The organism is Streptomyces sp. NPDC085866, assembly GCF_044541035.1.
In the GTDB taxonomy this organism is placed as follows: domain Bacteria; phylum Actinomycetota; class Actinomycetes; order Streptomycetales; family Streptomycetaceae; genus Streptomyces.
Genome location: NZ_JBITSQ010000015.1, coordinates 1 through 57,307 on the forward strand (window position 1 = coordinate 1; position 57,307 = coordinate 57,307).

A 57,307-nucleotide genomic window follows, 5' to 3' on the forward strand; every position below is an offset into this window, starting at 1 on the left:
CCTCCGTGCGGTGAAGATTCGACACCTCCACCACACACGGGGGCCTTCGCCACGATCAAGACCGGCCAGCGTTAACAACGCTCGTGATCAATACAGCTAGGGCGTGATCCGCCCGGGCACCCCCTGGGCCTCGGCGGCCGTGTCCCCGTGCCAGGTTCGCCACAGGGCCGCGTACGCCCCGTTCGCGGCCACCAGTTCATCGTGGGTGCCCAGTTCGGTGAGGCGGCCGTCCTCCATCACCGCCACTCGGTCCGCGTCGTGGGCCGTGTGGAGGCGGTGGGCGATGGCGATGACCGTGCGGGACTCCAGGACCGCGGCCAGGGCGCGTTCGGTGTGCCGGGCCGTGGTGGGGTCGAGGAGGGCGGTGGCCTCGTCGAGGATGAGGGTGTGGGGGTCGGCCAGCACGACCCGGGCCAGGGCGAGCTGTTGGGCCTGGGAGCCGTCGGTGGGGTGGCCGTTCGGACCGAGGGGGGTGTCCAGGGAGGAAGGGAGGGCGCGGACCCAGTCGTCCGCGTCCACTGCCGTCAGGGCCGCCCACAAGTCGGCGTCCGTGGCGGTGGGTTCCGCGATCAGGAGGTTGTCGCGGACCGTGCCGAGGAAGACGTGGTGCTCCTGGGTGACCAGTACGACCTGGCGTCGCAGGCGTTCCGGTTCCAGGGACGCGATCGGGACGCCGCCCACCGTCACCGTGCCCGCCCCGGGCGTGTCGATGCCCGCGAGGAGCCTGCTGAGCGTGGTCTTGCCGGCGCCCGACGGGCCCACCACGGCGAGGCGTTCACCGGGACGTACCGTCAGATCCACCCCGCGCAGCACCTCACCGCCCCGCTCGTACGCGTACCGCACCCCGCGCACGTCAATCCGGTCGTCCGCAGGCTCCGGACAGCCGCCCTCCGCCTCCGCCCGGGGCGCCTGCGCCAGCCCCTCCACCCGCGCGAACGAGGCACCGCTGCTCTGCAGTTGCTCCACCCGCATCAGGATCTGGTCCAGCGGCTCCGTGAACTGCCGCAGGTACAGCGCCGCGGCCACCACCGCACCGACGCCCACCGCACCCCGCTCGTGCAGCCACCCGCCGAGCAGCAGCACACCCACCACCGGGACGCTGTACGTCACCTCGACCGCGGGGAAGAACACCGACCGCAGACGGAGGGTGTAGAAGCGGGTCCGGCGGGACTTCTCCAGCGCGTCCCGGTTCGCCGTGATCCGCCGCCTCCGGAGCCGGAACGCCTCGACCGTACGTGCCCCGGCCGCGGTCGCCGCCACGATCTCGGCGACCTCCGAGGTGGCCGCGCCCTCGGCGAGGTAACCGTCCCGCGCCCGGCGCAGGTACCAGCGCAGCGCCAGCCAGATCGGGGTCAGGCCCAGCACACCGAACAGCCCCAGCACCGGGTCGAGCGCGAACACCGCACCGAGCACGAACAGTGCCTGGACGGTGCACACCAGCAGCTCCGGTCCGACGTCCCGCAGCGTGGTGCCGACGGTCGCCACGTCGGCCGTACCGCGCGCGGTCAGATCGCCGGTGCCGGCCCGCTCCACCGCCGAGGCGGGCAGTGCCAGCACCCGGTCGACGTACTCCTCGCGCACCCGGGCCAGCGTCCGCTCCCCGAACCGGTGCCCGACGTACCGCGCCCAGCGCGCCAGCAGCAGCTGGGCCACCGAGCAGAGCAGGATCCACAGCGCCAGCCGGTCCACCGCCCCGACCCCGTGTCCCGCCCGCACCTCGTCGACGATCCGCCCGACCAGCCACGGCCCGGCGAGCCCCGCCCCGGCCGACAGCGCGTTGAGCGCCACCGCGGCGGTGAACGCCCGCCGGTCCGCCCGCAGCAGTCGCCCGGTGGCCCGCCGCACCCCGGCCCGGTCCGCGACCGGAAGCAGTCCCGTGTCCGTCGTCGTCACCGTACGGCCTCCTCGGCAGCGTCAGCAGCGTCATCGGCGTCTCGCGCCACCAGCGCCCGATACCCGGGCTCCGCCACGAGCAGCCGCTGATGCGGGCCGCTCGCCGTCACCTTGCCGTCGACCAGGAACAGCACCGTGTCCACACGGTCCAGCACCAGCGGCGACGTGCTCACCACCACCGTCGTCCGGCCCTCCCGCGCCGCCCGCAGCCGCTCGGCGACCGTGGCCTCCGTGTGCGCGTCCAGCGCCGAGGTCGGCTCGACGGCCAGCAGCACCTCGGGGTCCGCGAGCAGTGCCCGCACCAGCCGGATCCGCTGCCGCTGTCCACCGGAGAGGCTGCGCCCCTGCCCGGACACGGCCGAGTCCAGCCCGTCCGGCAGCCCTCGTACGACATCCTCGGCGGCGGCCGCGTACACCGCCCGGCGCAGCGCGGCCTCCTCGGCCGGGTGCTCGGCGGCCACGACCTCCCTCAGCGGTCCGGCGAACAGGTCAGCCTCGTTGTCCGCGACCAGGATCCGGTCCCGTACGTCGGCCAGCGGTACCGCGTCGAGCCGTACCCCGCACCAGGTGGCCTCGGTGGGCCCGTACCGGCCCAGGCGGTCGACCACGGCGGCGGCCTCCGCGGGCCGGACGGCGGCCAGCGCGACCAGCCGGCCCGGCGCCACCCGCACCCCGGAGGCCGGATCGCACAGCTCGGCAGGCCCGTCCGGTGCGGCCAGCGTGCCCGTGTCCGGCTCGGGTTCCAGCCGCAGCAGCCGTACGACCCGGCGGGCGGCCACCACGCCCCGGTTCAGCTCGTAGGCCATCTGCACGAAGAACGCCACCGGCCCGATCAGCACCGCCACATAGCCGTACACCGCCACCAACTCGCCCACGCTGATGGACTTCTCGGCCGCCAGTCGGGCCGCGAGCCAGGTCACCACGGCCAGGAACAACGTCGGCAGCCCGACGCCGAGCGCCTGCACCCAACTGGCCGCCGCACCCACCCGATAGCCCTGCGCGCGCAACCGCTGCGAGTCCTTCCGGAAGGCGTCCGAGAACAGCCCCTTGCCGCCCAGCCCGTTGAGGACACGCAGCCCGCCCGCGAGGTCGCCGATGCGCGCCGTCAGCACGCCCTGCCGCTCCCGGTACTCGCTCTCCGCGCCCTGCAGCCGCAGTGTCAGCGGCCCGGTGAGCAGCGCGATCACCGGCACCCCGAGCAGCACCACGGCGGCCAGCGGCGCCGAGATGGCCAGCAGCAGCCCCGCAACGACGATGTACACCACGATCGAGCCCACCCCGGGCCCGACCACCGTCAGCGCCTGTGCGAGGGTCGCCACGTCACCGACCCCGATGGTGACGACCTCCCCGGCCCCGGCCCGGCGTGACAGCACCGCCCCCAGCCGGGCCGCGTGCTCGACGACCAGCTTGACCGTACGGAAGTTGGCGTCCATCCGCACCCGGGTCATCGTGCGGTGCCGCATGATGCTCAGCCAGGCGTTCAGCGCCCCGAGCCCGAACATCGCGGCGGTCCACCAGGCGAGCACCCCCAACCGCCCCGGCACCAGCCCGTCGTCCACGGCCCGCGCCATCATGTACGGCTGCGCCGCCATCAGCACCATCCACGCACTGCCCAGCAACGCTCCGAGCAACGACCGCACCGGCTGACGCAACACCAGCCAGCCCAGGTAGTGCCACCCGCCCCGCGTGTCGGGCGTGCCCGGGTCCGCGTACGCGTCGATCATCCATCCCCCGTTCCGCTCGACACTCACCGGAACAGCGGTCCTGACCGGAGACGTCGAACGTACTCAGCGTAAGGATGGTTGCTCCATCGAATAAACCGCGCGCGCAGGCCTCAGCCCAGGATCCCCCGGTCGTAAGCCACCGCCACCGCCGCCGCCCGGTCCTTGACGCCCAACTTGGTGTACAGGTGGGTGAGGTGGGTCTTCACCGTCGCCTCGCTGATGAACAGTTCGCGGGCTATCTCACGGTTGGACGTGCCCTTGGCGACCAGGGTCAGGACCTCGCGTTCGCGGGTGGAGAGGGGCTCGTTGCGGGGGGTGCGGACGGCGTGGACCAGACGGGAGGCGACGGCGGGGGAGAGGACCGTGCGGCCTTCCGCGGCGGCTCGGACCGCGGTGAACAACTCGTCGCGCGGGGCGTCCTTGAGGAGGTAGCCGGTGGCGCCCGCCTCGATCGCGGGGAGGGTGTCGGAGTCCGAGTCGTACGTCGTCAGTACCAGGACCTTGGCGCGGGCGCCGCGGCGGGTCAGTTCGGCGATCGCGTGGACTCCGCCGCCGCCGGGCATCCGCAGGTCCATGAGGATGACGTCCGGGTCGAGCGCGGCGGCCCGTTCGAGGGCCTCGACGCCGCCTGCCGCCTCGCCGAGCACGGTGAAGCCGGGTGCGGACTCGAACATGCCGCGCAGACCGTCCCGTACGACGGGATGGTCGTCGACGATCAGCAGAGAGATGTCCGTGTCACCGGTCATGGCGGACCAACGGTACGCGAGCCGACAGCGCCGTGCCGTGACCGGGTTCGGACTCCACCGTGAGGGAACCCGCGATGCGTTCGGCGCGGGCGCGCATGCCGTCGAGGCCGAAGCCGCCGGAACGGGTGCGTGCGGGGACGTCGAGCGGGTCGAAACCGCGGCCGTCGTCGCGGATGTCCAGGATGACCTCGTCGCCCAGGAAGGACAGGGTGACGCCGACGCGGGTGGCGTGCGCGTGGCGTGAGGTGTTGGACAGCGCCTCCTGGGCGATGCGGAGCAGCGTGGCCGCGACCTCCTCGTGCAGTTGCTCCGTGGTGCCCGTCACCGTGAACTCGGCGCGTATGCCCACGCGTTCGCCCCATTCGCCGACCGTCTTCTGCAGAGCCTCCGGCAGGCCGTCGCGCTCCAGCGCCACGGGGGCGAGGTTGTGCACCGAGCGGCGGGCCTCGCCGAGGCTGTGCCGGGCGAGTGCGGAGGCGCGTTCGATGTGGGTGCGGGCGATGTCCAGGTCGGGTGCGTTCGCGACGACCTGGAGCTGGGCGATGATGCCGGTCAGCCCCTGGGCGAGGGTGTCGTGGATCTCGGCGGCGAGCCGACGGCGTTCGTCGGCGACCCCGGCCTCCCGTGCCTGGACCAGGAGTTGGGCGTGCAGGGCGGCGTTCTCGTCGAGCGCCTGCTGCAACGCCGTGTTGGTGCGCTCCAGTTCGGCGATGGTGTCGGTCTGGACGACGGATCGGGCCTGCTCCTGCACGGCGTACCGGGTGAACACACTGACCATGCCGACGTTGACGCCCAGGACCAGGAAGAAACCGAGCCACAGGACCAGCCCGTGCGGCGGCATACCGCCGATCTCGCTGCCGGACATGGTGACGGCGGTCAGGAAGAGACCGGGCAGCACCAGGCGGCGGGGCAGCTCGCGGACGGCGGTGTAGTAGCCGGTCACGGCGTAGAAGGCGAAGAACGGGTTGATCCAGGTCAGCACGAAGCCGATGGTCCAGCGCAGCAGGTAGAGGGCGGCACCGGTGCGGCTCGGACCCGGCCGCCTCCGTTTCACCGTCCCCCAGACCGCCTGCAGCACGACGCTCGCGGCCACGAGCACTCCCGTGACGACCAACTCGGAGCGGTCCACGCCGACCATGCGGGCCGAGATCGTCCCCGCGACGACACCGGCGGCCAGCAGCGCCCAGGGCCCCCACGTGTCGAAGGAGGCCCGGGGCTGCTGTTGGGCGGCGGTCGTCACGGCACCAGTGTCCGGCACGGCTCGCTCACTCCCAGCGGAACCAACGTGCGGCTCCCGCCGTCAGCAGCACCGTCCAGGCCGCGAGCACGCCCAGGTGCCCCCACCCGGGCCAGTGCCCGGCCGCCGCCTCGCCCAGGGCACGGGCCGCCGCGCCGAACGGGGTCAGCTGCACCACGCGCGCCAGCGCGTGCGGCATCTGCTGCACCGGCAGCCACACACCCGCGCAGAACATCATCGGGAAGAACACCGCCGAGCCGATCGCGCTCGCGATCTTCGTGGTGCGGGACAGCGCCGAGACGACGGAGCCGAGGGCGAGGGCAGCTCCGGCGGCGAGCAGCAGGGCCAGCAGATATCCGGCCGGCTGCTCGGGCAGCCGTACGCCGAAGGCGAGCCGGCCGACGACGAGCGCGAGCAGCGCCGAGGCCAGCGCCACCGTGCCCTGCACGACCATCTGCGCGGACAGCAGGGCGGAGGGCCGTACGGGGGTGAGCCGCATCCGGCGCAGGATGCCGCGCTCCCGGTGGCCGGTCAGGGCCTGGGGCAGCGCCTGCACCCGGACATGATCAGGGCGACCAGGACGACGACGGGGACGTAGGCGTCCACCGGCCGCAGCCCGCCCAGGGACTTGTCGGCCTCCCGGAAGGACGGGATCGAGCCGAGGATGACCAGGAGCAGCGTCGGGAACAGGAAGATCCAGAAGACGGCTCCGGGTTCCCGGCGGAACAGGAGGAACTCGGTGCGCAGGACGGCGGTGTTCATGCCGTGGCCTCCTTCGTCAGGTCCAGGAACGCGTCGTCGAGGGTGGCGTCGAGGACGCGCAGCTGATGGGCGGTGACGCGGTGGCGGGCGAGCAGGGTGATGACGGCGTTGACGGTCTCGTCGGTGCCGGAGAGGGTGATCCGGCCGTCCCGGTGCTCGAACGAGGCGAGCGCCGGCAGGTCGGCCAGCTCACGCTCGTCCAGCGGGGCGGACGGGGTGAAGCTGATGACGGTCGCGCCCGCCGAGCGGCGGATCAACCCGGCCGGTGTGTCCAGCGCCGCGATGCGGCCCTTGTCGATCACCGCGATCCGGTCGCACAGCCGCTGCGCCTCCTCCATGAAGTGGGTGACGAGCAGCACGGTGACCCCGCTCGCGCGGACGTCCTCGATGAGCTGCCAGGTGTCGCGGCGGGCCCGCGGGTCGAGGCCGGTGGTCAGCTCGTCCAGTACGACGATCCGGGGGTTGCCGATCAGGGCCAGTGCGATGAACAGGCGCTGCTGCTGTCCTCCGGAAAGCCTGGCGAAGCGAGTGTCCAACTTCTGGGCCAGCCCCAGCCGTTCGGCCAGCGTCCGCCAGTCGGCGGGGTGCGGGTAGAAGGCCGCGTACAGCTCCAGCGCCTCCCGCACGGTGAGCTTGGGCTGGAGTTCGCTCTGCTGGAGCTGGGCGCCGAGGACCTTCGCGACCTGCTCGTGGTCGGCGACGGGGTCCAGGCCGGTGACCCGGACCCGCCCGGCGTCCGGGACACGCAGCCCCTCGACGCACTCGACGGTGGTGGTCTTGCCGGCGCCGTTGGGGCCGAGGACGCCGAAGATCTCGCCCTCCTCGACGGCGAAGGAGATGCCGTCCACGACGGCGCGGCCGCCGTAGGACTTGCGCAGATCGGTGACTTCGATGACGGATGCCATGCGTCGAGAATCCCGTGCGGGCGGGGCCCGGCACATCGGCCGTCGCGCTCGAAGCGGCATCGTCCGATCGGTTGATGGCGGGCTACGACCCCCTGCGCGTGGCTCCTCGGCTTCCTTGTACGACCCCTCGAACATGCAGGTCGTAGGACCAGCGACGGACCGGGGTCCGGCCAAAACTCGGTGGGCGATGTCAGTGCGCATCCGTAGGCTCGCGATGATGCCCACGACACGTGCAACCACCGAGGACCGCTCCGCCGTACGCACCCTTCTGCGACTGTGGCCGTATGTCCGCCCCGTGCGGGCCCGGCTGTTCACGGCCGCGGCCGTCGCGATCGTCGCCTCCTGTACCGGACTGGTGATCCCGCTCGTCCTGAAGTGGCTGGTCGACGGACCGGTCGCCGACCGGGATCCGGCCGGGGTGTGGCTCGGCGCGCTGTACCTGCTGCTGCTCGGCCTCGCCGAGGCCGTCCTGTTCGGCATACGACGCTGGCTGGTGGCCCGGCCGCTGTCGCACGTCGAGGCGGAGATGCGCGCGGGCCTGTACGGCCGTCTGCAGCGGCTGCCCGTGTCCTTCCACGACCGCTGGGCGTCCGGCCAGTTGCTCTCCCGGGGCACCACCGACCTGATGCTGCTGCGTATGTTCCTCGCCTTCCCGCTGACCTTCCTGCTGGTCAACGGGGTGACGATCCTGGTCGGCGTGGTGATCATGCTGATGCAGGACTGGAGGCTCGGGCTGGTCATCCTCGGGCCGGCCGTCCCGGTCATGTGGACCTGCGTGGTCTTCGAGCGGCGCTACGCCGAGGTGGCGCGGCGCGCCCAGGACCAGGTCGGGGACCTGACGACGGTGGTCGAGGAGAGCGTGCTCGGCATCCGCATCATCAAGGGCTTCGGCCGGCACCGCAGCCAGGCGCGGGCGTTCCGGGAGCTGTCGGGCGCGCTGCGCGGCACGGAGCTGCGCAAGGCGCGGCTGCTGGCGACCATCTGGGGCGTCATCGTGACGCTTCCCGAGGTGGCGATCGGGGCGGCGCTGGTGCTCGGCGCGGTGCGGGTGGCCGACGGGGACCTGTCCGCGGGCACGCTGGTCGCCTTTCTGAGCACGGCACTTGCGCTGCGGTGGCCGGTGGACTCGATCGGCTTCCTGCTGGCGATGAGCCAGGAGGCGGCGACGGCGACCGAGCGGTACTTCGAGGTGATGGACGAGGCGCTGGAAGACGGGTCGGCCGGGGGCGGCTCGCGCGCCTCGGCGCCGCGAGGTGCCGCTGCGCGGGGACTGCGTTTCGAGGACGTCCGGTTCCGTTACCCCGATGCTCCGCCCGACTCCCCACCCCTCCTCGACCACATCGACCTCCACATCCGCCCCGGCGAGTCCATGGCCCTGGTCGGAGCCACCGGCAGCGGAAAGACGACGCTCACCGCCCTCATCCCCCGCCTGCACGAGCTGACCTCCGGCCACATCACCCTGGACGGAGTCGACATCACCGTGATGTCCCGCGAGGAGTTGCGCGCCAAGGTCGCCGTAGCCTTCGAGGAACCCACCCTGTTCTCGGCCAGTGTCGGCGAGAACGTGCTCATGGGGGCCGGGGACGACGCCGGAGAGGCGGACCTCGACCGCGCCCTCGCCGTGGCGCAGGCCGAGTTCGCGCACGCGCTCCCGCAGGGCACCAGCACCCAGGTCGGCGAACAGGGCCTGAGCCTGTCCGGCGGTCAGCGCCAGCGCCTCGCGCTGGCCCGCGCGGTCGTCGGCCGACCGGAGTTCCTCGTGCTGGACGACCCGCTGTCCGCCCTGGACGTGCACACGGAGGCCGCCGTGGAGGCCGCGCTGCGACGCGTCCTCGCGGACACCACAGCGCTGATCGTGGCCCACCGCCCGTCGACGGTGCTGCTCGCCGACCGGGTCGCCCTGCTGTCGGGCGGCCGGATCACCGCCGTCGGCACGCACCAGGAACTGCTGCGCACCAACGCCGAGTACGCACACCTGATGTCCGGCGAAGAAGGCGAACAAGGCGAACAGGGCGAACAAGGCCAAGAAGGGGAACGAGGGGACCTCCGATGACCACCACCACGACCGCCGCCCCCGCCACGGACAACGACGACGAACTCCCCCGCCCCAAGGACACCGGCGGTGCGGGCGATCCCTTCGACCAGGACGTCCTGCCCACTCCACCCGGGGCAACGGCCTCCCTCCTGCGCTCGCTGCTCGCCCCCATGAGGGCCCGGGTCACCCTCACCACCGTCCTCCTGCTGCTGCAGCAGGCGGCGGTGCAGGCGGGCCCGCTGCTGGTGGCGTACGCCCTCGACACCGCCGTACCGGCGTTCCGGGACCACGACCACGGTCCGCTGATCGCGGTCGCCGTCGGCTATCTGCTGTGCGCGCTGCTCTCCGGCGGGCTCCAGTTCGCGTTCATCGAGGTCTCCACCCGGGTGAGCCAGGACGTGCTGCTGGACCTGCGCGGCCGGATCTTCCGGCACGCGCAGGCGCTGAGCGTCGACTTCCACGAGCGGTACACCTCGGGACGGCTGATCTCCCGCTCCACGACGGACGTCGAGTCGCTGCGCGAACTCCTCAACGAGGGGCTCCAGGAGCTGGTGACCGTCGTGCTGTCGTTCGTCTACATCTCGGCGATGCTGCTGTGGCTGGATCTCGGCCTCGGCGCGGTCGCGGTGGCCTCCTTCGTGCCGCTGTACCTGCTCGTACGGGTCTACCAGCGACGCGCGGGGCGGGTGTACCGCGCGCGCTCCACGGCGATCGCGGCGGTGATCGTCAAGTTCGTGGAGACGATGAACGGCATCCGCCCGGTGCGCGCCTTCCGCCGGGAGGCCGCGAACGACGCCGAGTTCGCCGTCCTCAACAGGCGGCACGAGCGGACGAACGGGGACGCGCTCCTGGAGATGGCCCGGTACGTGGTCGGCTCCCGCCTGGTGGCCAACACGGCGGTCGCCGCGATCGTCCTGTGGGGTGCCTACCGGGTGGCGTCCGGCTCGCTGGCGCTGGGTGTGCTGGCGGCGGCGGTGTTGTATCTGCGGCGGCTGTACGACCCGATCGACCGGCTCGGCATGTTCCTGAACTCCTACCAGTCGGCGGCCGCCTCCCTGGAGAAGATCGCCGGGCTGCTGGCGCAGACGCCGTCCGTGCCGGAGCCGTCGGAGCCCCGGGAACTCCCGTCGCCCAAGAGCGAGTTCCCGGGCCGCGAGGTCGTCTTCGACGGGGTCCGCTTCGCCTACCGCACCGGCGGCGAGGTGCTGCCCCGCTTCGACCTGACCCTCCCGGCCGGGCAGACCGTCGCCGTCGTCGGCTCCACCGGCGCGGGCAAGTCGACCCTGGCCAAGCTGCTCGCCCGCTTCTACGACGCCTCCGACGGCCGGGTGCTGCTGGACGGTGTCGACCTGCGCGAGCTGGCCGTGCCCGAACTGCGGCGCGGGGTGGTCATGGTGACCCAGGAGGCCTTCCTGTTCTCCGGCACGGTCGCGGACAACATCGCGATCGGCCGGCCCGACGCCACCCGCGAGGAGATCGAGCGGGCCGCCAAGGCGATCGGCGCGCACGAGTTCATCAGCGCACTGCCCGACGGGTACGACACCGACGTACGCAAGCGCGGCGGGCGCATCTCGGCCGGACAGCGCCAACTGGTCTCCTTCGCCCGCGCGTTGCTCGCCGACCCGGCGGTCCTGATCCTGGACGAGGCCACCAGCTCCCTGGACATCCCGGGCGAACGGGCCGTCCAGCGTGCGATGTCGACGGTCCTGCGGGGCCGTACCGCGGTGGTGATCGCCCACCGCCTCTCCACCGTGGAGATCGCCGACCGCGTCCTGGTCATGGAGCACGGCCGCATCGTCGAGGACGGCCACCCCGACGAACTCATCGCGGGCACGGGCCGCTTCGCGGACCTGCACCGGGCGTGGCGGGACAGCCTGGCCTAGCCACCGATCGGTCGAACTGCGTTGTCGGAGCTCCCCGTCAGGCTGCGGGCGCACCGCGCCCGCAGCGCAACCAGGTCCACGTCGATGTCCCGGTGCCGTACGACCAGGCCGAGGCGCGGACAGCCGTGGCGCTCGCAGCCGGCGGAACCGGGCCCTACGGCACCCCGAGTTCGAACAGCGCGTACCCCGCGTACGAGCCGGAGGCCAGGGCGGCGATGCCGAACAGGGTGCACTGCACGCGCAGGCTGAGGCGGCGCATGGCGACGGCCAGGGGGATGAACAGGGGGAAGCAGGGGAGCAGGTAGCGCGAGACGTTGGCGAAGATCTGCTGGCTGCCGAGGACCAGGGCGAGGGTGAGGACGGTGTGGACGACCAGCACCGCCGGCGGGCGCAGCCGCAGGAGGAGGGGGAGGAGGGCGAACGCCAGCAGGACGACCCCGACACCGATCACGTCGGCGAAGGGCCAGGCGGACAGGTAGGTGAAGTGGCCCACGGGGACCGACGTCAGGACGTCGAAGGTCTGCTCGCCGTAGTCGAAGCTGTGCGCCCACGCGCCCGACTGGAGCTTGAAGTAGCCGCCGTAGTCGCCCATCCGGTGCCCCACCCAGCCGAGGTAGCCGAGCAGGCCCAGCGGGGCCAGGGCCATGGCGAGCAGCGGGCGCAGGACGCCGTCGCGGCGGTCGCGCAGCGCGCACAGCGCGGCGACGGCGAGCGCGGCGATCAGCGCGGCGGCCGTGGGGCGGTTGAGGCCGGCCGTGAAGGTGAGGACCCCGGCGGTGAGCCAGCGACGGGTCATGACCGCGTAGCAGGCCCAGGCGGCCAGGGCGACGTAGAGGGAGTCGGAGTAGACCGCCCACTCCACGCCGGAGCCGGGCCAGACCGCCCACAGCCCGGCCGCCGCGAGACCGGCCCGCCGGCCGCCGAACCGGTCGGCGACCGCGTAGATCCCGAGGGCGGCGACGAACGAGGCGAGGATCGAGACCAGGAGGCCGGAGCCGAACGGACCCAGGCCGGTGACCGTCGAGGTCAGCCGCATCAGCGCCGGGTACAGCGGGAAGAACGCCGCCGAGTTGCCCTCCAGGGTGATCAGGCCGGTGGCGCCGGGGATGTGGACGAGCTTCGGGTCGTAGCCGTGCAGCGCGATCTGCTGGTACCACCAGCCGTCCCACGTGGCCAGGACGTCCCAGGTGTGCGCTCCGCCGCCGAAGCGCGGGTGCTTGGTGCGGAAGTCACCGGCCGAGTCCAGCAGGTACATGAAGGAGCAGAAGCCGGCCAGCTTCAGGGCGCCGTAGAACCCGAGGACCGGGCCGTGGTGGCGGGCGGCGGCGCGCAGGCGCTCGCGGGGGCCGGGCGCGCGGGCCGGGGCCGGGGCCGGTACGTGGTCCAGAGCCATGGTCATGCGGCGCTCGATCCCGTACGGCGGCGGGCCGGTGCGCGGCGCATCCGGGCGATCCCGCGCAGGTCGGCCAGTGCGGTGGCGAGGATGTCGACCCGGCTGTCGGGGTCGTCCACCCAGTCCACCGGCACCTCGTGGATCCTGAGTCCCGCCCGCTCGGCGAGCACCAGCAGTTCGGTGTCGAAGAACCACTCCCCGTCCCGCACCAGCGGCAGCAGCCGCTCGGCGACATCGCGCCGCACCGCCTTGAACCCGCACTGCGCGTCGGAGAAGCCGACGGAGAGCGTGCAGCGCAGCAGGATGTTGTAGCAGCGGGAGATGACCTCCCGTTTGGGCCCGCGCACCACCCGGGCGCCGGGTGCGAGGCGGGTGCCGATGGCCAGGTCGGAGTGGCCCGAGATGAGCGGTGCGACCAGCGGCAGCAGCGCCGCGAGGCCGGTGGACAGATCCACGTCGGTGTACGCCAGCACGGGCGCCCGCGAGCCCGACCAGGCCGCGCGCAGCGCCCGCCCGCGCCCCTTCTCGGGCAGCCGTATGCACCCCACCTCGGCCAGCTCCTCCGCGAGCCCGGCCGCGATGCTCGGCGTGCGGTCGGTGCTGGCGTTGTCGGCGACGGTGATCCGGAACGGGTAGGGGAACGTGTCCCGCAGGTGCGCGTGCAGCCGTCGGACGTTCGGCTCCAGGTCCTTCTCCTCGTTGAACACCGGCACGGCCAGGTCCAGGACGGGCTCCCCGTGATCGGTCGGCAGCGGGGCGAGCCGGGGCAGCGGAGTCCTCGACGGTGTGGCCCGACGCGGGCGGAGATTTATCACGTAGGTCCCTTGTGTTCCTGAGTGCGGGGCGCGCTGAGGGAGCGCGCGGCGGCGAAGTGACGGAGGAGGGCCGCGGGTTATCCGGTCGGGCTTGCCACCTGGGAAGGTGCGTCCGACGAGTCGTCCGGGCTCGCGGTGTCCGTGGGCGGAGGTGCGGTGTTGGAGTGCGGGTCCGTGGGGGTCGCCGTGGCCGTGCCGGTGGGCGGGCCGGAGGCCGGCTCGGTGGTCGTCGACGTCGCGGGCGGTACGGAGGTCTCCATGGTTCCGCCGGGGTTCGGTGCCCCGGTGGTCGCCGTCGAACTGGGCGGTGGGCTCGGCGAGTCGTCCGGCGAGGGTGACGTGCTCGGGGTGGGCGACGGGCTGACGGCGGGCCGCGGGTGGGGAGCGCTGGGCCGGTCCGTGGTCGGTGCGTGCGGCCACAGGAACAGGCCGAGGCCGAGCCCCGCGACCGCCAGTACGGACCCGGCGGCCCGGCGCGCCGCCCGCACCCGGCGCCGGGTGCGCACGCCGGCGTACAGCCGGTCCTGATGCCTGGCCTCGAAGGGACTGTGTTCCTGGGTGCTGTGCATCAGCTGCGTCAGCTGCCGTTCGAAGTGATCCATGGCTTCTTTCCTCACCCCACCGGCTCGATGACGTCGGCCAGGAGCCGGCGCAGCCGGGCCACTCCGCGTGCGGCGTGGGACCGGGCCGTGCCCACCGGGCAGCCCAGGGTCTCCGCGACCTGCCGGTCGGGCAGGTCCTGGTAGTAGCGCAGGACGACGGCGGCCCGCTGCTGCGGCGTCAGCTGGGCGAGCGCCGCCTCCAGCCGGGAGCGCTCGGCGACGGTCGCGGACATGTCGCCGGCCGCCGCGACCTCGGGCAGCTCCTCGACGGGCCGCTCGCCCCACCAGCGCCGGCGGGCGGAGCGGGCCGCGGCCCGGGCCAGCACCTTGCGCAGGTAGGCCTCCGGCGCCTCGTCGGCGACCTTCGGCCAGACGAACCACAGCTTGACCAAGGACTCCTGCAACAGGTCCTCGGCGCGATGCCGGTCCCCTCCGGTGAGCAGACGTGCGAGATGGAACAACACCGACCAGCGGGCCGTCACGAATGCGTCGTACTCACCTGCCCGAGCCTGCTCCATTCCCGCGGTCCCCGTTCTCGCCGACTGTCTCCACAGGGGGTAAGGCCCTGGCCCCCCTCCCGCGCTGCACTCGGCCGGCGTGATCCGCGTCACGCACAGAACTCACACAGCGTCAGTCGACGCGCAGCAGCAGCACCGCCCGCGCCGGCACCGTGATCTGTGTACCGGCCGGGTGGATTGTGCCCGGCGCCTCGGCCTGCTCCTCGCGCGAGGTGTCCACGACGACCTCGTACCGCTCCGCCCACGGCGGCCCCGGCAGCACGAAGCCCGTCGGCCGGTCGCCCGCGTGCAGCACCGCGAGGAAGCTGTCGTCCAGGACCGGCGCGCCCCGTTCGTCCCGGCCCGGGATGTCCCGTCCGGACAGATACATGCCAAGCGTGGCGGCGGGTGCGTACCAGTCGCCCTCGGTCATCTCCTCGCCCCGGGAGGTGAACCAGGCCAGGTCGCGCAGGCCGTCCGCCGAGTGGGCGCGGCCGGAGAAGAAGGCGCGGCGGCGCAGCACCGGGTGCCGGTGGCGCAGGGCGATCAGCCGGGAGGTCAGGTCGAACAGCGGGCGCCAGGCCGGGTCGTCCAGCAGGGACCAGTCCAGCCAGCTGATCTCGTTGTCCTGGCAGTAGGCGTTGTTGTTGCCGCGCTGGGTGCGGCCGAGTTCGTCGCCGGCTACCAGCATGGGCACGCCGGTGGACAGCAGCAGGGTCGTCAGGAGGTTCCTGAGCTGCCTGCGCCGCAGGGCCCGTACCCGCTCGTCGTCCGTCTCCCCCTCCGCTCCGCCGTTCCAGGACCGGTTGTCGTGGGTGCCGTCCCGGTTGTTCTCGCCGTTCGCCTCGTTGTGCTTGGTCTCGTACGACACCAGGTCGCGCAGGGTGAAACCGTCGTGCGCGGTGACGAAGTTGACCGAGGCGTAGGGGCGGCGGCCGCCCCAGGCGTACAGGTCGCTGGAGCCGGACAGGCGGTAGCCCATCTCCCGCACGTCGGGCAGGGCGTGACGCCAGAAGTCCCGTACGGCGTTGCGGTAGCGGTCGTTCCACTCCGTCCACAGCGGCGGGAACGCGCCGACCTGGTAGCCGCCCGAGCCGATGTCCCACGGCTCGGCGATGAGCTTCACCCGGCGCAGCACGGGGTCCTGGGCGATGACCGCCAGAAAGGGCGACAGCATGTCGACGTCGTGCATCGAGCGGGCCAGGGCCGCCGCCAGGTCGAAGCGGAAGCCGTCCACGCCCATCTCCGTCACCCAGTAGCGCAGCGAGTCCGTGATCAGCCGCAGGACCTGGGGCTGGACCACGTGCAGTGTGTTGCCGCAGCCGGTGTAGTCCGCGAACCGGCGGGCGTCGTCCTGGAGGCGGTAGTAGCCGCGGTTGTCGATGCCCTTCAGGGAGAGCGTGGGGCCCAGCTCGCCCGCTTCGGCGGTGTGGTTGTAGACCACGTCGAGGACGACCTCGATGCCGGCCGCGTGCAGCGCGCGGACCATCCGCTTGAACTCGCCGACCTGCTGGCCCGTCGTGCCGGAGGCCGCGTAGGCCGCGTGCGGGGCGAAGTAGCCGATGGAGTTGTAGCCCCAGTAGTTCTTCAGGCCGCGGCGCAGCAGGTGGTCCTCGTGGGCGAACTGGTGCACGGGGAGCAGCTCCACGGCCGTGACACCCAGCTTCACCAGGTGCTCGATCGCGGCCGGGTGCGCCAGACCCGCGTACGTGCCGCGCAGTTCCTCGGGAATGCCCGGGTGCAGTTTGGTGAAGCCGCGCACGTGCAGCTCGTAGATCACCGAGTCCGCCCAGGGCGTCTTGGGGCGGCGGTCGTCGGACCAGTCGTCGTCATCGTGGACCACGACACCCTTGGGGACGTACGGCGCCGAGTCCCGGCCGTCGCGCACGGTGTCGGCGACATGCTGCTCCGGCCAGTCCCGGACATGCCCGTACACCTCGGGCGGCAGCCCGAACTCGCCGTCCACCGCCCGCGCGTACGGGTCCAGCAGCAGCTTGGCCGGGTTCCAGCGGGCGCCGGTCCACGGGTCCCAGCGGCCGTCGACGCGATAGCCGTAGCGCTGTCCCGGCATCACGCCCGGGACGAAGCCGTGCCAGATCTCGTGCGTCAGTTCGGTCAGCGGGATCTGCGTCTCCCGGCCCCGCTCGTCGAACAGACACAGCCGGACCGCCTCCGCCCCGCCTGCCCACAGCGCGAAGTTGGTGCCCGCGACCCCGTCCGGGCCGACCCGGAACCGGGCCCCGAGCGGAGTCGGCGCACCCGGCCACGCGGGCGGGGCGGCCGGCAGGGCGCGACGGGCGCCGTCCACCACGGCCGCCGGGTGCCCGCTCTCGGCGGCCCGCCCCTCGGCCAGTGCCCGCTGCTCGGCTGCGCTCGTCACCAGTCGGCCCCTCTTTCAGTGGCTCGCCCCCGGGGCGCAGTCGGCCGTGCCGAAGGGCCGGGCGTGCCCGGACCCTTCCGGTCCCGGGCACGCCCGGCCGCCCGGTACGGCTGCGCCCCGACGGCTCCGACGTGGCGCGGCGGCTCCCCTTCGCGTCGTCCTCCCCACTGTTCTGCCCAGCCCTGGCGTCGCACTCACGTTTCCCCGGAGCGTGCCCGGTCGTTGAGTCCCACGTGAGGCACGTACAAGGGCGCGCACGGCGCGCAGGGGCAGTGTTGGCCGCCGTACTGACATGGGCAGGTCTGCTGGCCGGCTGCTCCTCGGGCAGCCCCGGCGGACTGGACTTCGACCGGGTCCTCGGCAAACACCCGGCCGCCGAGGACGTCATCCGGGTCACCCCCGACGACGGCGGAACGGCCGTCAGACCCGGGGAGCGGCTGCGGGTGCGGGTACCCGACGGGCGCCTGGAGAAGGTGAAGGTCGTCAAGTCCCAGGACGCGCAGGACTCCCCGGTCCCCGGGCACATCAGCGCCGACGGGCTCAGCTGGGAACCGGACGACAGACAGCTGGCGCTCGCCGCCAAGTACACCGTGGACGCGGTCGCGCTGGACGCCCAGGGCCGTCGCTCGGCCCGGCACACCACGTTCACCACCCTCGTCCCCGCTGAGCGGTTCATCGGCTACGTCACCCCCGAGAACCGATCCACCGTCGGCACCGGAATGATCGTCTCCCTCTCCTTCAGCCGGGAGATCACCCACCGTGCCGCCGTCGAACGGGCCGTACGGGTCACCGCGAAGCCACCCGTGGAGATCCGCCCGCACTGGTTCGGGAACAACCGCCTGGACTTCCGCCCCGAGCGCTACTGGAAGCCCGGCACCGTGGTCACCGTCGACCTCGGCCTCAGGGACGTCGAAGGGGCGCCCGGCGCCTTCGGCCTGCAGGACAAGACGTTCACCTTCACCGTCGGCCGCAGCCAGGTCTCCCTGGTGGACGCGGCCGAGCACATGATGGAGGTCCGGCGCGACGGGCAGCTGCTGGCCAACGTGCCGATCACCGCGGGCGCGCCCAAGACCACCACCTACAACGGGAAGATGGTGGTGATGGAGATGCTCGAGGTCACCCGCATGAACAGCCGGACGGTCGGCTTCGGCGGCGAGTACGACATCCCCGACGTCCCGCACGCCATGAAGCTCACCGACTCCGGCACTTTCCTGCACGGCAACTACTGGTCCCCGGACGCCCCGGGCCGGGTCAACGTCAGCCATGGCTGCGTCGGCTTGCGGGACGTCAAGGGCGGCAGTTCGGACACTCCGGCGGGCTGGTTCTTCGACCGCAGCCTGGTCGGAGACGTCATCGAGGTCGTCAACAGCAAGGACAAAACGGTCTCTCCCGACAACGGCCTCGGAGGGTGGAACATGACCTGGAAGGAGTGGAAAGCGGGCAGCGCGGTCAAGTAACCAGATGAGGGACGGGATTGCGGGCGAGGGCGGCCGGTTGAAATCGCGACGGAACAGTGACATTCACCTGACACCTCGCTCAAAACCCTGCGGTTAACATGCGCACACCAAGTGTGGTGGGGAGCGGGCCTGACCTGGCCCGGCGAGGGGAGAACAAGTGAACGTGCGGCCTGTTTCGGGGGCGTCGGTGGGGAGCCGGGGGAGAGGCCGTAAGGGGCTGGCGCTCATAGCCGGCGCTCTGCTCGTGACCCTCACCGCGTGCGGCGGCGGTGACTCGGGGTCCGGGGCCGGTTCCGGTTCCGGCGACGGGAAGGGCAAGGACTCCGGCACGCAGCAGAGCAAGCAGTCGACGGCCGCCGTCAGCATCTCCCCCAAGTCCGGTGCCACGGGCGTCGACACCAGCGGCGCGCTGAAGGTGAACGTGACCAAGGGCAAGCTGACCGAGGTCACGGTCAAGGACGTCAAGGGCGCGAAGGTCGACGGCACCATAACCGGCGGCGGCGCCTCGTGGACGCCGTCGACCCATCTGGCGGGCGGCACCAAGTACACGGTGCACGCGGTGGCCAAGGACTCCGAGGGCCGCGAGGCCGCCGAGGACTCCAGCTTCACCACGCTCACCCCGCAGAACACCTTCGTCGGCAACTTCACCCCCGAGGACGGCTCCACGGTCGGTGTGGGCATGCCGTTCTCGGTCCGCTTCACCCGCGGCATCACCAACCCCGACGACGTCGAGAAGGCCATCAAGATCAAGACGGAGCCGGCCGTCGACGTCGAGGGCCACTGGTTCGGCAACGACCGCCTGGACTTCCGCCCCGAGAAGTACTGGAAGTCCGGCACGAAGGTCACCGTCGACTTCAACCTCGACGGCGTCGAGGGCCGCGACGGCGTCTACGGCAAGCAGCACAAGACGGTGAAGTTCACCATCGGCCGCAACCAGGTCTCCATCGTGGACGCCAAGAAGCACACGATGAAGGTCACCCAGGACGGCAAGGTCATCAAGACCATCCCGGTCACCACGGGCAAGCCCGGCTACGACACCTGGAACGGCCAGATGGTCATGCGCGAGAAGCTCGTCGTGACCCGGATGAACGGCGAGACCGTCGGCTACGGCGGCGAGTACGACATCAAGGACGTCCCGCACGCCATCCGCCTCACCGACTCCGGCACCTTCATCCACGGCAACTACTGGGGCGGCGACGCCTTCGGCAACTACAACGCCAGCCACGGCTGCGTGGGCCTGCGCGACGTGCGCGGCGGCTACGACAAGAACGTGCCGGCGGCCTGGTTCTTCAACCACTCGATGAGCGGCGACGTGGTGATCGTCAAGAACTCCCACGACCGCACGGTGGACCCGGCCAACGGCCTCAACGGCTGGAACATGTCCTGGGCCGACTGGAAGAAGTGAGCCCTGTCTGAGCTACGGGCCCGGCGCTGTCACCCACGGCACCGGGCCCGCACTCGTTGGTCCCCGTGCTGTGCCTGCCTGGGGGGGCAACCCCCAGACCCCCGGCCGGGTGTGATCGACCGCACCGGCCCAGTTGCCGTTAGTCCCCGTGCTGTGCCTGCCTGGGGGGCAACCCCCAGACCCCCGGCCGGGTGTGATGGACCGCACCGGCCCAGTTGCCGTTAGTCCCCGTTAACCTGCTGCGCATGACCGTGAATCTCGAAGTCGCCGAAGGTGTCGGAACGCTGCGGCTGGACCGGCCGCCGATGAATGCGCTGGATGTCGCCACGCAGGACCGGCTGAAGGAACTCGCCGAGGAGGCCACGCGCCGCGAGGACGTGCGCGCCGTGGTCATCTACGGCGGCGAGCGGGTGTTCGCGGCGGGCGCGGACATCAAGGAGATGCAGGCGATGGACCACACCGCGATGGTCCTGCGCTCCCGCGCCCTGCAGGACTCCTTCACCGCCGTGGCCCGCATCCCCAAGCCCGTCGTCGCGGCGGTCACCGGGTACGCGCTCGGCGGTGGCTGCGAGCTGGCCCTGTGCGCGGACTACCGCATCGCCGCCGACAACGCCAAGCTCGGCCAGCCGGAGATCCTGCTCGGTCTCATCCCGGGTGCGGGCGGTACCCAGCGGCTGCCCCGCCTCGTCGGCCCCTCCAAGGCCAAGGACCTGATCTTCACGGGCCGGATGGTGAAGGCCGACGAGGCCCTCGCGATCGGTCTGGTGGACCGGGTCGTCCCGGCCGCCGAGGTCTACGAGCAGGCGCACGCCTGGGCCGCCAAGCTGGCCCAGGGGCCGGCCATCGCGCTGCGTGCGGCGAAGGAGTCGATCGACACCGGCCTGGAGACCGACATCGACACCGGACTCGCCGTCGAGCGGAACTGGTTCGCGGGTCTGTTCGCCACCGAGGACCGCGAGCGGGGCATGCGCAGCTTCGTCGAGGAGGGGCCGGGCAAGGCGAAGTTTCTGTGAAGTTCACCGATGAACTTCCCCGGTGAGGCTTGCAATTGACGCCTTGTCTGATCCGGGTCCCTCGATGGGGCGGTTTATGGGAGCCTTAAGACAACCTTAAACCTGCCTCGTCGAGGGAGTCCGTCGATTGCCGGGAAGTGAGCCGTCGCCGCAGGTCAGACAGGCTGTTCCAAGATCGGACATGTCATCGGCATATGCCGCCAGGCCGGAGCGCGGCAGGGGTGCAGGGGGGGTGTATTCCTCCGGAACGGCCCCGGAGACGGCTCCGGACGGCCATCATGGGGGCATGGCGGGGCTGGAGGGCATCGAACAGCCGCGGGGACACAGCCGTGCGGCCGCGGCGCGGTGGTCGCCCGCGGTGGAGGACGAACAGGCGCTCAAGGCGCTCGAACTGTTCGGAAACCCGACGGAGGCGGAGGTGCCGCTGCCGTCCCGCCCGGAGTCCGCGGCCACCGCGCGCCGGCTCGCCCAGGTCGTCGTACTGCGGCAGTGGGGGCTGACCCCCAAGATGACCGAGGACGCGGTCTTACTCGTCTCCGAACTCGTCGGCAACGCCGTACGGCACACCGGGGCCCGGGTCTTCGGCCTCCGGATGCGCCGCCGCCGCGGCTGGATCCGCGTCGAGGTCCGCGATCCCTCGCGCGGGCTGCCTTGTCTGATGCCGGTTCAGGAAATGGACGTCAGCGGTCGCGGCCTGTTCCTGGTGGACAAGCTGTCCGACCGCTGGGGCGTCGACCTCCTGCCGCGCGGCAAGACCACCTGGTTCGAGATGCGGGTCGCCGACCGTTAGAGCCGGGTCGAGGAGACCCGGCGGCTTGCTCCCTGTGAATGAATCCTCCGCCACGCGCCCTTGGCGTGCCGATGATGTGACTGTCAGTCACCAGAATGGCCCTCGACCGGATGCCGGCGTCCACGCAACCCGGAGACAAGGGCGGATCACATGGCGCTACTCACTTCACCGACGCACCGACGAGGAAGAGGACGACGAGGGCTGCTGAGGCCCAGGGTCATGGCGGCGACGACGGCGGGTCTCCTGCTGCTCGGGATCGCCGCTCCGTCACAGGCCGTCGAATCCACCATCTCGGTGAACAACCTGCGCACCGGGTGGGACTCGCACGAGCCGAAGCTCTCGCCGTCCGTGGTGTCGTCGTCCGCCTTCGGACAGCGCTGGTCCACCTCGGTCAACGGAGTGGTGGCAGCCCAACCGCTGGTCACCGGCACCAACGTGGTCGTCGCCACACAGAACAACTACGTCTACGGGATCGACGCCGCGACCGGGAAGAAGAGCTGGACCCGCCAGCTCGGTCCGGCCTGGCCCACCTCGGCCGTCAACTGCGACAGCGGTCTGACCGGGATCACCGCCACTCCGGTGTACGACGCGTCGTCCAACACGGTCTACCTCACCAGCAAGGTCAACGACGGCCCGGACACCTTGCACCCGCACTGGTACATCCACGCGTTGAGCGCCTCCACCGGCGCCGAGCGCCCGGGCTGGCCGCTGACCGTCAAGGGCACGCCGACCAACAGCCCCGGCCACCCGTTCAACCCGCTCACGGCAGCACAGCGCCCCGGCCTGCTGCTGATGAACGGGTCGGTGTACGCCGGGTTCGCCTCGTACTGCGACCACGGTCCGTACGTCGGCCAGGTCGTCGGTGTGAACGTCACCAGCCGCAAGCTCACCCTGTGGTCCGCCGAGGCCGGTTCCGACGGCAAGGAGGCCGGCATCTGGCACAGCGGCGGCGGGCTGGTCTCGGACGGCAACGGGCGCATCTTCCTCGCCACCGGCAACGGCGCCGGAACGGGCGCCTCGCCGAGCGCCGGACCCGGCTACCTGCCCCCGGCCGGCCTCGGGGAGTCGGTGGTGCGGCTCGGCGTGAACAGTGACGGCAGCCTCTCGGCCAGGAACTTCTTCAGCCCGACCAACAACAAGACCATGGACGCGCACGACACCGACCTCGGCTCGGGCGGTCCGGTCGCCCTGCCGAACAGCTTCGGCACCACCGCGCACCCGCGCCTGCTGGTCCAGGTCGGAAAGGACGGCCGGATCTTCCTGCTGGACCGGGACCATCTGGGCGGCATGGGCCAGGGGCCGAACGGCACGGACAACCCGGTGAGCGCGGCCGGACCGTTCGAGGGAATCTGGGGCCACCCCGGCGTCTGGGGCGGCGACGGCGGCTACGTGTACACGGTGGCCACCGACACCGGGAGCGGCCGCTCGCCGCTTCGCGCGCTGAAGTACTCGGTGAACAGCGCCGGCACTCCGGTCCTGACCAGCGCCGGTACCAGCGTCGAGAACTTCGGGTACGGCTCGTCCTCGCCGGTGATCACCTCCAACGGAACGACGCCCGGTTCCGCTCTCGTCTGGACCGTCCACAAATCCGATTCCGCCAGCGCGCTGCGGGTCTACGACCCGGTGCCCGTCAACGGCACCCTGCACCTGCGCCGCTCCTTCCCGATCGCAACGGCGTCCAAGTGGTCACTGCCCGCCACCGACGGCGGCCGGGTCTACGTAGGGACCAGGGACGGGCACCTGGTGGCCTTCGGCACCGCGTAGGACCGCTCCACGGCACGGGCGTGCCCGACCCCCTACGGAGGATCGGGCACGTCCGTGTGCGCGGATTCCGGTGGCCCCTGCGACCCGAAATCGCCCCTCGATCGGCGCAATCGGCCGTTTTCTTACCCAACGCCCCTTAAATGGTGCGGGTGACCACGACCAACCGACGCGGGGTGCTGCGCGCGGGTGCCGGGCTCGTCACCGGGGGCGCGTTCGCCGCCGGTTGCGGCGCAGGCCAGGACGCCCGGCCCGGCGCAACGACCGCCGCGCATCCCGGGTCAGCCCCACCCGCCGACGCGTCCGGCCGTCCCGCGGCCACCTCCCACGCCGCCCCCGCCCCCCGTGCCTACGCCGGCCTGCCCGCCCAGATCACCCACGGCCCGGGCACCCGCCCCCAGGTCGCCCTCACCTTCCACGGGCAGGGCGACCCCGACATCGCCGAGTCCCTGCTCAGTACGGCCGAACAGCACGGCGCCCGGCTGACCGTGCTCGCCGTCGGCACCTGGCTGGACCAGCACCCGGGCCTGGCCCGCCGCATCCTCGACGGCGGCCACGACCTCGGCAACCACACCCAGCGGCACATCTCCATCAACGCCATGGCCGAGGCCGAGGCCCGCAAGGAGATCACCGACTGCGCAGACCGGCTGAAGCGACTCACCGGTTCGATCGGCACCTGGTTCCGGCCCTCCCGCTCCCCGACGGCCTCCCCGCTGGTCACCCGGCTCGCCCGCGCCGCGGGCTACCCGCACGTCCTGTCGTACGACGTCGACTCGCTCGACTACACCCGCCCCGGCGCCGCCGCCGTCACCCGCAAGGTTCTCGCCGAAGTGAGCAACGGATCGGTGGTCAGCCTGCACTTCGGGTATCCGGACACGGTCGCCGCCCTCCCCGCCGTACTCCACGAACTCGACCGCCGCCACCTGCGCGCGGTCACCACCACGGAGCTGCTGAGCTGATGCGAACCACGAAAGCCGCCCGCCTCCTGGCCGCCGGAGCCGCCCTCACCGCCCTGGCACTGCTGTCCGCGTGCAGCGGTGGCGCCCAGGACAAGGAGAACGAGGCCCTCGGCAGCAAGGCGCCTGCCCAGCCGCAGCTGAAGAAGCAGCAGGTGGACGGGTTGCCCGGGATGCCCCCGGTGCTGGACCCGACCGACGTCTACGCGGCCGACCGGCCGAACCGACTCTCCCCGGTCGTCAAGGACTTCCCGTCCCGGGTGTACGTCCCCAACACCAACTCCGACACCGTCACGGTCATCGACCCGGAGACCTACCGGATCCTCAAGACCATCCCGGTCGGCCGGCAGCCCCAGCACGTGGTGCCGTCCTGGGACCTGAAGACCCTCTGGGTCAACAACGACCTCGGCAACAGCCTCACCCCCATCGACCCGAGGACCGGGAAGGCCGGCCGGCCGGTCGCCGTGCACGACCCGTACAACCTGTACTTCACGCCCGACGGCAAGTACGCGGTCGTCATGGCCTCCATGGACCGTCAGCTCGTCTTCCGCGACGCGCACACCATGAAGGTCGTGAAGGCCGTCCCGGTCAGCTGCTACGGCGTCAACCACGCCGACTTCTCCCTGGACGGCCGCTACTTCATCGTCTCCTGCGAGTTCAACGGCGAACTGCTCAAGGTCGACACCGCGCGGATGAAGGTCGTCGCCCAGCAGAAGCTGCCGTTGCACGGCGCGATGCCGCAGGACGTCAAGGTCTCCCCGGACGGCAAGCTGTTCTACATCGCCGACATGGTGGCCAACGGAATGTGGATCGTGAACGGGGGCGCCTTCGACAAACCGGAGTTCCTCGCCACCGGCAAGGGCGCCCACGGCCTGTACATCAGCCGGGACTCCCGGGAGATGTACATCTCCAACCGCGGCGAGGGCACCATCTCGGTCTTCGACTTCGCCGAGAACCGGCTCACCAAGAAGTGGCACCTGCCCGGCGGCGGCAGCCCCGACATGGGCGGGGTCTCCTCCGACGGCAAGGTGCTGTGGCTCTCCGGCCGGTACAACTCCGAGGTGTACGCCATCGACACCCGTACCGGCACCGAACTGGCCCGCATCGGGGTCGGCAGCGGCCCGCACGGCCTCGCCGTCTACCCGCAGCCGGGCCGCTACTCACTGGGGCACACCGGCATCTTCCGCTGAAGCAGCACTTCCGAGCCCACCGGACGGTACCCGGCCGCCTGGAACGCCCGCATACTGCGGGCGTTCCCCGCCGACACCTGGGCCCACACCGGCTCGTCGGCCAGCTGCCGTGCCGCCGTCACGAGCGCCCGGCCCAGTCCCCGGTGCCGTACCGCGTCGTCCACCTCGACCGCCACCTCCAGCCGGCCCGCCACCCCGCGCCCCAGCACCAGCACCCCGCCGTCCGCGGCCCACACCCGGACGTCGTCGCGCCGCCGGCGCGAGCTGACCACCCGCGGGTGGGACGGGTCGGCGATCTCCCGCAGTGCGAGCGCCGCACGCCCCTGCAGCGGGGACCCGACGACCATCACGTCGACCGTGTCCGTACGGAGCCCCGTGCGGTCCATCAGGGCGGTCAGGAAGCGCGCGTTCATCGTGGCGGCCAGCGCGTCGCACTCCTCGGTGACCGCACGCAGCGTCTCGTGCACCCAGTCCGGATCCTCGTCGGTGAACACGACCGAGTGGGCGGTGAACGCCAGGACGCCGGCGTCCCGGGGCGAGGGCTGGGGAACGACCGTCGTGCCGCCGTCCGCCGGCGGGAAGACGCCCTGCGCCGCCGCGTCGAGAATGTCCCGCAAGGTCTCCAAAACCGTGCTCCTTGAGTCTCCACCGACTGGAAGGCCCAGACTCGCAGACGTGATCGACGACGGCACCGGACTTTTCACCATCGGCGAGCTGGCCCGGGCCACCGGCCTGACCGTGCGCACCATCCGCTACTGGTCCGACGAGGGCGTGCTGCCCCCGGTGGGCCGGTCCGCGGGCGGCTACCGGCTCTACGACACCGCTTCCGTGGCCCGCCTGGAGCTGATCCGCACCCTGCGCGAGCTGGGGCTCGGCCTCGAGGACGTGCACCGGGTACTGGCCGGCGAGCGCACCGTGGCCGAGGTCGCGGCCACCCACGTGGCGGCCCTCGACGCCCAGATCCGGGCGCTGAAGGTGACGCGGGCGGTGCTGTCGAGCGTGGCCCGACGGGGTTCGAGCGCGGAGGAGATGACCCTGATGAACAGACTGGCACGACTGTCGGCCGCCGAGCGGCAGCGGATCATGGCGGAGTTCGTGGCCGAGACGCTGCATGGCCTCGACACGGTCGACCCGGACATCCAGGAGCGGATGCGGCGCACCGCCGTGGACCTTGCGGAGAATCCGACACCGGAGCAGGTCGACGCCTGGGTGGAGCTGGCCGAGATGCTCCAGGACCCTGAGTTCCGGGCGCAGATGCGCCGGGCAGTCGAGTTCAACGCGGCCGACCGGGCGCCCGGGGCGCCGCCCGGGAGGTCGATGTGGTTCGCCAGGCGCCTCGTGGAGCTGGTGGCACCGGCGCGGGAGCGCGGCACGGACCCGGCGGCGCCCGAGGCCGAGGACGTGCTGCGGGAGCTGTTCGGCGACGCGGACCGGACCGCGGTGCTGGAACGCATGACGGCCGGCTTCAACGAGCGGGTCGCCCGCTACCGCGAACTGCTCGCCATCGTGAACCGGCAGCCCGCGCCCCCGCACGCCGAGGACTTCGCCTGGGTGGTCGCCGCGCTCCGCGCTCGCGCGGGCCGTTAATCTGACCAGCGACAGTACGCCGACACGGCATGAGAATCACGAACAAAAGGGGCGGACCGGTGGCCGACATCGAGGAAGCACGCAAGCAGTTCCAGCGGATCGACGCGGACGGTGACGGTGTCATCACCGCTGCCGAGTTCAAGCACGCCCTGGCGCAGGAGGGCGACTGGAACGTCACCGAGACGGTCGCCGAGGCCATCATCAAGACCCGCGACCTGAACGGCGACAAGGTCCTGTCGTTCGACGAGTTCTGGGCCTACCTGAACAAGTGACCCACCCGAAGGGGGTGCCCGTCCCGTGGGGAGGGCACCCCCTTCGTCGTGCGGTGCGCCGTCGGCGGATCCGGCCCCCGTGCGTCCCGACAGCCCGCTTACGCCGCCCCCCGTCGGTACTGCCCCGGCGCCACCCCGTACTCCCGCTTGAACGCCTTGGCGAAGGCGAACTCCGAGGTGTAGCCGGTGCGGGCGGCCACCTGGCGCAGGGACAGGTCGTCGTGGCGCAGCAGCCGTCCGGCGACCGTCATACGCCACCAGGTCAGATACGCCAGAGGCGGCTCGCCCACCAGCGCGGTGAAGCGACGGGCGAAGGCCGCGCGGGACAGGCCGCCGGTCGCGGCGAGCTGTGCCACCGTCCAGGCCTGCGCCGGGTCACCGTGGAGCGCGCGCAGTGCCGCCGCGACCGCCGGGTCGGCCAGCGCGGCCGACCAGCCCCGTGCCCGCCCGGCCGCACGCTCGCTCTCCCACCAGGCCCGCAGGATGTACAGCAGCAGGGTGTCCAGCAGTGAGGTGACGATCGCGTCCGTCCCCGGGCGCAGTTCCTCCAGTTCCATCCCGAGCAGCTCCACCGCCGCCCGCAGTGAACGGTGGCTGCCGACATGGGCGGGAAGGTGCACGACCTGAGGCAGTTCGGCCAGCAGCCGGTGGGCGCGGTCGCGGTCGAGCCGGTAGGTGCCGCACAGCGTGACCGTGTCCGGACAGCCCTCCCGCGGCTCGCCCGGTGCCGGACCGCTCCAGGTGCCGTCCGGCAGCAGCCGTACCTCCTGCAGGGGTACGTCCAACCCGCTGGCCAGCGCGTGCCCCTGGCCGTGCGCGAGGAAGACGACGTCCCCGGGCGCCAGTGCCACCGGCTCGCCGCCGTCCGGGATCAGCCAGGCCGAGCCGCGCAGCACCACATGGAAGCCGGCCTCGTCGGCGGCGCCGAAGTGCAGGCCCCAGGGTGCGTACTTGTACCGGCGCGCGGAGTGCGGGCGGCCGGTGCGCATGGCGGCGACGACGTCGCTGAGCACGTCCATGGGGCCACCGTAGCCCGGAAGTTGGGCCGGGAAGACGCACGGACATGAAACCGAGACCGGAGGACATGGAGCGTCTCCCGTACCGGACTTAGCGTCGACGGCATGACAACTTCCGCACGCACAGTGCTCTTTCACGAACTCGGCGGCCCCGACGTGCTCACGGTCGAGGAGGTCGAGCTGCCGGACCCCGGCCCGGGCGAGGTGCTGGTGAAGGTCGAGGCGCTGGGCCTCAACCGGGCCGAAGCCCTCTTCCGCGCGGGCACCTACTACTACCGGCCGACCCTGCCCGCCTCCCGCAACGGCTACGAGGCGGCGGGCGAGGTCGAGGCGGTCGGCGCGGGAGTCACCGCCTTCGCGCCGGGCGACCCGGTCCTCTCGGCCGCCAACTTCGAGCTCAGCGCCCACGGCGTCTACGGCGACCGGGTGCTCCTTCCGGAGAGCGCGCTGGTCCCGCGCCCCGCCGGGGTCGACGCCGTGACGGGCGCGGCTGCCTGGATGACGTACACCACGGCGTACGGCGCGCTGGTGGAGCGGGCCGGCCTGGTCCCGGGGCACCGGGTGCTGATCACAGGCGCGTCCAGCGGGGTCGGCTCCGCGGCGATCCAGGTCGTCCGCCGGGCGGGAGCCGTCCCGATCGTCACCACCCGCACCGAGGCCAAGCGGCAGCGGCTGCTCGACCTCGGCGCGGAGCACGTGATCGTCAGCGCCGACGAGGACGTGGTCAAGGAGGCCAGGCGGCTGACCGGCGGGCGGGGTGTGGACATCGTCCTCGACGCGATCGGCGGCGCCGGCTTCGCGGAGCTGGGCGGGGCGGTCGTCCAGGACGGGACCCTGGTCTCCTACGGCTGGCTGGACGAGCGGCCCATCCTGCTGCCCCGGCAGTGGCCGCTCACCGTCCACGGCTACGCCAACATCGCCCTCACCGGCACCGCCGAAGGCCGCCACCGCGCCGCGCACCATCTCGCCTCCGGCCTCGCCGACGGCACCCTCCGCCCGGTTCTCGGCGAGGTCTTCGACGGCCTCGACCGGATCCGGGACGCCCACCGCCTGATGGAGTCCAACCGGCACACGGGCAAGATCGTCGTACGGGTCTGAGGGCGTTCGGCGAGCGGTCGCCCGCTTGCCGTAGTCACCGGAATACTCCCGTTCCCCCTGAGGTTGTCGCCGACGACTGACGCATGCACATGCATCGACCTCGGAAGGTTCTGTCATGAAGATCGGCATCATCGGCGCGGGCAACATCGGCGGCAACCTCACCCGGCGGCTCACCGCCCTCGGCCACGACGTGTCCGTGGCCAACTCCCGTGGCCCCGAGACCCTGAAGGAACTGGCCGAGGAGACCGGTGCGACCCCGGTTCCGGCGACGGAGGCCGCCAAGGGCGCCCAGGTCGTCGTGGTCACCGTCCCCCTGAACCGGGTCCCCGACCTCCCCTCCGGCCTGCTGGACGGCGCGGCCGAGGGCGTCGCCGTGATCGACACCAACAACTACTACCCGCAGCAGCGCGACGGCCGGATCGCCGGCATCGAGGACGAGGGCCTGACCGAGAGCCGCTGGACCGAACGGCACCTCGGACACCCCGTGATCAAGGCGTTCAACGGCACCTACGCCCAGGACATCCTCGACCGCCCCCGCCCGGCCGGCGACCCCGAGCGCATGGCCCTCCCGGTGGCAGGCGACGACCGGGCCGCCAAGCAGGTCGTCCGCGACCTCATCGACGAACTCGGCTTCGACACGGTCGACACGGGCGGCCTCGACGACTCCTGGCGTCAGCAGCCGGGCACCCCGGTCTACGGCCTGCAGGCGGGCCTGGAAGCCGTGCGGAAGGCCCTGGCGGAGGCGTCCCCGGAACGCCCGGCGGACTTCCGCGGCTGACTCCCGGGCTGCCCGGCCGGGGCGGCCTCGTCCTCGCCGGCGACGTCGTCCACGGCCGACCTCAGTTCCCGGCGGCCCACTCCCGCAGAGCGTTGCGGTCGGCAAAAGCGGCCACGTTCTTGTCGTGCGGCTCGCTGCTGTACTGGTGGAAGCGCCACTTGGCCTTGATGCGGGGGTGGCCCGCGCTCACGTAGTCGGCGATCCAGAGGCCGTCGCCGGCGTACGAGGTGACGTCCACGTTCAGCCAGTACTCCCGGTTGGAGTAGAGCAACACCTTGTTGTGGGGCCGGAGTTCCTTCAGCGTCCGGATGAACAGGTCCTTCTCCGCGTTGCTGGCGTGCGTGCCGTCGCTGGTCGTCTCCCAGTCGACGGCGAGCAGGTCACCCGCCCGCTCGGGGGCGTGCCTGACGAAGTACTCGGCCTGGCCTGCGATGTGACCCGGCCACAGGAAGTGGTAGTAGCCGACGACGAGTCCGGCGTCGCGGCCGTGCTTGGCCTGGGCGGCGAGTCTCGGGTTCACGTACGAACGCCCCTCCGTCGCCTTGATGAAGACGAAGGAGAGGCCGTCCGTGTCGTACGACGACGACTGGTACGCGCTGACGTCGATGCCGTGCAGCATGGGGGACTCCCTTGAGTGTCAGTGGGGGGACAGGAGTTGACGTGTATATGCCCCACCTTGGCACGGGAGATCCGCCGGTGCACCCGAAATGTCAGCTCCGGGTTGCCACCGACCCCAGGACCGACGCCGACTTGGCCGACCAGTCCGAGGTGATGATGCTCGCGTGGTCCTTGGCCAGCAGGGCGAGCCGGGCGGCGACTTCTGCGTCCGTGGGATCGGTCGAGGAGATCGTGGGGGATACGCCGTCGGCGCCCGTGGTGATCAGGATGTAGTGGTTCGCGGAGTAGAACGAGGTGTCGTAGCCGTTGTTCACGTACGTCGCCGCGTCCCCGTCGAAGAACACGAACCAGGGCCGGATCGAGGCGTCGTAACGGCTGGTGCGCGGGTCGCCGTTCGCCGCGCCGAGCACGGCCGGGAAGGCCTGCGCCTCGCCGATCCTCCCCGCCGCGTACAGGTCGCGCAGATGGTCGCCGTACTCCTCGTCCGTCCAGTAGTGGTCGAAGGGGTTGGCCTGCTCCACCGTGCCCGGGATCAGCTCGAAGAGGAACTTGCCCCTGAGGGAGTCGCGGGAGGGCCAGGCGCCGGCCCTGGCCGCCGCGTCCGGGGAGGAGTACGTCCCGCCCAGCAGGTCGGCCGGCTTGTAGACGCTGTCGCCGAGCTTCTGCGACACCAGGGTGTCGAACTCGTCGGGACCCATGCCCCCCTTGTCGTTGAAGCCGACCTTCATCTCGACCTTGAACACGATCGGCGGGTGGTCGGGGTGCAGCTGGTTCCAGGCCGCGATGTTGTCCAGGCAGCTGCCCAGATCCTGGTTCCGGCTCTTGCTGTACAGCTCGCCCGGCGTCTTCGCGGCCTCGCAGTTGTTGTTGTTGCCCAGCGGGTTGCTGTGGCTCACCCGCCACCGTTTGGTCAGGCTGTCGACGTAGACGTCCAGCTCCAGCAGCGAGGCACCGGAGTCCAATGCCTGTGCGAAATACGTGTACTTGGCTTTGTCGTACGCGTTGTGCGTCCCGATCGCCGTTGTCTCGGAGAACTTCGGCGACGCCGCGTGGGCGTCCATGGGCACCGCCACCAGCAGCGCGGCGGCCCCCGTCAGAGCCGCCACCCGTCTCGCCGCGCGAACCGCGCTCATGTCCCAACTCCCCTTTTTGGTGGCCAAGTTGGCCGCAGAGTAGCGGGAGGGGGTTACCGGTGGGTAGAGCCTGGGCGAAGGTCAATGCGGGGTGCGGGACAGAAGGGGGCCAGGTCACAGAATCCGTGACCTGGCCCTTGGGGATGTGACGGTGTTCTCTTTTCGGGTGGAGGCCACGCCGGCGAATCTCGCGGGCCGCGACGGTGCCGCCCTGGCTTCGGCGCATGCCCTCCACCGCCATGAGGCCGTCGCCGACTGCCTGGCATCGACGAGGACCCTGTGGCTGCCGGTCTAGAGGATCGAGGCGGCCGTACTGGCGGGTCTGGGCGTGGGTGCCTTCGACCGCGCTCGGCTGCGGAGGGAGACGCGGCCTAGCACTCGATGATGTTGACGGCCAGCCCGCCCCGAGCCGTCTCCTTGTACTTCACGCTCATGTCCGCCCCGGTGTCCTTCATGGTCTTGATGACCTTGTCCAGGGACACCTTGTGGGAGCCGTCGCCGCGCATCGCCATCTTGGCGGCCGTGACGGCCTTCACCGCGGCCATGCCGTTGCGCTCGATGCAGGGGATCTGGACCAGGCCGCCGACCGGGTCGCAGGTGAGGCCGAGGTTGTGCTCCATGCCGATCTCGGCGGCGTTCTCGACCTGCTCCGGGCTGCCGCCGAGGACCTCGGCGAGGGCGCCGGCCGCCATCGAGCAGGCGGAGCCGACCTCGCCCTGGCAGCCGACCTCGGCGCCGGAGATGGAGGCGTTCTCCTTGAAGAGCATGCCGATCGCGCCGGCGGCCAGGAGGAAGCGGACCACGCCGTCCTCGTCGGCGCCGGGCACGAAGTTGATGTAGTAGTGCAGGACCGCCGGGATGATGCCGGCCGCGCCGTTGGTGGGGGCGGTGACCACGCGGCCGCCCGCCGCGTTCTCCTCGTTCACCGCCATCGCGTAGAGCGTGAGCCACTCCATGGCGTGCGCCAGCGGGTCGCCCTCGGCGCGCAGCTGACGGGCCGTGACGGACGCGCGGCGGCGGACCTTCAGACCGCCCGGCAGGATGCCCTCGCGGGACATGCCGCGCTGCACGCACTCGCGCATCACGCGCCAGATCTCCAGCAGCCCGGCCCGGATCTCCTCCTCCGTGCGCCAGGCCCGCTCGTTCTCCAGCATCAGCGAGGAGATCGACAGGCCCGTCTCCTTCGTGAGGCGGAGCAGCTCGTCGCCGGTGCGGAAGGGGTACTTCAGGACGGTGTCGTCCAGCACGATGCGGTCCGCGCCGACCGCGTCCTCGTCCACGACGAAGCCGCCGCCGACCGAGTAGTACGTCTTGGAGAGCAGCTCCGTGCCCGCGGCGTCGTACGCCCACAGCGTCATGCCGTTGGCGTGGTACGGGAGCGCCTTGCGGCGGTGCAGCTTCAGGTCGGCGGCGAAGTCGAACGCGATCTCGTGCTCGCCGAGCAGGCGCAGCCGCTTGGTCGTCCTGATGTCCTCCACCCGCTGGTCCGCCGTCTCCACGTCCACCGTGCGCGGCGAGGCGCCCTCCAGGCCGAGCAGCACCGCCTTGGGCGTGCCGTGGCCGTGGCCGGTCGCGCCGAGTGAGCCGTACAGCTCGGAGCGTATCGACGTGACGGACTCCAGCAGCTCTTCGTTGCGCAGTCGCCGCGCGAACATGCGCGCCGCGCGCATCGGGCCGACCGTGTGGGAGCTGGACGGGCCGATGCCGATCGAGAACAGGTCGAAGACCGAGATGGCCACGGGGAACTCCTCAATACGGGGGGTGGTGCTCAGGGTGTGGTGCGGGGTGGGCACCGCCCCGGCACCGCGCGCACCTTCTGGTGTCCAGTGTGCGCGGTGCCGGGGTACTTCGGACTTACTTGTTCAGACCGGGGTACAGCGGGTGCTTGTCGGCCAGGGCCTTGACCCGGGCCTTCAGGGCCGCCGCGTCGGCCTCCCCGAAGGGAGAAGGCGCCTTGAGCGCCTCGGCGATCACGTCCGCGACCTCGGCGAAGTCCTCGGCCGTGAAGCCGCGGGTCGCCAGGGCGGGCGTGCCGATCCGCAGGCCCGACGTCACCATCGGGGGACGCGGGTCGTTCGGGACGGCGTTGCGGTTGACCGTGATGCCGACCTCGTGGAGGCGGTCCTCGGCCTGCTGGCCGTCCAGCTCGGACTCGCGCAGGTCGACCAGGATCAGGTGCACGTCCGTGCCGCCGGAGAGCACGTTCACGCCGGCCTCGCGGGCGTCGGCCGCGGTCAGCCGCTCGGCGAGGATCCGCGCGCCCTCCACCGTACGGCGCTGGCGCTCCTTGAAGTCCTCCGAGGCGGCGACCTTGAAGGAGACCGCCTTGGCCGCGATCACGTGCTCCAGGGGGCCGCCCTGGAAGCCCGGGAAGACGGACGAGTTCAGCTTCTTCGCGAAGTCCTTCTTCGCGAGGATGATGCCGCCGCGCGGGCCGCCGAGCGTCTTGTGGGTCGTGGAGGTGACCACGTCCGCGTACTCGACCGGGTTCGGGTGGAGACCGGCGGCGACCAGGCCCGCGAAGTGCGCCATGTCGACCCACAGGTAGGCCTCGACCTCGTCGGCGATCCGGCGGAACTCGGCGAAGTCCAGCTGACGCGGGTACGCCGACCAGCCCGCGATGATCACCTTCGGGCGGTGCTCCTTGGCCAGTCGCTCGACCTCGGCCATGTCGACCAGACCGGTCTCGACGTCCACGTGGTAGGCGACCACGTTGAACTGCTTGCCGGAGAAGTTCAGCCGCATCCCGTGGGTCAGGTGGCCGCCGTGCGCCAGGTCCAGGCCGAGGATGGTGTCCCCGGGCTGGGCCAGCGCGAACAGGGCCGCCTGGTTCGCGGAGGCGCCGGAGTGGGGCTGCACGTTGGCGTACTCGGCGCCGAACAGCTCCTTGATCCGGTCGATGGCGATCTGCTCGGCCACGTCGACGTGCTCGCAGCCGCCGTAGTAGCGGCGGCCCGGGTAGCCCTCGGCGTACTTGTTGGTGAGGACCGAGCCCTGGGCCTCCATCACCGCGAGCGGCGCGAAGTTCTCGGAGGCGATCATCTCCAGGGTCGACTGCTGACGGTTCAGCTCGGCGTCGACCGCGGCGGCGATCTCCGGGTCGAGCTCGTGCAGGGACGTGTTCAGGACAGTCATACGGCTACGACTCCTCAGCCGGCGTTCTGGGCGGTGTACTCGTCGGCGGAGAGCAGGTCGGCCGGCTCCTCCGTGACGCGAACCTTGAACAGCCAGCCGCCCTCGAAGGGGGCGGAGTTCACCAGCGACGGGTCGTCGACCACGTCCTGGTTGGACTCGACGATCTCGCCGGAGACCGGGGAGTACAGGTCGGAGACCGACTTGGTCGACTCCAGCTCGCCGCAGGTCTCGCCCGCGGTCACCGTGTCACCGGCCTCGGGGAGCTGGGCGTAGACCACATCGCCGAGTGCGTTGGCCGCGAACTCCGTGATGCCGACCGTCGCGACGCCGTTCTCGTCGGCGGCCGACAGCCACTCGTGCTCCTTGCTGTAGCGCAGCTGCTGGGGGTTGCTCATGGCCTGAATTCTCCTGTACGCGCGGGAGTGCTGGTGAATGGGGGACTGCTGAACCTGCTGATGAGCAGGTGAAGTGTGCGCAGGGTCACGTTCTGGGTACGGACCGCGCCCAGTGTCTACTTCTGGCGCTTGTAGAACGGCAGCGCCACGACCTCGTACGGCTCGTGGCTCCCGCGGATGTCCACACCGACGCCCGCGGTACCCGGCGCCGCGTGCGCCGCGTCGACGTACGCGATGGCGATGGGCTTGCCCAGGGTGGGGGAGGGGGCGCCGGAGGTGATCTCGCCGATGACCTCGCCGCCCGCGACGACGGCGTACCCGGCGCGCGGCACCCGGCGGCCCTCGGCGATCAGACCGACGAGCACCCGCGGCGGGTTCTGCTCGGCCTTGGCGGCTGCCTCGGTGAGCGCCTCGCGGCCGACGAAGTCGCCCTCCTTCTCGAACTTCACCACGCGGCCGAGCCCGGCGTCGAACGGCGTCAGGGACGTGCTCAGCTCGTGCCCGTACAGCGGCATGCCCGCCTCCAGGCGCAGGGTGTCCCGGCAGGACAGGCCGCAGGGCACCAGGCCGACGCCCTCGCCGGCCTCGGTCAGCGCCTGCCACAGCTCCACGGCGTGCTCGGGCTTCACGAACAGCTCGAAGCCGTCCTCGCCGGTGTAGCCGGTGCGGGCGATCAGGGCGGGGACGCCGGCCACCGTGCCGGGCAGGCCCGCGTAGTACTTCAGGCCGTCCAGGTCGGCGTCCGTGAGGGACTTCAGGATGCCGGGGGACTCGGGGCCCTGGATCGCGATCAGCGCGTACGCGTCACGGTCGTCGCGCACCTCGGCGTCGAAGCCCTCGGCGCGCTCGGTCAGCGCGTCCAGCACCACCTGGGCGTTGGAGGCGTTGGCGACGACCATGTACTCGGTCTCGCCGAGGCGGTAGACGATCAGGTCGTCCAGGATGCCGCCGTCGGCCTGGCAGATCATGGTGTAGCGGGCGCGGCCGACGCCGACGGAGGCGATGTTGCCGACCAGGGCGAAGTTCAGCAGGGCCGCCGCCTGAGCGCCGGTCACGGTGATCTCGCCCATGTGGGACAGGTCGAAGAGGCCGGCCCTGGTCCGCACGGCCACGTGCTCGTCGCGCTCGGAGCCGTAGCGCAGGGGCATGTCCCAGCCCGCGAAGTCGGTCATCGTCGCACCGAGCGAGCGATGGAGGGCATCCAACGCGGTGTGACGGAGTTCGGTACTGCTCATCGGTCGGTCGTCTCCCAAGGCATGACGGGCGAGGTCGTTCCTCCCCATCTGTCATCGGAACCTGAGAGGTTCGCCGAGACCGCCACAGGGACGACCACGGCTTGCACCTTGGGTGGAGCCACTGACACAGCGGCCCGCTTTTCAGATGTGCCTCGCCCGCGCGGTAACGGGGCCTGAGAGATTCAAGGGAGGGACTTGCTCCTTCGGCGTCCCAGCGAAGGCTGCTGGGAACTCTCCCGCGCGGATTCAAGCGGCCGGTATGCAGTTGGCGGGCACATCATTGCACGCCTTGCCCCCACCCGTCAGGGCCCGCATCTGTAACCGACCTGTGGCAGTACGCGCACCGAACCACTGGACGCGGCGCATTACCTTCTCTTTACATGTGATGGGCAGGGGATTACGAAGCCCACAGGGGAGGACGATCACGGTGAACAGGACCACGGCCTACGCCGCCACCACCGGCATCGCGGTGCCCGAGCAGCCCTCCGCCCCGGCCCGCGAGCGCTGCGCCGACCGCCCGGCCCCGGTCGTCCGCGACCTGCGCGACCGCGGGGGCCGCAGCCCGCACGCCCTGGTCTTCGGGCCCGCCGACCTGGTGGTGATCACCGGCCTGCCCGGCAGCGGCAAGTCCACGCTGATGCACCGCGCCGTCCCCGGCCACCGCATCGACTCCCAGGACACCCGCGACCGCTGGGACACCCGCATGCCCCGCCTCCTCCCCTACGCGCTCTACCGCCCCCTGGTCCGCCTCGCCCATTACGCCGGACTGCGCCGTGCCCTGCGCACCGGCGAAGGGGTCGTCGTGCACGACTGCGGCACCCAGCCCTGGGTGCGCTCCTGGCTGGCCCGCGAGGCCCGCCGCCGCGGCGGCACCCTGCACCTGCTCCTTCTCGACGTCACCGCCGGCACGGCCCGCGAGGGCCAGCGCGAGCGCGGTCGCGGCGTGTCCCGGTACGCCTTCAGCCGCCACCGCCGTACGACCGCCCGGCTGCTGCGCGCGGTGGAGCGAGGCGAGCTGCCCGCCGGCTGCGGCTCGGCCGTGCTGCTGGACCGGGACGCGGCGGACGTCCTGCACCGCATAACCTTCACCGGCTGATCGGACCGGTCGCTGTCACAGGTACCCGCTAGCCTTTTGATCCTCAGCATGGTTCCCAGCAGGCGGTAGGCAGATGGACTTCCCGGCGGACACTCCCGCGGACTTCCCGGCACAGACGCACCCCCACCCGCACGGCGGTTGGCCCGGCAACGAGCTGGAGGAGGTGCTCTCGGCCTCCCTCGGCATACCCTCCGCGGGCGGCCGGATCATCGAGGTGCTGGGCCGCAGCTTCCTCTGGATCCCCCTGCCGAGCGGCGGCGGTCCGCAGAGCGGCCCCCTGGACCTGCCCACGATGGACATCGAGGGCCAGGTGTACGTCCCGGTCTTCAGCTCCGAGGAACAGCTCCGCCAGGCGACCGGCTCCCACATGTCGTACACCATCGCCCCGGCGGTGGAGTTCGCCCGCGGCCTGCCCCCGCAGGTCGGCATCGCCGTCAACCCCGACGGCGTGGTCGGCATCCCGCTGCCGCCCGAGGCGGTGGCCGAGCTGTGCCGCGTGGACCGCACCCCGCTGGACGGCCCCGGCTCCGGCGGCCGGGTCCGCCTCTTCGAGCCCGACTGGCAGGACGACCCGGTCGACTTCCTGGCCGCCGCCTCCGCCGAGTTCGCCGCCACCGGCGTGGTCCTCACCGCCCGCCGCTGCCTCGCCGCCATCGAGACGGCCGACCCCGTCATGTTCGTGGGCGTGGAACTCTCCCAGTGGGAAGGCGACCTGCGCGCCCTCCCCCTGGACGCCCTCGGCAAGGCCCTCGGCAAAGTCCCGGTCAAGTGGCCCGTCAACCTGGTCCTCCTCGACGTGGCCCAGGACCCGGTGGCGGACTGGCTCAGGACGAACGTGCGCCCTTTCTACCAGTACGGGCATTAGCTTCCACGTCCACGGGAAGCCAACCCGGGGGCAGCCGACCCAGGGGCGCGGGGCTGTGTCCGATATGCGGCTCCGCCGCGGGGCGCGACAAGCCACCACGCACCCGCACCCGCAGACGAACACAAGCCCCCGGGTTACTGGCGCTTAAGCTGTCTCCAAACGCGGGGCACTTCAAAGAAGGGCAAGACAGGTGAGCGCGAGCCCAAGCGGCAGCGTCGAGCACATGCTGCGCCAGGTCACCCCCGGGCGCTACGACGCCTACGAGGCACTGTTGCGCGCCCTCGCCACCCCCTCCTCCGGCCAGATCTGGATGCTCCTGTGGCACGGCCAGGCCGGCTCGCCCGACGCCCAGTACGGAAACATGGAGGTCGACGGCTTCAGCTACGCCCCCTGTGTGACCTCCGCCCAGGAACTCTCGGCGAGCGGCTGGAACCGCTCCTACGAGGTGGTCGACGGACTGGACGTGGCCCGCACCCTCTATCCCGACCACTTCGGCCTCTGGCTCAACCCGCACGCCCCGGGCGGCGGCGTCGGCATCCCCTGGCTGGACCTGCGCCGCATCGCCACCGGCCTGGACCGTCAGCCGGCCGGCCCCCTGCGGCTGTCCGAACCCGGCATCGAGGTCCCGCAGTTCTACGCCCTGCTCGCGCAGAACGCCCACCGCACCCCGGCCCTGCGCTCCCTGCGCCGTGCCTGGGTGCAGCCCGCGCTCGGAGCCCCGTACCTGGCCATCGGCCTGGACGTGTACGACACCTCGCCGGCCGCGGTGGACTCGGTGCGCGCGATGATGCAGCAGTCGGTCGGCGCGGTCCCGGACGGGCTGCCGGTGTCCACGGTGGCCATGACCGACGACTACGACCCGGTCGTGATGTGGATGCGGGCCAACGCCCGCCCGTTCTACGACCGTGAGGCCCACGCGGCCGCCCCGCCGCCCCAGCCGCAGGCCCCCGCTGCCGGCTACGGATATCCGCCCGTGCACGGCGCCTACTGAGCGGTGACACCACGCCCCACCGGGGCGTTCCCCGTCCGTCGGGATGCCCGCCGCATGCGCCGGGTGTCTCCGCCCGAGCGTGTGCGCGACGGGTCGAGGGCGACGAGTGACCGGTCACCGGGTGTGCTGAGCGCGTTCGCGGGTCGGTTCCAAAGGTTCGGATAACGGAACCCCCATGGCCGCATCACGGTTATGCATACTTTCGCCTTGGACTCTGGCGGGTGATCGCGGCCACGCTGAAGACTCCCCACTCAAGACACACGAGGTGCTCACCTCGTGGTCGAGTGCAAGTCGATAAAGCCGCAAACCTTCGCGGCAGACGCGGGCCGGGCAACAACCGGCTAGAGGGGTCGGGTTCACAGTGACCGCACCGATCGAGACCACCGGAGCCGAGGCCGAGACCCCGCCCGAGGCTGTGCTCGCCGGGGTCAAGAAGGCTCAGATCGAAGGGCGTTCACTCACACAGATCGCCTGGACCCGCTTCAAGCGGGACAAACTGGCCGTTGCGGGCGGTGTCGTCGTCATCCTGCTCGTGCTGATGGCGGTGCTCGCGAAGCCGATCGAGTGGGCTTTCGGGCTGGACCCCAACCAGTTCCACCAGGACCTCATCGACCCGGCTCTGCTGGCCCCCAAGGGCAGCTGGGGCGGTATGAGTTGGGACCACCCGCTGGGCGTGGAGCCGCAGTACGGCCGTGACATGCTCGCCCGCGTCATCGAGGGCTCCTGGGTCTCGCTGCTGGTCGCCGGCGGAGCCACCCTGCTGTCCGTGATCATCGGTACCGTGCTCGGCGTCGTCGCCGGCTACTACGGCGGCTGGGTCGACAGCGTCATCAGCCGGCTGATGGACACCTTCCTGGCGTTCCCGCTGCTGCTGTTCGCCATCGCCATCTCGGCCTCTGTGCAGGACGGTTTCTTCGGGTTCAACGGGCTGTCGCTGCGCATCGGCGTGCTGATCTTCGTGATCGGCTTCTTCAGCTGGCCGTACATCGGCCGTATCGTGCGCGCCCAGACGATGAGTCTCGCGCGGCGCGAGTTCGTGGAGGCCGCCACCAGCCTGGGCGCCCGCGGCCCGTACATCCTGTTCCGCGAACTGCTCCCCAACCTCGTCGCGCCGATCCTCGTCTACTCGACGCTGATCATCCCGACGAACATCCTCTTCGAGGCCGCGCTGAGCTTCCTCGGAGTCGGTATCGCGCCGCCGCAGGCTTCTTGGGGCGGAATGCTCAGCAACGCTGTGGATCTCTACACCGCAGATCCGCAGTTCATGTTCGTGCCCGGACTGGCGATCTTCATCACCGTCCTGGCATTCAACCTGCTGGGTGACGGGCTGCGTGACGCGCTCGACCCTCGCAGCAAGTGATCCAACGATCGAGGGGGCATTCCTCACGTGAAGACGAGAAGGGTTACCGCCGCCGTGGCGACGGTCCTGGCGGTCTCGCTCGGCGCTGCCGCGTGCGGCGGCGGTAACGACAGCAAGAACAACAACGGTGGCGGCAGCGGCGCCAAGGACGCGGCGCTGAACTCCATCGTCAACGCGTCGAGCAAGAAGGGGGGGACGGTCAACCTTGAGGACTCCGACGTTCCGGACTCCCTGGACCCGGGCAACACGTACTACGGCTTCGTGCAGAACTTCTCGCGTCTGTACGCCCGTACGCTCGTCACGTTCAAGCCGGCAGCCGGCAAGGACGGCCTGACCGTCGTCCCCGACCTCGCCGACTCCCTCGGCAAGGCCAGCGCCGACGCCAAGACCTGGACGTACCACCTGCGTTCGGGCCTGAAGTTCGACGACGGCACGCCGATCACGTCCAAGGACGTCAAGTACGCGGTCGAGCGCTCCAACTTCGCGCCCGAGGCACTGTCCAACGGTCCCACGTACTTCAAGGCGTACCTGAAGGGCGGCGACAAGTACAAGGGTCCCTACAAGGACAAGAAGGGTATCGACTCGATCGAGACCCCGGACGACCAGACGATCGTCTTCCACCTGGCCAAGCCCTTCGCCGACTTCGACTACCTGGCGACCTTCTCCCAGACGGCCCCCGTGCCGCAGGCGAAGGACGACGGCGCGAAGTACGTCCAGCACATCGTGTCCTCCGGCCCCTACAAGTTCGCCTCGTACGAGGAGGGCGCCAGCGCCTCCCTCGTCCGCAACCCGAACTGGGACCCGAAGACGGACCCGATCCGCAAGGCGCTGCCGGACAAGATCAACGTCAAGTTCAAGGTCAACCCGGTCACGGTCGACAACGACCTGCTCGCCGACAAGATCACGGCCGACATCACCGGCGCCGGTGTGCAGCCGCAGACCCAGCCGAAGATCCTGAGCGGCAAGTACGCCAAGCAGACGGACAACTCGTACGCGGGTGCCACGGGCTACATGGCCCTGAACCAGCACGTCGCCCCGTTCGACAACGCCCACTGCCGCAAGGCCGTCCAGTGGGCCCTCGACAAGCAGTCGGTCATCGACGCCATGGGCGGCGCGCCCAAGGGCGACGTGGCCACCACGCTGCTGCCGCCGTCGGTCAACGGCTACACCAAGTTCGACACCTACGCCACGCCGGGCCACAAGGGTGACGCGGCCAAGGCCAAGGACGAGCTGAAGCAGTGCGGCAAGCCGAGCGGCTTCTCCACCACGCTGACGGCCCGCGCCGACCGCCCCGCCGAGGTCGCGGCCGCCACGGCCATCCAGAACTCGCTCAAGAGCGTCGGCATCAAGGTCGACATCAAGCAGTTCCCCTCCGGCAAGTACTTCTCCAACTTCGCCGGTGTCCCGAGCTACGTCCACCAGCACAAGCTCGGCATGATGATGATGGCGTGGGGCGCCGACTGGCCGACCGGCTACGGCTTCCTGGACCAGATCATCGACGGTTCGGCCATCAAGCCCTCGGGCGGCAACAACCTGATGGAGCTGAACGACCCGAAGATCAACAAGGCCCTGTCCGACGCCATCTCCAACACCGACTCCGCGGCCCGCACCAAGGCCTGGGGCGAGATCGACAAGATGGTCCTGGACAACGCCTCGGTCGTCCCGCTGATCTACCGCAAGAACCTGCTGATCAGGCCTACGTCCGCGACCAACGTCACGGTCACGCAGGCGTACCTCGGCATGTACGACTACACGCTGCTGGGCTCCTCGAAGTAACAGCAGGCCGGATACCCCTGAAAGGCAGGTGAAGGCACCGGGCGGCCGGGACGGACACACTCCGTCCCGGCCCCCCGGAGCCGGACAGCTGTGGCTGCGTACATCATCCGACGCGTCTTCGGCGCTTTGGTGCTGCTGCTGGTGGTCAGCGCAGTCACCTTCGCAATCTTCTTCCTGGTCCCCCGCCTGGGCGGCCAGACGGCCACCCAGCTGGCCACCCAGTACGTCGGCAAGGACGCCAACCCCGAGTCCATCGCCGCGATCAAGAAGAACCTGGGCTTCGACCAGCCCATCTACATCCAGTACTGGGACTACATCAAGGGCCTGTTCGTAGGCGCCGACTACAAGTTCGGTCCCGACGCCACGCATTGCAGCGCTCCCTGCTTCGGGTACTCCTTCAAGAGTCACGTCGAGGTGTGGCCGCAGCTCACGCAGCGCATCCCGGTCTCCTTCTCGCTGGCCGTCGGTGCGGCCGTGATCTGGCTGATCTTCGGTGTGACCACCGGCGTCATCTCGGCGCTGCGCAAGGGCAAGCCCGTCGACCGCATCTCGATGTTCATCGCGCTCGCCGGCGTCTCGCTCCCGATCTTCTTCACCGGCCAGATCATCAACGTCCTGTTCATCTACCAGTGGCCCATCTGGGACAGCACCGACTACGTGCCCTTCACCCAGAACCCGGGTGAGTGGGCCTGGCACCTGTTCCTGCCCTGGGTCAGCCTCGCGTTCCTCTTCTCCGCCACCTACGCCCGGCTCACCCGGGCGGGCATGCTGGAGACGATGAGCGAGGACTACATCCGCACGGCCCGGGCCAAGGGTCTGCGGGAGAGCACGGTCGTCACCAAGCACGGCCTGCGCGCGACCCTCACCCCGATCGTCACCATCTTCGGCATCGACTTCGGCACCCTCATCGGTACCGCGGTGCTCACCGAGACGGTCTTCTCCCTGCAGGGCATCGGCGCGTACTCGATCCAGGCCATCAAGGACAACGACCTGCCCATCGTGATGGCCGTGACCCTGGTCGCCGCCTTCTTCATCGTCTTCTCCAATCTGGTCGTCGACCTGGTGTACGCAGCCATCGACCCCCGCGTGAGGTACTCGTGAGCAAGCTCGAAAAGGCGGCACTGGGCGAACCGGCCACGGACGTCGCCGCCCCTTCCGATGCCGAAGACGCGTTCCTCTCCGTTCGCGACCTGCGCATCCACTTCAACACCGACGACGGTCTGGTCAAGTCGGTGGACGGCGTCAGCTTCGACGTGCGGCGCGGCCAGACCCTGGGCATCGTGGGCGAGTCGGGCTCCGGCAAGTCCGTGACGTCCCTCGGCCTCATGGGTCTGCACCGCGCGGCGAACGCCAAGGTCTCCGGCGAGGTGTGGCTGGACGGCCAGGAGCTGATCGGCGCCGACCCGGACGAGGTGCGCCGGCTGCGTGGCCGCAAGATGGCGATGATCTTCCAGGACCCGCTGTCCGCGATGCACCCGTACTACAAGGTCGGGACCCAGATCATCGAGGCCTACCGGGTCCACAACAAGGTCAGCAAGAAGGTGGCCCGCACCCGCGCCATCGAGATGCTCGACCGGGTCGGCATCCCCGAGCCCGCCAAGCGCATCGACGGTTACCCGCACGAGTTCTCCGGCGGTATGCGCCAGCGCGCCATGATCGCGATGGCGCTGGTCAACAACCCCGAACTGCTCATCGCGGACGAGCCGACCACTGCCCTCGACGTCACCGTCCAGGCGCAGATCCTCGACCTGATCCGGGATCTGCAGAAGGAGTTCGGCTCCGCGGTCATCATGATCACGCACGACCTCGGCGTGGTCGCCGAGATCGCCGACGACGTCCTGGTGATGTACGGCGGCCGGTGCGTGGAGCGCGGACCGGTCGGGGAGATCTTCGACCAGCCGCAGCACCCGTACACCTGGGGCCTGCTCGGCTCGATGCCGCGCATCGACCGCGACACCGCCGACCGGCTCATCCCGGTCAAGGGCTCGCCGCCGAGCCTCATCAACGTCCCCTCGGGCTGTGCCTTCCACCCGCGCTGCCCGTACGCGGACCTCCCCAAGGGGAACGTCACCCGCACGGTGCGTCCCGAGCTGCAGCAGGTTGAGGGCGGCCACTGGTCCGCCTGCCACCTCTCGGCGGAGGACCGTACGCGGATCTGGACCGAAGAGATTGCGCCGAAGCTGTGAGTGAGACGAACAAGACAGACGCCGTCGAGGACGCCGCCGGGAAGGCCGCGATCCCGCAGCAGGCGTCGGCCCCCGAGGGCGGCTCCGCCGAGCGTGAGGTGCTGCTCAGGGTCAGTGGCCTGACGAAGCACTTCCCGATCAAGAAGGGCCTCCTGCAGCGCCAGGTCGGCGCCGTGAAGGCGGTCGACGGCATCGACTTCGAGGTGCGCAAGGGCGAAACCCTGGGCGTCGTCGGCGAGTCGGGCTGCGGCAAGTCGACCATGGGCCGGGTCATCACCCGGCTCCAGGACCCGACCAGCGGCACGATCGAGTTCGAGGGCCGGGACATCACGCGGCTGAGCACCGGGAAGATGCGCCCGATGCGCCGCGACGTCCAGATGATCTTCCAGGACCCGTACGGCTCCCTGAACCCCCGGCACACCATCGGCTCGATCGTCGCGGCGCCCTTCCGGCTCCAGGGCGTGGAGCCCGAGGGCGGGGTGAAGAAGGAGGTCCAGCGGCTCCTGGAGCTGGTCGGCCTCAACCCCGAGCACTACAACCGCTATCCGCACGAGTTCTCCGGCGGTCAGCGCCAGCGCATCGGCATCGCCCGCGCGCTCGCCCTGAAGCCGAAGCTGGTCGTCGCTGACGAGCCGGTGTCCGCGCTGGACGTGTCGATCCAGGCCCAGGTCGTCAACCTCATGGACGACCTCCAGGAGGAGCTGGGCCTGACGTACGTGATCATCGCGCACGACCTCTCCGTCGTCCGGCACGTCTCGGACCGGATCGCGGTGATGTACCTCGGCAAGATCGTCGAGCTGGCCGACCGCAACTCGCTGTACGAGGCGCCGATGCACCCGTACACCAAGGCGCTGATGTCGGCCGTGCCGGTGCCCGACCCGAAGCGGCGGGGCACCAAGAGCGAGCGCATCCTGCTGCGCGGTGACGTCCCGTCGCCGATCGCGCCGCCCTCCGGCTGCCGTTTCCACACCCGGTGCTGGAAGGCGACGCAGATCTGCAAGACGACCGAGCCGCAGCTGCTGGAGCTGAAGCCCGGTCAGCGGGTCGCCTGCCACCACCCGGAGAACTTCGCCGACCAGGCCCCGCAGGACACCGTCCTGCTCACGGCGGCGAAGGAGGCCTCCGAGCTGGTCGGTGAAGCGGTCCTGGAGGAGTCGGCGGAGACGTCGGCGGCGGTGGCCGCCGAGGTCGCGGCGGCGGAGTCGGCCGAGGAGGCCGAGGAGGCGTCGGCCGAGGCCGAGGAATCCGAGGCGGAGCCCGAGGCTGCTGAGGAATCCGGCTCGGAGGAGCCGGAGTCCGCTGACGAATCCGAGGCTCCGGCCCCCAAGTCCCAGGAGTCAACCGACAAGTAGCACATGACAACTGGGCAAAGTCATGTACATGCCTGAACGGGAGAGTGCAGAGTCGTCCGTGTCCGTCCACCGACAGGCACACGCTCGAAAGGGACGACCATGGCACTCTCCCGTTCGGCACGCTTAGGGGCCCTTGCCACCGCGGCGGCCTCCTTCCTGGTCATCGCCGCCTCTCCTGCCCCCACCGCGGGCGCACCCGGCATCGGAGACCCCTACTTCCCACAGCTCGGCAACGGCGGCTTCGACGCCCGCCACTACGACCTGGACATCGCCTACGACCCGGGCACCGGCCGCCTGGACGGCCGTACGACCCTCACCGCCCGCGCCACCCAGAACCTCTCCTCCTTCGACCTCGACCTGCAGCAGCTGGAGATCACGAAGGTCGAAGTCGACGGCAGACGCGCACAGTTCACGCGTGACGGCGACGAGGTCACCGTCACCCCGCGCGGCACCCTCGCCAAGGGCCGCGAGTTCACCGTGTCCGTCACCTACGGCGGCATACCCGAGCCGCTCGGCGGCCCCATCGTCTTCGGCTCGAAGTACGGCTGGATGAAGACCGCCGACGGCGTCTTCGTCGCCTGTGAGCCCAATGCCGCCTCCACCTGGTTCCCGTCCAGCGACCACCCCGCCGACAAGGCCACCTACGACATCCGGATCAAGGCGCCCAAGGGCCTGACCGGCGTCTCCAACGGCCGGCTCGTGTCGACGTACGACTGGGGCGACTCGACGTACACGCACTGGCGCGAGAGCCGGCCCATGGCCACCTACCTCGCCACCGCCACCATCGGGAAGTTCGACGTGCAGACCGGCCGCACCCCGGGCGGCATCCCGATCTACGTCGCCATCGACCCCGTCCTGAAGAACAGCAACAACGTCGACGTGTACGCCGTCACGGCCGCCGCCACCGACTACTGGTCGCAGGTCTTCGGGCCGTACCCCTTCGAGGAGACCGGCGCGATCGTCGACGACATGCCCGAGGCCGGGTTCTCGCTGGAGGTGCAGAGCAAGCCCGCCTACTCGGCCGTGCGCAACGAGACGACCATCGTGCACGAGCTGGCCCACCAGTGGTTCGGCGACTCGGTGAGCGTGGCCCGGTGGAAGGACATCTGGCTCAACGAGGGCTTCGCCACCTACGCCCAGTGGCTGTGGGCGGAGCACCAGGGCACCCGCTCGGCCCACGACTCCTTCCTCGCCGCGTACAACGCCCGCCCCGCCGACGCGGCCTTCTGGCAGATCAAGGTGGCCGACCCGCAGCGCGACACGATGTTCGCCTCCGCCGTCTACCAGCGCGGCGCGATGACCCTGCAGGCGCTGCGGGAGAGGATCGGCGACGAGGCGTTCTTCCGGCTGCTGCCCATCTGGACCCGGCTCCACCGGTACGGCAACGCGGACACGGCCGACTTCATCCGCCTCGCCGAGCGGATCAGTGGGCAGCAGCTGGACGATCTCTTCGACACTTGGCTGTTCACGACAGGCAAACCGACCCTCTAGGCCTGGCTTTGTAAGGTTCACACCCTCTGACAGGTAAGAATGTCAGGGTGCAGCTGCAGCAACTCTTCAGTCCCTCCGTCCAGCACACGCTCGATGTCATCGGCATCTTCGTGTTCGCGATCTCCGGCGCCCTGCTGGCCGTCCGGAAGAACTTCGACGTGTTCGGCATCGCCGTGCTCGCCGAGGTCACCGCACTGGGCGGGGGGCTGTTCCGCGACGTGATCATCGGGGCCGTGCCCCCGGCCGCCTTCACGGACCTCGGGTACTTCTTCACCCCGCTGTTCGCCGCGCTCGTGGTCTTCTTCCTGCATCCGCACGTGGAGCGCATCCAGTCGGCGGTGCTCGTCTTCGACGCGGCCGGCCTCGGCCTGTTCTCGGTGACCGGTACGACGAAGGCGTACTCCTACGGCCTCAATCTGACCGCGTCCGCGACCCTGGGCCTCGCCACCGCGGTCGGCGGCGGCGTGCTCAGGGACGTGCTCGCCAACGAGGTTCCCTCGCTGCTGCGCTGGGACCGCGACCTGTACGCGGTCCCGGCGATCGTCGGCGCCACCATGGTGGTGCTGTGCATCCACTACGACGTGCTGACCTCGTTCACCAGCGGGCTCGCGGTGGTCACCGCTTTCGTGCTGCGCCTGTTTGCGATGAGGTACCACTGGCGAGCGCCGCGCGCGTGGAACCGTCGCTCGACGGTGTCGGAGGAGTAGACCCGGCGGACCGGCCGGTCCCGGTCAGGGACCGGTCCGCGCCCCTGGCGCGGTTCTGGCCCATGTCCAGGGTCAGCCAGCGGAACACCGTGGTGACCTGTGGCCGCCACAGCGCCATGGTGTGCCCGCCCGCGCTGCGCGGCAGGAAGACCACGTGCACGGTGGTCGGCGCCTTGGCGACGGACTCCAGCGCCACGCCCGCCTGGTAGCCGTCGCCGGACTCACCGGAGAAGTACAGCGCGATCCGGGGCGGTGCGGCCGCCTTCTTGAGAAGCAGGTAAGGATTGTTCTCGGCACGCAGCGTGGGGTTCTGGGCGGCGAGGGAGTTGCGCTCGCCGATCGGGTCGTTGTAGCCCGACATGCTCACCGCGGCCCGGTACCGGTCCGGGTGCGCCACGGCCAGCTTGACCGCGCAGTGGGCGCCCGCCGAGTACCCGGCCACCGCCCAGCCCTGCGGGGCCGGCTGGGCCCGGAAGTTGTCCATGACCATCTTCGGCACGTCGATGCTGAGCCAGCTGTCGGCGTTGACCTGGCCGGGGATGTTGGCGCAGCCGGTGTCCACGCCGGCCAGCAGGTTGGTGCGCGGGGCGACCAGGATGAAGGGCGCCACCTGGCCGCTCCTCATCAACGGCAGCAGCTGCTCGTGCGCCTTCATCGACCCGAACCAGGCCTTCGCCGAGCCGGGGTAGCCCGGCAGCAGCTCCACCACCGGGAACTTCTTGTTGCGGTAGGCCGGCTCGTTGTACTGGGGCGGCAGCCAGACGTAGACCTCGGCGTTCACGCCGGAGACCCGTCCCTTGAGCTGGGTGACGCGCACCCCGCCGGCCGCGTGCATGCCGGGACCGTCGGCCTGCTGGAAGTTCTGCCTGACCTTGGGCAACCGTTTCAGCGCTATGCCGCCGGTACCGTCCCGGCCGAGGTCGGCGGCCTGCTGGACGTGGTTGCCGGTGCCGAACAGGTCGGCCCAGTTGTCGTACAGGTTGTTCTGGTTGTTGACCAGCACGAACACCAGCGTGACAGCCGTGCCCTGGGCGAACAGCAGCATCAGCACCCGGGCCGCGGCGCGCAGGGGCCTGGGCCCCCGCATCCTCGACCACAGGACGAGCGGCAATATGACGGCGACCACGGAGAGCACGATGGTCGTGTAGAGGAACGGAGTCCCGGTGAGGCTCATGCCCCCATAGAGGGGAAACGGGGGGCCGGGGTTGTGGACGTGTCGGGACACTTACCTAGAAATTGCCGGAACCTCACCCGGCGGGAGGGCCTCGCCCCATCCTGCCATCCGCCCGGTGGGATCTTGTCATCCGCCCGCAACATACAAAGCTACCGCTTAGTAATTTCCTGTTGTACGGTTCAGTCATGCCAGAAGCAGCTTCCGCACCCTCCCCGTCGCGGGCCGTGATCGGCGACAGCGAGTTCGACCGGGACACCGCGGTCACCCGGCGCGAGCCCGGGGTCTACGACATCGACCTCTCCGCCGGCTGGACCATCATCAACGCCGTCAACGGCGGCTATCTGCTGGCCGTGCTCGGCCGGGCCCTCGCGGACGCCCTCCCGCACCCGGACCCCTTCACCATCTCGGCGCACTACCTGACCGCGTCCCAGCCGGGCCCGGCGGTCATCCGCACCGAACCGGTCCGCACCGGCCGCACCCTCTCCACCGGCCAGGCCTCGCTCTTCCAGTACGACGACCAGGGCAACGAGGTCGAGCGCATCCGCGTCCTCGCCTCCTACGGCGACCTCGCCGCGCTCCCCGACGACGTCCGTACGACGGCGACCCCGCCCGCGATGCCGCCCCTGGAGCAGTGCTTCGGCCCCGACGACTCCCCGGCTCCGGTTCCGGGCAGCTCGGCCATCGCCGACCGGCTGATGCTCAAGCTGGACCCCGCCACCCTCGGCTGGGCGCTGGGTGCGCCCTCCGGCAAGGGTGAGATGCGGGCCTGGTTCGGCCTCGCCGACGGCCGCGACGCCGACCCGCTCTCCCTGCTCCTCGCGGTGGACGCCCTTCCGCCCACCGCCTTCGAGATCGGCATCAAGGGCTGGGTGCCCACGGTCGAACTCACCGTCCACGTCCGCCACCGCCCGGCCCCCGGCCCGCTGCGCGTGTCGATCACCACGCGCAACCTGGCCGGCGGCTTCCTGGAGGAGGACGCGGAGGTCTGGGACAGCGAGGACCGTCTGGTCGCCCAGTCCCGCCAGCTCGCCCGGGCCCGTCTCACCTGACCGGAGTGCGCCGGTCAGGCCCGGCCGAGAGGCCGGCGGCCCATCCAGGCCGCCAGCTGCTCGTAGACGTCCGCTCCCTCGGGTGCCTGGTGGCGGGCGTCGAAGGGGGTGTCCTCGTCGCGGGGGCGGGAGTCGGGCAGCACCTGGCGGGCGGTGGCCAGCGCGAACTCGGCCAGCTCCGGGTCGAGTTCGCCGGGATGGCCGAGGGCCTCGGAGAGGTCCCAGGTGTGGGTCACGATCTCCATGACGTAGCCGGAGAGCGCCGCATGGCCGGGGACCTCGCCCCAGGGCACGCGCACCGGGCTCGTCATCCGCTCGTCGGCCTCCCAGGCCTTCAGAACACGGACGCGCACCTCGTCGTAGGCGGCCGCCCAGCCGTCGTCCGCGACGCCCTCGGTGAACGGGTGGATCGCGAGTCCGTCGCCGCCCTCACCGACCACGGCGATCCGCCGGGTGCCGCCGACGATGTGGCTCAGCAGGGTCCGTACGTCGAACTCGGTACAGGGCGTGGGGCCGTCGAGCTGTTCGGGGCGCACCGTCTTGATGAGCGCGGCCGCCTGCTCGGTGGCGCGGGTGTAGACGGGGCGCGGGTCGATGGTGTTCATGGGATGCCTCTCCGTAGGTCGGTGCAGTGAGGTTCCCTCGATAACCTGACAGCTTCCGTCAGGTTTTCTGGGACAGGGTTTTTCGCCCCAGGACTCCTCACCACCGGCTCGGGCGGCCCCCACGGCACACGGACGCCTGAGCGGTGGCGCGGGTCTACAGGGGGGCGGTGCCCGCCGTGGATTGCTCCGGGCACCCGCCCGGCGGGATCCTGTCGGCGTGAAGTCCGACCGGCTGCTGTCGATCCTGCTGCTCCTGCAGACCCGGGGCCGCGTCCCCGCGCACGAACTCGCCGACCGGCTGGAGGTGTCGGTCCGCACCATCTACCGCGACATCGAGGCCCTGTCGGCCTCCGGTGTCCCCGTGTACGCCGAGCGCGGCCGGCACGGCGGCATCGAACTCCTCGCCGGATTCCGCACGGACGTCACCGGCCTCACCGCCGACGAGTCCCGCGCCCTGTTCATCCTCGCCGCCCAGGGCGCCCACGCCGCTCTCGGCCTCGATGCGGCGCTCGGCTCGGCCCTGCGCAAGGTGATGGCGGCCCTGCCGGCCCCGCACCGGCCCGCCGCCGAGGTCACCAGCCGCCGCATCCTGGTCGACGCCACCCGCTGGCGGAGCGGCCCGCAACAGGCCGTCGACCTGGAGGTGCTCCAGGACGCGGTGTTCTCCGACCGGCGGCTCAAGCTGCGCTACCGGCACAGCGGGGAGCGGGAGCCGCGGACGTACACCGTGGACCCGTACGGCCTCGTCGCCAAGGCCGGGGTCTGGTACCTGGTCGCCGACCGGCGCGGCGCGCCCCGGCTGTTCCGCGCCGACCGGGTGCGCTCGGCACGCCTGCTGGACGACCCGGCTCGGCGTCGGCCCGGTGTCGAACTCGCCGACGTCTGGGAGGTGCTGCGCCGCCAGGTGGAGGAGCGTCCGGAGGACGGGATCGACGTCACGGTACGGATCCGGCGCGAGCGGCTCGACATGTTCCAGCGCATGGCCGCCGCGCAGCTGACCGAACTCCCCGACGACGACGGCGAGAGCGACTGGGTCACCGCCCGGCTGTCGTACCCGGTGCTGCGCGCCGTGCGCCAACTGCTCGCATTCTCGGACCAGGTGGAGATACTCGACCCGCCCGAGGCGCGCGCGGAGCTGCTGCGGGCGGTCCGCTCTGTCACGGCCCTGTACCAGGGGGCGGGCCCGGGCGAGGGATGAAATCCCAGGTGGGCGGCCGTACTTGAAGTGTCCTTTACCCGATTGACAGGCGGCGGACAGGGCGGGCCCAAGAACGCCCTAACCGCCGTTGGTTGAGTGCCCGCCTCAGGATTCCCTCATCTTCCGCGGAGCTGACTCTCATGAAGCGTGCACGCCTCGTTCCCGCCGTAGCCCTGCTGGCGCTGTCCCCGCTGCTGCTCACCGCGTGCGGCTCGGGCGACTCGTCCTCCTCGACCGGCGGCAACTCCGGCCAGGCCTGCCAGGCACCGTCCGGTATGCCGACCGGCGGCACGGGCCGCCGGCCGAGCGGGGCACCGTCCGGCGCGCCTTCGGGTGCCTCCACGGCCGGGGCGCCGTCGGCCCGGCCGAGCGGAGCACCCTCGGGCATGCCGAGCGGCGCGCCCGGCGGCGGCCAGGGCGGTCCCGGGGGCGGCCAGGGCGGTGGCTGCGGCGGTCCGGGCGGGGGGCAGGTCGGGGGACAGGTCGGGGCGCAGGCCGGGGGGCAGGCTCAGCAGGGCTGAGCGACGGGGTCGTACGGCATACGGCAGTACGGCCGAACGGCGGCAGGGGCGGTGCGCCCGGCGGGACGGGCGCACCGCCCCTGCGCGTGTGCCGCGGTCGGTCAGTCCAGCCAGTGCCGGCGGCCGATGCTGATGAGTCGCATCTGCCGGGTGGCGAGCTGGGCGACGCGCTCCCGCTCGTCCGCCGATCCCTCCAGCGTCTCGAGGAAGAGCGATGCGGTGATGAGCATCTGGTCGACGTAGAGATGCGCGAGCATCAGCACGTCGTCGTCGCTCCAGCCTTCGGCCTGAGGGTCCTTGGCCAGCTCGGCCTTCACCTCCTCGGCGAACCGGGCCAGTTGGGACTGGATGGCCTCGCGCACGGGCTGGACCCCGCCGTGCCGCTCGCGGGCGATGAAACGGACGTGGGCGGGATGGGCGTCCACGTGGTGCGCGATCAACTCGATCGCGCGTGTGATGCGCTCCTCGCTGTCGCCCGCCGTGGACACCGTCGTCCGCACCATCGGGTGCAGGCTGCCGAGAGCCTCGTCGACCAGGGCGACGCCGAGGTCGGCGGTGGAGCGGAAGTGCCGGTAGAAGGCGGTCGGGGCGACACCGACGGCGCGGGTGACCTCGCGCAGACCGAGGCTGCTCAGGCTCTGTTCCTCCAGCAGTGCGAGCGCCGCGTCCAGGAAAGCCTGCCGGGTCTTCTGCTTCTGGGCCTGCCGGATGCCGAGGGTGTGACTCATGTCATCCAGTTAACAACTGTTCTCTGGAATTTAAAAGCCGCGGGAGGCGCTAGACTCGAAGTCAGTGAACAACTGTTACTACAACTGTTCACCGAAACTTCACAGAGGCCAGACCCAAGGCATCTCGGAGGGGGGATCTGATCCCATGTTGTTCCTCGTCGTCGCACTCATGCTGCTCGGCGTCGTACTGGGCACCGTCGCTCACGTACCGCTGACCGTCACCGTCACCGCGGCCGCTTTCATCGCCGCCTGGCTCGCCGTCTTCGCGATCCGCGAGCGCCACAGCCGCCGCCGCGGCACCTCGGTCAACTGACCTTCCGCAACGACCTCCAGGAGCTGAGCACCATGCAACTCACCGCACCGGCCACCGGCCGCACCGACACCCGCTCGCAGGCGCGGGACGCCGACGGGATGGCCGTGGCGTCCTTCATCCTCGGCCTTCTCGGCCTGCTCGTCCTCAACCTCTTCCTCGGCCCGATCGCCATCGCCCTGGCCGTCGTCGCCCTCTGGCGCGGCACGACCCGCCGAGGCCGCGCCTACCTGGGTCTGACCCTGGGCATCGCGGACCTGGCAGTCCTGGTGATCGCCATGGAGATGTCCCACACGGTGTCCTGGAGCCTCTGAGCCCAAGGAACATCGCCTGAAGGTGCCGGGCCCCGAGGACGACGGGGCACAGCCGCGAGCCGCGAGCCGCGAGCCGCGAGCCGCACTGCCGGCCGCCGTGTCGCCGGCCGTCGTGGCGACGCACCGTCGACCGCCGTGGCGCCGACCGCCGCACCGCCGGCTGCCATACCGTCGACTGTCGCGCAGTCGACCGCCGTGGCGCTGACCGCTGGCCGCCGTGGGCAGACGTTTCGCAGGGCGGAACCGGTGGGCGCGGCCGACAGCGCCGGGCGCTCCGCCGCCGACGTCAGGTGCAGCCCACGCAAGGCGCACCCGCAGCCGGCGCAGGCCGCATCAGCAGCCGACGCAAGCCGCACCCGTAGCCGAGGCGAGCCGCACTCGCACCCCCCCACAAGGCGCCGCACGGCAAGTACACCCACTCCGGGGCCAAGCCCAACCGCAAGGGCTCGTAGAATCGGGCTCACCATGGCTTACCTCGACCACGCCGCCACGACCCCGATGCTCCCGGAGGCGGCAGAGGCCCTGACCGCCCAGCTGAGCATCACCGGCAACGCGTCCTCCCTGCACGCTTCCGGCCGCCGGGCCCGCCGCACGGTCGAGGAGTCCCGCGAAACCCTTGCCGAAGCACTGGGCGCCCGCCCCAGCGAGGTCGTTCTCACCTCGGGTGGCACCGAGGCCGACAACCTCGCGGTGAAGGGCCTGTACTGGTCCCGCCGAGACGCCGACCCGGCCCGGACCCGCATCCTGGCCAGTCCCGTCGAGCACCACGCCGTACTCGACGCCGTGCACTGGCTCGGCGAACACGAGGGCGCCACCGTCGAGTACCTCCCCGTCGACTCCTACGGCCGCGTCCACCCCGAGGCCCTGCGTGAGGCCGTCGCCCGCAACCCCGAGGACGTCGCCCTGGCCACCGTGATGTGGGCCAACAACGAGATCGGCACGGTCATGCCGGTTCGTGAACTCGCCGATGTCGTAGGTGAGTTCGGCATCCCCCTGCACGCCGACGCGGTCCAGGCCCTCGGTCAGCTCCCGGTCGACTTCGGCTCCTCGGGCCTCGCCGCGATGACGGTGTCGGCCCACAAGATCGGCGGCCCCTACGGCATCGGGGCGCTGCTTCTCGGCCGCGAGTACACCCCCGTACCCGTCCTGCACGGCGGCGGCCAGGAGCGCCACGTCCGCTCCGGCACCCTCGACGTCCCCGCCGTCGCCTCGTTCGCGGTGGCCGCCCGCGTCGCCGCCGAGCAACAGGAGTGGTTCGCCCGCGAGATCGGCGCCCTGCGGGACCGGCTGATCGAGGCCGTCCGCACGGCGGTGCCGGACGCCATCCTCGGCGGCGACCCGGCGCCCGAGGGCCGCCTGCCGGCCAACGCCCACTTCACCTTCCCGGGCTGCGAGGGCGACTCCCTGCTGCTTCTGCTGGATGCCCAGGGCATCGAGTGCTCCACCGGCTCGGCCTGCACCGCGGGCGTGGCCCAGCCCAGCCACGTCCTGCTGGCCACCGGCACCGACCCGGACCTGGCCCGCGGCACCCTGCGCTTCTCCCTCGGCCACACCTCCACGGACGCCGACGTCGAGGCCCTCGCCAATGCGATCGGGCCGGCCGTGGAGCGGGCCCGGGCGGCGGGGCTGACGTAGCGGCGGCGGGGCCGACGCAGGACCGGCGTGACGCCTCAGGCCCGCGCCCGCCGCACCAACCCCAGGTAGCGGTCCCAGTCCCAGTGGCGCCCCGGGTCCGTGTGGTCCGTCCCCGGCACCTCCACGTGCCCGATGACGTGCTCCCGGTCGACGGGTATGCCGTAGCGCCCGCATATCGCCGCCGTCAGCCGCGCCGAGGCCGCGTACATCGCGTCCGTGAAGGAGGAGGGGTCCTCCACGAAGCCCTCGTGCTCGATACCGACGCTGCGCTCGTTGTACTCCCGGTTGCCCGCGTGGAAGGCCACGTCCAGCTCGCGGATCAGCTGGGTGATCCGGCCGTCCTTGCGCACGATGTAGTGCGCCGCTGCGCCGTGCGCGGGGTCCTGGAAGACCTTCACCGCCGATGCGTACCCGCCCTGCGTGACATGGATGACCACCCGGTCGATGCGGTAGTCGTCCGGCCGGTCCGCCCGCCGGTAGTTCGCCGCCGAGGCCGGCACCCAGCGCGCGCCCCGGAAGTCGACGGCCCCGGACACCCGCCGCTTCTCCACCCCGGGCAGCCGCCACCACAGCCGGGACAGCTCGTCCCGGGCCAGCACGGCCGTGCCCACGGCGGCCGCGGCCCCGCCGATGAGCAGGGCACGCCGCCCCAGCCGCCGGTCCCCGTCCCTCGCCGGCACCTCGGCCGTCTCCTCGGTCGTCGCCCCCATGTGATCGTCAACGGATATCCGGCGGTCCCGGTTCCCGCGCCCCCGTACTCTGGAAGGGCTATGACTGACACCCCGCAGCGCCCCCGCCCCCTCCGCGTCCTCGCCGCCATGTCCGGCGGGGTCGACTCCGCCGTCGCCGCCGCGCGGGCCGCGGAAGCCGGCCACGACGTCACCGGCGTCCATCTCGCGCTCTCCGCGAACCCCCAGTCCTTCCGCACCGGCGCGCGGGGCTGCTGCACCATCGAGGACTCGCGCGACGCCCGCCGCGCCGCCGACGTCATCGGCATCCCGTTCTACGTGTGGGACCTCGCCGACCGCTTCCGCGAGGACGTCGTCGAGGACTTCATCGCCGAGTACGAGGCCGGCCGCACCCCCAACCCCTGCCTGCGGTGCAACGAGAAGATCAAGTTCGCCGCGCTGCTGGACAAGGCGCTGGCCCTCGGCTTCGACGCCGTTTGCACCGGTCACTACGCGAAGGTGATCGTCCAGGAGGACGGCTCCCGCGAGCTGCACCGCGCCTCCGACATG

Annotated in this window: 51 protein-coding genes, 2 pseudogenes and 1 riboswitch (1 of these 54 cut by a window edge); of the genes and pseudogenes, 30 read left to right on the top strand and 23 right to left on the bottom strand. The window is 71.1% G+C overall.

What is annotated here, in order from left to right:
* Positions 1-96: 96 nt before the first annotated feature.
* The 6 genes and pseudogenes from ACIF83_RS33035 to ACIF83_RS33060 all read right to left on the bottom strand — a co-directional run bounded on the left by ACIF83_RS33035 (position 97) and on the right by ACIF83_RS33060 (position 7,267).
* The gene (locus tag ACIF83_RS33035; protein ID WP_399732425.1) at positions 97-1,893 is read right to left on the bottom strand and encodes an ABC transporter ATP-binding protein; all 1,797 of its coding nucleotides are present in this window, start codon (positions 1,891-1,893) and stop codon (positions 97-99) included.
* On the bottom strand, positions 1,890-3,617 hold the full coding sequence (locus ACIF83_RS33040) for an ABC transporter transmembrane domain-containing protein (protein ID WP_399732728.1): 1,728 nt from the start codon (positions 3,615-3,617) through the stop codon (positions 1,890-1,892). Before ACIF83_RS33040 ends, ACIF83_RS33035 begins: the two co-directional genes overlap by 4 nt.
* Before the next feature lie 110 nt (positions 3,618-3,727).
* A complete protein-coding gene (locus ACIF83_RS33045; protein ID WP_393480748.1) occupies positions 3,728-4,363 on the bottom strand; it encodes a response regulator in 636 nt (211 codons plus the stop codon).
* Positions 4,353-5,603, bottom strand: coding sequence for a sensor histidine kinase (locus tag ACIF83_RS33050; RefSeq protein WP_399732429.1), 1,251 nt, complete (start codon positions 5,601-5,603; stop codon positions 4,353-4,355). Before ACIF83_RS33050 ends, ACIF83_RS33045 begins: the two co-directional genes overlap by 11 nt.
* A gap of 25 nt (positions 5,604-5,628) precedes the next feature.
* Positions 5,629-6,362 (bottom strand): annotated as a pseudogene (locus tag ACIF83_RS33055) (ABC transporter permease).
* Complete coding sequence (locus ACIF83_RS33060) at positions 6,359-7,267, bottom strand: ABC transporter ATP-binding protein (RefSeq protein ID WP_399732432.1); 909 nt, start codon at positions 7,265-7,267, stop codon at positions 6,359-6,361. Before ACIF83_RS33060 ends, ACIF83_RS33055 begins: the two are co-directional and overlap by 4 nt.
* 217 nt (positions 7,268-7,484) lie before the next feature.
* Here ACIF83_RS33060 and ACIF83_RS33065 point away from each other — a divergent pair, with 217 nt between their 5' ends.
* Positions 7,485-9,320, top strand: a complete 1,836-nt coding sequence (locus ACIF83_RS33065) for an ABC transporter ATP-binding protein (protein WP_399732435.1) — start codon at positions 7,485-7,487, stop codon at positions 9,318-9,320.
* On the top strand, positions 9,317-11,185 hold the full coding sequence (locus ACIF83_RS33070; protein WP_399732438.1) for an ABC transporter ATP-binding protein: 1,869 nt from the start codon (positions 9,317-9,319) through the stop codon (positions 11,183-11,185). The genes ACIF83_RS33065 and ACIF83_RS33070 overlap by 4 nt, the downstream gene beginning before the upstream one ends.
* 154 nt (positions 11,186-11,339) lie before the next feature.
* On the opposite strand, the gene ACIF83_RS33075 is transcribed toward ACIF83_RS33070, so the two are convergent.
* The 5 genes and pseudogenes from ACIF83_RS33075 to glgX form a co-directional block, all read right to left on the bottom strand.
* Positions 11,340-12,578 carry a glycosyltransferase family 39 protein gene (locus ACIF83_RS33075; protein WP_399732731.1) on the bottom strand — a complete coding sequence of 413 codons (1,239 nt, stop codon included), beginning with the start codon at positions 12,576-12,578 and terminating at the stop codon, positions 11,340-11,342.
* A gap of 14 nt (positions 12,579-12,592) precedes the next feature.
* Positions 12,593-13,348 (bottom strand): annotated as a pseudogene (locus ACIF83_RS33080) (dolichyl-phosphate beta-glucosyltransferase); the annotation flags it as partial.
* 122 nt (positions 13,349-13,470) lie between these two features.
* Positions 13,471-13,995 carry a hypothetical protein gene (locus tag ACIF83_RS33085; RefSeq protein WP_398139822.1) on the bottom strand — a complete coding sequence of 175 codons (525 nt, stop codon included), beginning with the start codon at positions 13,993-13,995 and terminating at the stop codon, positions 13,471-13,473.
* Positions 13,996-14,006: 11 nt separating this feature from the next.
* On the bottom strand, positions 14,007-14,513 hold the full coding sequence (locus tag ACIF83_RS33090) for a SigE family RNA polymerase sigma factor (protein ID WP_398139821.1): 507 nt from the start codon (positions 14,511-14,513) through the stop codon (positions 14,007-14,009).
* Positions 14,514-14,625: 112 nt separating this feature from the next.
* Positions 14,626-16,872 carry a glycogen debranching protein GlgX gene (gene glgX, locus ACIF83_RS33095; RefSeq protein ID WP_393480730.1) on the bottom strand — a complete coding sequence of 749 codons (2,247 nt, stop codon included), beginning with the start codon at positions 16,870-16,872 and terminating at the stop codon, positions 14,626-14,628.
* A gap of 233 nt (positions 16,873-17,105) precedes the next feature.
* Here glgX and ACIF83_RS33100 point away from each other — a divergent pair, with 233 nt between their 5' ends.
* From ACIF83_RS33100 to ACIF83_RS33130, 7 genes are all read left to right on the top strand, one after another.
* Positions 17,106-18,329, top strand: coding sequence for an Ig-like domain-containing protein (locus tag ACIF83_RS33100; RefSeq protein ID WP_398139820.1), 1,224 nt, complete (start codon positions 17,106-17,108; stop codon positions 18,327-18,329).
* A gap of 157 nt (positions 18,330-18,486) precedes the next feature.
* Complete coding sequence (locus ACIF83_RS33105; RefSeq protein ID WP_393480725.1) at positions 18,487-19,734, top strand: Ig-like domain-containing protein; 1,248 nt, start codon at positions 18,487-18,489, stop codon at positions 19,732-19,734.
* 245 nt (positions 19,735-19,979) lie between these two features.
* The gene (locus ACIF83_RS33110; RefSeq protein ID WP_393480722.1) at positions 19,980-20,747 is read left to right on the top strand and encodes an enoyl-CoA hydratase/isomerase family protein; all 768 of its coding nucleotides are present in this window, start codon (positions 19,980-19,982) and stop codon (positions 20,745-20,747) included.
* 286 nt (positions 20,748-21,033) lie between these two features.
* Entirely contained in the window at positions 21,034-21,537 is a 504-nt protein-coding gene (locus tag ACIF83_RS33115) for an ATP-binding protein (protein ID WP_145887424.1), read from the top strand.
* Between the two features lie 219 nt (positions 21,538-21,756).
* On the top strand, positions 21,757-23,301 hold the full coding sequence (locus ACIF83_RS33120; protein ID WP_399732445.1) for a PQQ-binding-like beta-propeller repeat protein: 1,545 nt from the start codon (positions 21,757-21,759) through the stop codon (positions 23,299-23,301).
* A gap of 140 nt (positions 23,302-23,441) precedes the next feature.
* The gene (locus ACIF83_RS33125) at positions 23,442-24,257 is read left to right on the top strand and encodes a polysaccharide deacetylase family protein (protein ID WP_393480717.1); all 816 of its coding nucleotides are present in this window, start codon (positions 23,442-23,444) and stop codon (positions 24,255-24,257) included.
* Complete coding sequence (locus ACIF83_RS33130) at positions 24,257-25,444, top strand: hypothetical protein (protein WP_399732448.1); 1,188 nt, start codon at positions 24,257-24,259, stop codon at positions 25,442-25,444. The genes ACIF83_RS33125 and ACIF83_RS33130 overlap by 1 nt, the downstream gene beginning before the upstream one ends.
* Here ACIF83_RS33130 and ACIF83_RS33135 read toward each other — a convergent pair.
* Entirely contained in the window at positions 25,411-26,070 is a 660-nt protein-coding gene (locus ACIF83_RS33135; protein WP_393480711.1) for a GNAT family N-acetyltransferase, read from the bottom strand. The two genes, ACIF83_RS33130 and ACIF83_RS33135, sit on opposite strands and share 34 nt — an antisense overlap.
* Before the next feature lie 49 nt (positions 26,071-26,119).
* Between ACIF83_RS33135 and ACIF83_RS33140 the strand changes: the two genes are divergently transcribed.
* Positions 26,120-27,031: a MerR family transcriptional regulator gene (locus tag ACIF83_RS33140; RefSeq protein WP_393480708.1), complete on the top strand. Its 912-nt coding sequence runs from the start codon at positions 26,120-26,122 to the stop codon at positions 27,029-27,031.
* 59 nt (positions 27,032-27,090) lie between these two features.
* Positions 27,091-27,303, top strand: a complete 213-nt coding sequence (locus tag ACIF83_RS33145) for an EF-hand domain-containing protein (protein ID WP_393480706.1) — start codon at positions 27,091-27,093, stop codon at positions 27,301-27,303.
* A 98-nt stretch (positions 27,304-27,401) separates the two neighbouring features.
* Here ACIF83_RS33145 and ACIF83_RS33150 read toward each other — a convergent pair whose 3' ends face one another.
* Entirely contained in the window at positions 27,402-28,322 is a 921-nt protein-coding gene (locus tag ACIF83_RS33150) for an AraC family transcriptional regulator (RefSeq protein ID WP_393480703.1), read from the bottom strand.
* 102 nt (positions 28,323-28,424) lie between these two features.
* On the opposite strand from ACIF83_RS33150, the gene ACIF83_RS33155 reads away from it, so the two are divergent.
* Positions 28,425-29,417, top strand: coding sequence for a zinc-dependent alcohol dehydrogenase family protein (locus tag ACIF83_RS33155; protein ID WP_399732454.1), 993 nt, complete (start codon positions 28,425-28,427; stop codon positions 29,415-29,417).
* 76 nt (positions 29,418-29,493) lie between these two features.
* Positions 29,494-30,195: an NADPH-dependent F420 reductase gene (locus ACIF83_RS33160; RefSeq protein WP_399732734.1), complete on the top strand. Its 702-nt coding sequence runs from the start codon at positions 29,494-29,496 to the stop codon at positions 30,193-30,195.
* A gap of 61 nt (positions 30,196-30,256) precedes the next feature.
* On the opposite strand, the gene ACIF83_RS33165 is transcribed toward ACIF83_RS33160, so the two are convergent.
* The 6 genes from ACIF83_RS33165 to gcvT form a co-directional block, all read right to left on the bottom strand.
* The gene (locus ACIF83_RS33165) at positions 30,257-30,814 is read right to left on the bottom strand and encodes a GH25 family lysozyme (RefSeq protein ID WP_393480698.1); all 558 of its coding nucleotides are present in this window, start codon (positions 30,812-30,814) and stop codon (positions 30,257-30,259) included.
* A gap of 91 nt (positions 30,815-30,905) precedes the next feature.
* Positions 30,906-31,946, bottom strand: a complete 1,041-nt coding sequence (locus tag ACIF83_RS33170; protein WP_399732458.1) for a phosphatidylinositol-specific phospholipase C domain-containing protein — start codon at positions 31,944-31,946, stop codon at positions 30,906-30,908.
* A 371-nt stretch (positions 31,947-32,317) separates the two neighbouring features.
* Positions 32,318-33,685, bottom strand: coding sequence for an L-serine ammonia-lyase (locus ACIF83_RS33175; RefSeq protein ID WP_398139813.1), 1,368 nt, complete (start codon positions 33,683-33,685; stop codon positions 32,318-32,320).
* 115 nt (positions 33,686-33,800) lie between these two features.
* Positions 33,801-35,081 carry a serine hydroxymethyltransferase gene (gene glyA, locus ACIF83_RS33180; protein WP_393480689.1) on the bottom strand — a complete coding sequence of 427 codons (1,281 nt, stop codon included), beginning with the start codon at positions 35,079-35,081 and terminating at the stop codon, positions 33,801-33,803.
* Between the two features lie 14 nt (positions 35,082-35,095).
* Positions 35,096-35,476, bottom strand: a complete 381-nt coding sequence (gene gcvH / locus ACIF83_RS33185) for a glycine cleavage system protein GcvH (protein WP_393480686.1) — start codon at positions 35,474-35,476, stop codon at positions 35,096-35,098.
* 116 nt (positions 35,477-35,592) lie between these two features.
* The gene (gene gcvT / locus ACIF83_RS33190; protein ID WP_393480684.1) at positions 35,593-36,711 is read right to left on the bottom strand and encodes a glycine cleavage system aminomethyltransferase GcvT; all 1,119 of its coding nucleotides are present in this window, start codon (positions 36,709-36,711) and stop codon (positions 35,593-35,595) included.
* Between the two features lie 151 nt (positions 36,712-36,862).
* A riboswitch (glycine riboswitch) is annotated at positions 36,863-36,960 on the bottom strand.
* 178 nt (positions 36,961-37,138) lie between these two features.
* On the opposite strand from gcvT, the gene ACIF83_RS33195 reads away from it, so the two are divergent.
* The 10 genes from ACIF83_RS33195 to ACIF83_RS33240 all read left to right on the top strand — a co-directional run bounded on the left by ACIF83_RS33195 (position 37,139) and on the right by ACIF83_RS33240 (position 48,535).
* Positions 37,139-37,807, top strand: coding sequence for an AAA family ATPase (locus tag ACIF83_RS33195; RefSeq protein WP_399732462.1), 669 nt, complete (start codon positions 37,139-37,141; stop codon positions 37,805-37,807).
* 73 nt (positions 37,808-37,880) lie between these two features.
* Positions 37,881-38,672 (top strand): enhanced serine sensitivity protein SseB, encoded by a 792-nt coding sequence (locus ACIF83_RS33200; RefSeq protein ID WP_393480678.1) that lies wholly within the window; start codon positions 37,881-37,883, stop codon positions 38,670-38,672.
* Positions 38,673-38,895: 223 nt separating this feature from the next.
* Entirely contained in the window at positions 38,896-39,663 is a 768-nt protein-coding gene (locus tag ACIF83_RS33205; protein ID WP_399732737.1) for an enhanced serine sensitivity protein SseB C-terminal domain-containing protein, read from the top strand.
* Positions 39,664-40,024: 361 nt separating this feature from the next.
* Positions 40,025-41,023 (top strand): ABC transporter permease, encoded by a 999-nt coding sequence (locus ACIF83_RS33210; protein ID WP_393480676.1) that lies wholly within the window; start codon positions 40,025-40,027, stop codon positions 41,021-41,023.
* Between the two features lie 27 nt (positions 41,024-41,050).
* Positions 41,051-42,799: an ABC transporter substrate-binding protein gene (locus tag ACIF83_RS33215; RefSeq protein ID WP_399732465.1), complete on the top strand. Its 1,749-nt coding sequence runs from the start codon at positions 41,051-41,053 to the stop codon at positions 42,797-42,799.
* Between the two features lie 90 nt (positions 42,800-42,889).
* Entirely contained in the window at positions 42,890-43,900 is a 1,011-nt protein-coding gene (locus ACIF83_RS33220) for an ABC transporter permease (protein ID WP_393480671.1), read from the top strand.
* Positions 43,897-44,985 carry an ABC transporter ATP-binding protein gene (locus tag ACIF83_RS33225; RefSeq protein ID WP_393480667.1) on the top strand — a complete coding sequence of 363 codons (1,089 nt, stop codon included), beginning with the start codon at positions 43,897-43,899 and terminating at the stop codon, positions 44,983-44,985. Before ACIF83_RS33220 ends, ACIF83_RS33225 begins: the two co-directional genes overlap by 4 nt.
* Positions 44,982-46,337 carry an ABC transporter ATP-binding protein gene (locus ACIF83_RS33230; RefSeq protein WP_393480664.1) on the top strand — a complete coding sequence of 452 codons (1,356 nt, stop codon included), beginning with the start codon at positions 44,982-44,984 and terminating at the stop codon, positions 46,335-46,337. Before ACIF83_RS33225 ends, ACIF83_RS33230 begins: the two co-directional genes overlap by 4 nt.
* A 99-nt stretch (positions 46,338-46,436) precedes the next feature.
* A complete protein-coding gene (locus tag ACIF83_RS33235; RefSeq protein ID WP_393480661.1) occupies positions 46,437-47,828 on the top strand; it encodes a M1 family metallopeptidase in 1,392 nt (463 codons plus the stop codon).
* A 47-nt stretch (positions 47,829-47,875) separates the two neighbouring features.
* The gene (locus ACIF83_RS33240) at positions 47,876-48,535 is read left to right on the top strand and encodes a trimeric intracellular cation channel family protein (RefSeq protein ID WP_393480658.1); all 660 of its coding nucleotides are present in this window, start codon (positions 47,876-47,878) and stop codon (positions 48,533-48,535) included.
* On the opposite strand, the gene ACIF83_RS33245 is transcribed toward ACIF83_RS33240, so the two are convergent.
* Positions 48,444-49,709 (bottom strand): alpha/beta hydrolase, encoded by a 1,266-nt coding sequence (locus ACIF83_RS33245; RefSeq protein ID WP_399732470.1) that lies wholly within the window; start codon positions 49,707-49,709, stop codon positions 48,444-48,446. The genes ACIF83_RS33240 and ACIF83_RS33245 overlap by 92 nt on opposite strands.
* 185 nt (positions 49,710-49,894) lie before the next feature.
* On the opposite strand from ACIF83_RS33245, the gene ACIF83_RS33250 reads away from it, so the two are divergent.
* The gene (locus ACIF83_RS33250) at positions 49,895-50,758 is read left to right on the top strand and encodes a thioesterase family protein (protein WP_399732473.1); all 864 of its coding nucleotides are present in this window, start codon (positions 49,895-49,897) and stop codon (positions 50,756-50,758) included.
* Between the two features lie 14 nt (positions 50,759-50,772).
* On the opposite strand, the gene ACIF83_RS33255 is transcribed toward ACIF83_RS33250, so the two are convergent.
* Positions 50,773-51,363 (bottom strand): TIGR03086 family metal-binding protein, encoded by a 591-nt coding sequence (locus tag ACIF83_RS33255; protein WP_393480651.1) that lies wholly within the window; start codon positions 51,361-51,363, stop codon positions 50,773-50,775.
* Positions 51,364-51,580: 217 nt separating this feature from the next.
* Between ACIF83_RS33255 and ACIF83_RS33260 the strand changes: the two genes are divergently transcribed.
* Together ACIF83_RS33260 and ACIF83_RS33265 are read left to right on the top strand one after the other, a co-directional pair.
* Positions 51,581-52,561 carry a helix-turn-helix transcriptional regulator gene (locus ACIF83_RS33260; RefSeq protein ID WP_399732476.1) on the top strand — a complete coding sequence of 327 codons (981 nt, stop codon included), beginning with the start codon at positions 51,581-51,583 and terminating at the stop codon, positions 52,559-52,561.
* Between the two features lie 140 nt (positions 52,562-52,701).
* The gene (locus ACIF83_RS33265) at positions 52,702-53,082 is read left to right on the top strand and encodes a hypothetical protein (RefSeq protein ID WP_399732479.1); all 381 of its coding nucleotides are present in this window, start codon (positions 52,702-52,704) and stop codon (positions 53,080-53,082) included.
* 101 nt (positions 53,083-53,183) lie between these two features.
* On the opposite strand, the gene ACIF83_RS33270 is transcribed toward ACIF83_RS33265, so the two are convergent.
* On the bottom strand, positions 53,184-53,810 hold the full coding sequence (locus tag ACIF83_RS33270; RefSeq protein ID WP_393480644.1) for a TetR family transcriptional regulator: 627 nt from the start codon (positions 53,808-53,810) through the stop codon (positions 53,184-53,186).
* 145 nt (positions 53,811-53,955) lie between these two features.
* Here ACIF83_RS33270 and ACIF83_RS33275 point away from each other — a divergent pair, with 145 nt between their 5' ends.
* The 3 genes from ACIF83_RS33275 (at position 53,956) to ACIF83_RS33285 (ending at position 56,069) form a co-directional block, all read left to right on the top strand.
* Entirely contained in the window at positions 53,956-54,123 is a 168-nt protein-coding gene (locus tag ACIF83_RS33275) for a hypothetical protein (RefSeq protein WP_386576612.1), read from the top strand.
* A 32-nt stretch (positions 54,124-54,155) separates the two neighbouring features.
* A complete protein-coding gene (locus tag ACIF83_RS33280) occupies positions 54,156-54,434 on the top strand; it encodes a DUF4190 domain-containing protein (protein WP_399732482.1) in 279 nt (92 codons plus the stop codon).
* 465 nt (positions 54,435-54,899) lie between these two features.
* Positions 54,900-56,069: a cysteine desulfurase family protein gene (locus tag ACIF83_RS33285; RefSeq protein WP_393480639.1), complete on the top strand. Its 1,170-nt coding sequence runs from the start codon at positions 54,900-54,902 to the stop codon at positions 56,067-56,069.
* 35 nt (positions 56,070-56,104) lie between these two features.
* On the opposite strand, the gene ACIF83_RS33290 is transcribed toward ACIF83_RS33285, so the two are convergent.
* Positions 56,105-56,779: an N-acetylmuramoyl-L-alanine amidase gene (locus ACIF83_RS33290; RefSeq protein ID WP_393480636.1), complete on the bottom strand. Its 675-nt coding sequence runs from the start codon at positions 56,777-56,779 to the stop codon at positions 56,105-56,107.
* 60 nt (positions 56,780-56,839) lie between these two features.
* Between ACIF83_RS33290 and mnmA the strand changes: the two genes are divergently transcribed.
* Positions 56,840-57,307, top strand: partial view of a tRNA 2-thiouridine(34) synthase MnmA gene (mnmA, locus tag ACIF83_RS33295; protein WP_393480634.1) — the 5' end (the start) only. Its footprint extends 663 nt past the window's final position; only the first 468 of its 1,131 coding nucleotides appear in the window; the start codon lies at positions 56,840-56,842; the stop codon falls past the right edge of the window.

Coding starts and splice junctions, on each gene's coding strand:
- ACIF83_RS33040 (WP_399732728.1), bottom strand. CDS start 3,617: ATGATCGACGCGTACGCGGACCCGGGCACGCCCGACACGCGGGGCGGG.
- ACIF83_RS33045 (WP_393480748.1), bottom strand. CDS start 4,363: ATGACCGGTGACACGGACATCTCTCTGCTGATCGTCGACGACCATCCC.
- ACIF83_RS33060 (WP_399732432.1), bottom strand. CDS start 7,267: ATGGCATCCGTCATCGAAGTCACCGATCTGCGCAAGTCCTACGGCGGC.
- ACIF83_RS33065 (WP_399732435.1), top strand. CDS start 7,485: ATGCCCACGACACGTGCAACCACCGAGGACCGCTCCGCCGTACGCACC.
- ACIF83_RS33070 (WP_399732438.1), top strand. CDS start 9,317: ATGACCACCACCACGACCGCCGCCCCCGCCACGGACAACGACGACGAA.
- ACIF83_RS33075 (WP_399732731.1), bottom strand. CDS start 12,578: ATGGCTCTGGACCACGTACCGGCCCCGGCCCCGGCCCGCGCGCCCGGC.
- ACIF83_RS33085 (WP_398139822.1), bottom strand. CDS start 13,995: ATGGATCACTTCGAACGGCAGCTGACGCAGCTGATGCACAGCACCCAG.
- ACIF83_RS33090 (WP_398139821.1), bottom strand. CDS start 14,513: ATGGAGCAGGCTCGGGCAGGTGAGTACGACGCATTCGTGACGGCCCGC.
- ACIF83_RS33110 (WP_393480722.1), top strand. CDS start 19,980: ATGACCGTGAATCTCGAAGTCGCCGAAGGTGTCGGAACGCTGCGGCTG.
- ACIF83_RS33115 (WP_145887424.1), top strand. CDS start 21,034: ATGGCGGGGCTGGAGGGCATCGAACAGCCGCGGGGACACAGCCGTGCG.
- ACIF83_RS33120 (WP_399732445.1), top strand. CDS start 21,757: ATGGCGGCGACGACGGCGGGTCTCCTGCTGCTCGGGATCGCCGCTCCG.
- ACIF83_RS33125 (WP_393480717.1), top strand. CDS start 23,442: ATGGTGCGGGTGACCACGACCAACCGACGCGGGGTGCTGCGCGCGGGT.
- ACIF83_RS33130 (WP_399732448.1), top strand. CDS start 24,257: ATGCGAACCACGAAAGCCGCCCGCCTCCTGGCCGCCGGAGCCGCCCTC.
- ACIF83_RS33150 (WP_393480703.1), bottom strand. CDS start 28,322: ATGGACGTGCTCAGCGACGTCGTCGCCGCCATGCGCACCGGCCGCCCG.
- ACIF83_RS33155 (WP_399732454.1), top strand. CDS start 28,425: ATGACAACTTCCGCACGCACAGTGCTCTTTCACGAACTCGGCGGCCCC.
- ACIF83_RS33165 (WP_393480698.1), bottom strand. CDS start 30,814: ATGCTGCACGGCATCGACGTCAGCGCGTACCAGTCGTCGTCGTACGAC.
- ACIF83_RS33170 (WP_399732458.1), bottom strand. CDS start 31,946: ATGAGCGCGGTTCGCGCGGCGAGACGGGTGGCGGCTCTGACGGGGGCC.
- glyA (WP_393480689.1), bottom strand. CDS start 35,081: ATGACTGTCCTGAACACGTCCCTGCACGAGCTCGACCCGGAGATCGCC.
- gcvH (WP_393480686.1), bottom strand. CDS start 35,476: ATGAGCAACCCCCAGCAGCTGCGCTACAGCAAGGAGCACGAGTGGCTG.
- gcvT (WP_393480684.1), bottom strand. CDS start 36,711: ATGAGCAGTACCGAACTCCGTCACACCGCGTTGGATGCCCTCCATCGC.
- ACIF83_RS33200 (WP_393480678.1), top strand. CDS start 37,881: ATGGACTTCCCGGCGGACACTCCCGCGGACTTCCCGGCACAGACGCAC.
- ACIF83_RS33205 (WP_399732737.1), top strand. CDS start 38,896: ATGCTGCGCCAGGTCACCCCCGGGCGCTACGACGCCTACGAGGCACTG.
- ACIF83_RS33235 (WP_393480661.1), top strand. CDS start 46,437: ATGGCACTCTCCCGTTCGGCACGCTTAGGGGCCCTTGCCACCGCGGCG.
- ACIF83_RS33245 (WP_399732470.1), bottom strand. CDS start 49,709: ATGAGCCTCACCGGGACTCCGTTCCTCTACACGACCATCGTGCTCTCC.
- ACIF83_RS33250 (WP_399732473.1), top strand. CDS start 49,895: ATGCCAGAAGCAGCTTCCGCACCCTCCCCGTCGCGGGCCGTGATCGGC.
- ACIF83_RS33255 (WP_393480651.1), bottom strand. CDS start 51,363: ATGAACACCATCGACCCGCGCCCCGTCTACACCCGCGCCACCGAGCAG.
- ACIF83_RS33265 (WP_399732479.1), top strand. CDS start 52,702: ATGAAGCGTGCACGCCTCGTTCCCGCCGTAGCCCTGCTGGCGCTGTCC.
- ACIF83_RS33270 (WP_393480644.1), bottom strand. CDS start 53,810: ATGAGTCACACCCTCGGCATCCGGCAGGCCCAGAAGCAGAAGACCCGG.
- ACIF83_RS33275 (WP_386576612.1), top strand. CDS start 53,956: ATGTTGTTCCTCGTCGTCGCACTCATGCTGCTCGGCGTCGTACTGGGC.
- ACIF83_RS33280 (WP_399732482.1), top strand. CDS start 54,156: ATGCAACTCACCGCACCGGCCACCGGCCGCACCGACACCCGCTCGCAG.
- ACIF83_RS33285 (WP_393480639.1), top strand. CDS start 54,900: ATGGCTTACCTCGACCACGCCGCCACGACCCCGATGCTCCCGGAGGCG.
- ACIF83_RS33290 (WP_393480636.1), bottom strand. CDS start 56,779: ATGGGGGCGACGACCGAGGAGACGGCCGAGGTGCCGGCGAGGGACGGG.